31 protein-coding genes (1 of these 31 running past the window's edge) are annotated in these 57,671 nt (G+C 65.1%); 17 read left to right on the top strand and 14 right to left on the bottom strand.

Going from position 1 to position 57,671, the window contains the following annotated elements:
• The 4 genes in view from ASE59_RS09820 to ASE59_RS09805 are tightly spaced (at most 39 nt apart) and all read right to left on the bottom strand, a layout consistent with a single transcriptional unit that may run on beyond the window.
• On the bottom strand, nt 1–818 hold the 5' portion of the coding sequence (locus ASE59_RS09820; RefSeq protein ID WP_082458201.1) for a DegT/DnrJ/EryC1/StrS family aminotransferase. It extends 295 nt beyond the left edge of the window; the window shows 818 of its 1,113 coding nt (coding positions 1–818); it begins with the start codon at nt 816–818; its stop codon lies beyond the left edge, outside the window.
• Between the two features lie 4 nt (nt 819–822).
• Nucleotides 823–1,908, bottom strand: a complete 1,086-nt coding sequence (locus tag ASE59_RS09815; protein WP_056455672.1) for a DegT/DnrJ/EryC1/StrS family aminotransferase — start codon at nt 1,906–1,908, stop codon at nt 823–825.
• 23 nt (nt 1,909–1,931) lie between these two features.
• Nucleotides 1,932–2,717, bottom strand: a complete 786-nt coding sequence (locus tag ASE59_RS09810) for a GNAT family N-acetyltransferase (RefSeq protein ID WP_056455586.1) — start codon at nt 2,715–2,717, stop codon at nt 1,932–1,934.
• A gap of 39 nt (nt 2,718–2,756) precedes the next feature.
• Entirely contained in the window at nt 2,757–4,028 is a 1,272-nt protein-coding gene (locus ASE59_RS09805) for a sugar transferase (protein ID WP_056455584.1), read from the bottom strand.
• Between the two features lie 410 nt (nt 4,029–4,438).
• On the opposite strand from ASE59_RS09805, the gene rfbC reads away from it, so the two are divergent.
• From rfbC to rfbA, 4 genes are read left to right on the top strand one after another with little or no spacing between them, the layout of a single operon-like run.
• Nucleotides 4,439–5,005 carry a dTDP-4-dehydrorhamnose 3,5-epimerase gene (gene rfbC, locus ASE59_RS09800; protein WP_056455583.1) on the top strand — a complete coding sequence of 189 codons (567 nt, stop codon included), beginning with the start codon at nt 4,439–4,441 and terminating at the stop codon, nt 5,003–5,005.
• Between the two features lie 14 nt (nt 5,006–5,019).
• A complete protein-coding gene (gene rfbB, locus ASE59_RS09795) occupies nt 5,020–6,069 on the top strand; it encodes a dTDP-glucose 4,6-dehydratase (RefSeq protein ID WP_056455581.1) in 1,050 nt (349 codons plus the stop codon).
• Between the two features lie 34 nt (nt 6,070–6,103).
• Nucleotides 6,104–6,991: a dTDP-4-dehydrorhamnose reductase gene (gene rfbD / locus ASE59_RS09790; RefSeq protein ID WP_056455579.1), complete on the top strand. Its 888-nt coding sequence runs from the start codon at nt 6,104–6,106 to the stop codon at nt 6,989–6,991.
• A complete protein-coding gene (gene rfbA, locus ASE59_RS09785; RefSeq protein ID WP_056455577.1) occupies nt 6,988–7,857 on the top strand; it encodes a glucose-1-phosphate thymidylyltransferase RfbA in 870 nt (289 codons plus the stop codon). Before rfbD ends, rfbA begins: the two co-directional genes overlap by 4 nt.
• A gap of 44 nt (nt 7,858–7,901) precedes the next feature.
• Here rfbA and ASE59_RS20995 read toward each other — a convergent pair whose 3' ends face one another.
• Both ASE59_RS20995 and ASE59_RS19730 read right to left on the bottom strand, forming a co-directional pair.
• The gene (locus tag ASE59_RS20995; RefSeq protein WP_321163220.1) at nt 7,902–11,462 is read right to left on the bottom strand and encodes a pre-peptidase C-terminal domain-containing protein; all 3,561 of its coding nucleotides are present in this window, start codon (nt 11,460–11,462) and stop codon (nt 7,902–7,904) included.
• Between the two features lie 353 nt (nt 11,463–11,815).
• Complete coding sequence (locus tag ASE59_RS19730; protein ID WP_156359994.1) at nt 11,816–12,001, bottom strand: hypothetical protein; 186 nt, start codon at nt 11,999–12,001, stop codon at nt 11,816–11,818.
• A 243-nt stretch (nt 12,002–12,244) separates the two neighbouring features.
• Here ASE59_RS19730 and ASE59_RS09775 point away from each other — a divergent pair, with 243 nt between their 5' ends.
• Complete coding sequence (locus ASE59_RS09775) at nt 12,245–19,735, top strand: autotransporter outer membrane beta-barrel domain-containing protein (protein WP_056455573.1); 7,491 nt, start codon at nt 12,245–12,247, stop codon at nt 19,733–19,735.
• Nucleotides 19,736–20,104: 369 nt separating this feature from the next.
• Here the strand turns inward: ASE59_RS09775 and ASE59_RS09770 are convergent, their stop codons facing one another.
• Together ASE59_RS09770 and ASE59_RS09765 are read right to left on the bottom strand one after the other, a co-directional pair.
• Nucleotides 20,105–20,992: a hypothetical protein gene (locus ASE59_RS09770; protein WP_056455571.1), complete on the bottom strand. Its 888-nt coding sequence runs from the start codon at nt 20,990–20,992 to the stop codon at nt 20,105–20,107.
• Nucleotides 20,993–21,280: 288 nt separating this feature from the next.
• A complete protein-coding gene (locus ASE59_RS09765) occupies nt 21,281–22,600 on the bottom strand; it encodes a S8 family serine peptidase (protein ID WP_082458200.1) in 1,320 nt (439 codons plus the stop codon).
• 95 nt (nt 22,601–22,695) lie between these two features.
• Here ASE59_RS09765 and ASE59_RS09760 point away from each other — a divergent pair, with 95 nt between their 5' ends.
• The 6 genes from ASE59_RS09760 to ASE59_RS09735 all read left to right on the top strand — a co-directional run bounded on the left by ASE59_RS09760 (nt 22,696) and on the right by ASE59_RS09735 (nt 28,672).
• Nucleotides 22,696–23,178 (top strand): RNA polymerase sigma factor, encoded by a 483-nt coding sequence (locus tag ASE59_RS09760; RefSeq protein WP_056455567.1) that lies wholly within the window; start codon nt 22,696–22,698, stop codon nt 23,176–23,178.
• The gene (locus ASE59_RS09755; protein WP_056455566.1) at nt 23,175–23,867 is read left to right on the top strand and encodes an anti-sigma factor family protein; all 693 of its coding nucleotides are present in this window, start codon (nt 23,175–23,177) and stop codon (nt 23,865–23,867) included. The genes ASE59_RS09760 and ASE59_RS09755 overlap by 4 nt, the downstream gene beginning before the upstream one ends.
• A gap of 60 nt (nt 23,868–23,927) precedes the next feature.
• Nucleotides 23,928–25,466: a hypothetical protein gene (locus ASE59_RS09750; RefSeq protein ID WP_056455564.1), complete on the top strand. Its 1,539-nt coding sequence runs from the start codon at nt 23,928–23,930 to the stop codon at nt 25,464–25,466.
• Between the two features lie 133 nt (nt 25,467–25,599).
• Complete coding sequence (locus ASE59_RS09745; protein WP_056455562.1) at nt 25,600–26,358, top strand: SDR family oxidoreductase; 759 nt, start codon at nt 25,600–25,602, stop codon at nt 26,356–26,358.
• Nucleotides 26,355–27,470, top strand: coding sequence for a glycosidase (locus tag ASE59_RS09740; RefSeq protein ID WP_056455561.1), 1,116 nt, complete (start codon nt 26,355–26,357; stop codon nt 27,468–27,470). Before ASE59_RS09745 ends, ASE59_RS09740 begins: the two co-directional genes overlap by 4 nt.
• Before the next feature lie 347 nt (nt 27,471–27,817).
• A complete protein-coding gene (locus tag ASE59_RS09735; RefSeq protein ID WP_056455559.1) occupies nt 27,818–28,672 on the top strand; it encodes an MBL fold metallo-hydrolase in 855 nt (284 codons plus the stop codon).
• Here the strand turns inward: ASE59_RS09735 and ASE59_RS09730 are convergent.
• Nucleotides 28,669–29,853 carry a Fic family protein gene (locus ASE59_RS09730; protein ID WP_056455557.1) on the bottom strand — a complete coding sequence of 395 codons (1,185 nt, stop codon included), beginning with the start codon at nt 29,851–29,853 and terminating at the stop codon, nt 28,669–28,671. The genes ASE59_RS09735 and ASE59_RS09730 overlap by 4 nt on opposite strands.
• A 194-nt stretch (nt 29,854–30,047) precedes the next feature.
• Between ASE59_RS09730 and ASE59_RS09725 the strand changes: the two genes are divergently transcribed.
• Nucleotides 30,048–32,525 carry a TonB-dependent receptor gene (locus ASE59_RS09725; protein ID WP_056455555.1) on the top strand — a complete coding sequence of 826 codons (2,478 nt, stop codon included), beginning with the start codon at nt 30,048–30,050 and terminating at the stop codon, nt 32,523–32,525.
• Nucleotides 32,526–32,879: 354 nt separating this feature from the next.
• On the opposite strand, the gene ASE59_RS09720 is transcribed toward ASE59_RS09725, so the two are convergent.
• Nucleotides 32,880–33,248 carry a helix-turn-helix domain-containing protein gene (locus ASE59_RS09720; protein ID WP_056455668.1) on the bottom strand — a complete coding sequence of 123 codons (369 nt, stop codon included), beginning with the start codon at nt 33,246–33,248 and terminating at the stop codon, nt 32,880–32,882.
• A 404-nt stretch (nt 33,249–33,652) separates the two neighbouring features.
• On the opposite strand from ASE59_RS09720, the gene ASE59_RS09715 reads away from it, so the two are divergent.
• Entirely contained in the window at nt 33,653–34,990 is a 1,338-nt protein-coding gene (locus ASE59_RS09715) for an ABC1 kinase family protein (RefSeq protein ID WP_056455553.1), read from the top strand.
• A 6-nt stretch (nt 34,991–34,996) separates the two neighbouring features.
• On the opposite strand, the gene ASE59_RS20990 is transcribed toward ASE59_RS09715, so the two are convergent.
• The gene (locus tag ASE59_RS20990; protein WP_056455551.1) at nt 34,997–37,345 is read right to left on the bottom strand and encodes a hypothetical protein; all 2,349 of its coding nucleotides are present in this window, start codon (nt 37,343–37,345) and stop codon (nt 34,997–34,999) included.
• A gap of 363 nt (nt 37,346–37,708) precedes the next feature.
• Between ASE59_RS20990 and ASE59_RS09705 the strand changes: the two genes are divergently transcribed.
• Complete coding sequence (locus tag ASE59_RS09705) at nt 37,709–41,083, top strand: M10 family metallopeptidase C-terminal domain-containing protein (RefSeq protein ID WP_056455548.1); 3,375 nt, start codon at nt 37,709–37,711, stop codon at nt 41,081–41,083.
• A 451-nt stretch (nt 41,084–41,534) separates the two neighbouring features.
• On the opposite strand, the gene ASE59_RS09700 is transcribed toward ASE59_RS09705, so the two are convergent.
• Nucleotides 41,535–41,732 (bottom strand): hypothetical protein, encoded by a 198-nt coding sequence (locus ASE59_RS09700; RefSeq protein ID WP_056455547.1) that lies wholly within the window; start codon nt 41,730–41,732, stop codon nt 41,535–41,537.
• Between the two features lie 66 nt (nt 41,733–41,798).
• Between ASE59_RS09700 and ASE59_RS19725 the strand changes: the two genes are divergently transcribed.
• The 3 genes from ASE59_RS19725 to ASE59_RS09690 all read left to right on the top strand — a co-directional run bounded on the left by ASE59_RS19725 (nt 41,799) and on the right by ASE59_RS09690 (nt 44,309).
• Nucleotides 41,799–41,960 (top strand): hypothetical protein, encoded by a 162-nt coding sequence (locus ASE59_RS19725; RefSeq protein ID WP_156359992.1) that lies wholly within the window; start codon nt 41,799–41,801, stop codon nt 41,958–41,960.
• 169 nt (nt 41,961–42,129) lie between these two features.
• Nucleotides 42,130–43,524, top strand: coding sequence for a tetratricopeptide repeat protein (locus tag ASE59_RS09695; RefSeq protein WP_056455545.1), 1,395 nt, complete (start codon nt 42,130–42,132; stop codon nt 43,522–43,524).
• A gap of 140 nt (nt 43,525–43,664) precedes the next feature.
• Entirely contained in the window at nt 43,665–44,309 is a 645-nt protein-coding gene (locus ASE59_RS09690) for a helix-turn-helix transcriptional regulator (protein ID WP_056455543.1), read from the top strand.
• Nucleotides 44,310–44,358: 49 nt separating this feature from the next.
• Here ASE59_RS09690 and ASE59_RS09685 read toward each other — a convergent pair whose 3' ends face one another.
• Complete coding sequence (locus ASE59_RS09685) at nt 44,359–45,525, bottom strand: nucleotide sugar dehydrogenase (protein ID WP_056455541.1); 1,167 nt, start codon at nt 45,523–45,525, stop codon at nt 44,359–44,361.
• 217 nt (nt 45,526–45,742) lie between these two features.
• On the bottom strand, nt 45,743–57,671 hold an 11,929-nt coding region (locus ASE59_RS20670; protein ID WP_056455539.1), incomplete at its 5' end, for a calcium-binding protein.

Below are 57,671 nucleotides of genomic sequence, written 5' to 3'. Positions count from 1 at the left end.
GCTACATCCGCCAGCGCCGTACGAAGCTGTGTCACGTTTCGACGGTTCTTCCCGACACGTTCGTCCAGATCGTCACAACCTTGCAACGCTAGGGTCGCGTTGACGTGCGGCAGCGATGCCGAAACCCCGATTTCGGATACATCCAGCATCGGGTCGATTTCGCCATCGGCAGTACGGAACCGCGCAGTATCGATACCGAACCGCCGCAGCCGCCGCGCCCGATCGGCATCCTGTGGACGGCACACGATCGCGCCCCCCTCGATACCGCTCAGTTGACGGTTGGGATAGAAAGACAGGATCGCCTGATCGCCGAAGGTCCCGGCCGGCCGGCCGTTCCATTGCGCTCCCAGCGCATTGTTCGCATCCTCGATCAACGGCAGTCCGGCGTCGTGGCACAATTGCCTGAGTGCCATGAGATCACCGACATAACCCGCCACGTGGTAGACCACCACCGCCCGCGTCCTGGGTCCGATGCAGGCGGCAAGGTCGTCAAGGTCGACGGTGGTGGTGCGCGGATCAACATCGACCCAGACCGGCACCGCGCCGACCATCGCGATCGCACTGTTCGACGACATGCAGTTCAGTGCGAGGGTCACCACCTCGTCGCCCGCGCCGACGCCGGCAAGTCGCAATGCAAGGCATAGGGCCTGAGTCATGTCACTGGTCGCGACGACCGGACGATCGTCTAACCTGACGCTCAACCGCGTTTCCAGCGCGGCAACAGCAGGCCCGGCGGCGAGCGCCCCCGAACGCCATAGCGGATCAAGGGCGGCAAGCCGTGCCGGATCGACCCGGCAATCGAACAGGGGAATAGACATCGATCTATCCCTTGCGCAGTGCCGTCACGATGCGTTCCCGGTCGTCGTCGCTTACCCACCACCCGCACGGCAAGTGCACAAGACGGCGATAGAAGGTTTCCAGACCGGGCAAGTCACGACGATAGGGTGCAAATACCGAATGGAAGTGATTGGGCCGATGCAGCTTCGACGCCATCACGCCAATGCCGGCCATACAGCGTTCGACGGCGTCGGAATCATCCGCCAGCAAGGTGTAGAGCCAGTAGCTAGGCTCGCTGCCATTCTCGATCGGTACGACCGATAGCCCGGGAATTCCCGCCAGTTCGGCATCAAAGAAACGCCCATTGTCGATGTGCCGGGCGATGGCGGGACCGATCACATCGAGCTGCGCCAGGCCGACCGTGGCGGTGACGTTGTTCATATTGTACTTGTAGCCGGCACGCGAGATGTCGACTTCGGTCCGGGGCACCCCCTTTTCCAAGCCGAACCAGCGCAGCTTGCGGGCGGAGCGCATGTGCGAGGCATTGCGCAGCACCAGCATCCCGCCGTCCACGGTCGTCATGTGCTTGATCGCCTGAAACGAGAATATCGCGGCCTCGCCAACCGTCCCAATAGCGGCGTTGCGGTAGCGTGCTCCCAAGGCATGGGCGCAATCCTCGATCAGGGTCACGCCCTTGCGATCGGCAATCGCGCGAATATCCGCCAAAGGCACCGGATAGCCGGCATAATGCACGACCAGGATCGCACGGGTCCGATCGGTAATCGCAGCCTCGACCGACGCCGGATCGAGATTGCCGGTTTCGGGATCGACATCAGCGAAGACAGGAACGGCACCAACCTGCAGGATCGTAGTATTGGTCGGTTCCGCCGTCATCGACGTCGTGATGACTTCGTCACCCGGCTGTACGCAGCATTCCAGCAGCGCAACATGCAACGCCGCGGTGCCGCTCGACATGGCCAATACGTTAGGCAGGTCGAACTGCTCGGCAAACCTGCGCTCGAACGCGTACACGGCTTCGCCCTCACCAATCATCCCGCTGTACAGGACATGTTCGAGGGCAGGCATGAGTTGGGCCCGCTCCGGCAGATGGACTTTGACCAGCGGTAGCATGGCTGCCGACATCGCACCTTCTTTCATATACGATCAATTTGCGAAACGTTGTGCGGGATGAAATTAGCGTCCTGGCATCGAACCATGGTGAATGCACCCGGAGATTCTACCGCGATATAGCCGCGGGAGGACAACTCAGCCGCGAACGGATCGGCAGCCGTCAGGTTGACAGACCACTCAGCATGTCCGGCAGCCGAAAGTACAGCCGCGACATCGCCTGGCTTTCCTTCCCAATCCAGCAATGTTATGCCTCGCATACCTCGTGCGCATACGGCCATCGCACGGTCGGACGAATAGCGCGACGCACTCGTGGCGAATGCAGGCAATCCATTTGCCACGCCGGCATCAGGCCAATTCTGAACCAAGATACTTTCCTGATCGACGGCACGACTGGCAGGACTCCGCACCAGGACGAAGCGATCACGACTAACGATTGCGTAGCCGCTGCCCGTGTAGACCTCGGGCTTGGTGGTCCACAGTAACGCCGCCAGAAACCCCTGTTCGCCGACGGCATTGTTCATCGCCTCCATCAGCGTCCGCCCTATCCCCTGACCCCGTCGGGATCGGTCAACACAGACATAGCCGATCATGGCTATCCCGGCCTGCGGCGCGGGGCGCATGACGGCGGTTGCAATGACTTTCCCGTCGTCCAACAGCACAGCAGTTCGGACATTGACGTTGCGATACCAAGGTAAGTGCCGCTCGAAGGTGGTACCGCGTCCCGCGTCCACGAAGAAACTCTGCCAAATCAGATCCCGTGCGCCAGACGACACCCCCTGCTCAATTTGTAAGGAGGAAACAGCTGACATGTCAGTTCACACCGCATCTTGGCACCGAACAATACCGCATCACTTGGCACCAAACCCGGTCAAAATAGTCTGGATCGTTTTTCCAACGATCAGAAAGTCTATCCAAGGAGAATAGCTCTTGATATAGTAAAAATCAAAATATAACTTGTTCCGAACATCATCGACTTCTGCCACATGACCTTGATTGACTTGCGCCCAACCAGTCAATCCGGGACGAACGATGTGACGATAGCGATAGAAGGGGATTTCCCCTTCATACCATTCGGACAACACCCTTGCCTCGGGACGAGGACCGATCCAGCTCATCTCACCTTTCAGGATGTTGAAAATCTGCGGAAGCTCATCGATCCGCGACTTGCGCAAAAAATAGCCGATACGAGTGATGCGCGCGTCCGCGGATTTGGTTTTGGCGGCATCCAGTGCGACAGTGCCGTGATCACCCGAAACCATCGTACGGAATTTGTATACCGTGAAGGGAGCGCCACGATACCCGATCCGGGTCTGCCGGAAAATAGGCGACCCGGGGGAATCCAGGCGAATTACAATCGCTAAGATAATCAATGCCGGCGCAAGAACGATGGCAGCAATCGCCGCGATGATCCAATCGCCGACATGCTTCACCGTCATGAATGCCGATACCGGCGACAGGGTACCGAAGCTGTTCTCGGACAGATGTTCGAGTTGCACCATTCCCGTCATGGATTCGGCAAGATGCTTGGTATGATAAACCGGCATCCCTCGCAGGGCATAGTCTGCCAGCTTGCGATCCCATTCAGCCGACAGGTCGAACCGCAGGTCGGCGGTGATGGCATGAAGACCTGAAATGTCCTGGTCCGGCGACTGCAAAACCATCCAGCGCACGCCACTTAAAGGCAATAGAACCTTATAATCCCCCTCTGGCACAACACCGATGGAAAAGGTCTGTCGCCGCACCGCGATCACGTGAATGCCCATGAACCAGACCAGGACCAGGACGAAACCCAGGACGAGCAATATCCGGCTGTACGACAGCCGGGCGAAAATTACCGTCAACAGCATGATGCCATAGGAAATGCCGAACGACGGCAATGTGTACGCACTGGCCTCGACGCCTGGATACTGGCTGATGCTACGCAATAGCACGACACCCAGCAGCATCGCTGCGACGCCATAGGCCCAGGTTGCCAGCACCAGATCGAGATTGACGAACGCCTTGGGATTGTATCCCCAAAGCAGCAGAAACGGAAGCAAGGTAACGATCAGCGCGCCACCGATCTGATACCGAAGGCGTAACCACCCCGCCCCGACACCGCGAACACCTGCATATCTCATGGGATCGAACGTTCTTCCGCCTTGCAATCGCGGCAGATTGTCACCGCTAACCGATGCAAAATGCCCGCAGTCGTCAATCTAGGGCTTACCCGGTAACCTCTGATCGGTTGGTGCCGTCGATGGCGAGCCGCCTAGCAAACACCCCGTCACCTGACAAGCGGCGGAGCCTGCCAGCTTAAAAAGCGCGCCATCACGCAACAGCTGGTCCATTCCTCACAGTTATTCGAGATTAACAAAAATTGGTCTAGGATACAGCGGGAAGAGATTTTGTAAGGGACATTCCGCAACGTTGCAAAGATAAGCGGCACTACCATTACGATGGCCAATTCATGTCGCTCGACCTGGTAGGCATATTAATTGTCGGCAATTTGAGGGTAGCGGGACCGAGAAACTACCACTAGCGAACGCACATGATCGAGAATCCCGTCCACCTCATCCACCCCAGACGCCATGGCGACGCCCGTGGCTGGTTCACCGAGGTGCATTCGGTGCCCGCCTTCGCCGCACTCGGCATCGACGTGACCTTCGTGCAGGACAACCACTCCTATTCCGCCCCCGCTTTCACCCTGCGAGGGCTGCATTTCCAGACGCCGCCCAGGGGTCAGGACAAGCTGGTGCGCTGCATCCGCGGGCGGATCTTCGACGTCGCGGTGGACGTCCGCAAGGGCTCGCCGACCTATGGCCAATGGGTCGGGGCTGAGCTCAGCGCCGAAAACGGCCACCAGCTTTTCATCCCCATCGGCTTCGCGCATGGCTTCGTGACGCTCGAGCCCGATTGCGAGGTTACCTACAAATGCTCGGACACCTATGCCCCCGACCATGATGGCGGGATCGCGTGGGACAGTGTCGGCATCGACTGGCCGATCCCCGCCGGCGTGCAGCCTGAACTGAGCCCGAAGGACGGCCGCCAACCGGCGCTGGCCGATTTCGACAGCCCGTTCGCCTATGACGGGCGTCCGCTGGCCCCGCTTTCCTGATAAGGACCGATCGCATGCGCATCTTCGTCACCGGCGGGGCCGGGTTCATCGGCTCGGCGCTGGTCCGCCACCTGATCGAGAACACGGCCCATGAGGTGCTCAACTTCGACAAGCTGACCTATGCCGGCACGCTGTCGACGGTCGAACGGGTCGCCGACAGCGAACGTTACCGGTTCGAGCAGGGCGATATCTGCGATGCGGGGGCGGTCCGCGCCGCGATCGCCGACTTCCGGCCCGACGTCATCACCCACCTCGCCGCCGAGAGCCATGTCGACCGCTCGATCGACGGCCCCGGTGCGTTCGTGCAGACCAATGTGGTGGGCACCTACACCATGCTGGCCGAGGCGCGCGCCTATTGGCTGAGCCTCGACGAGGGCGCACGCGCGGCGTTCCGTTTCCACCATATCTCGACCGACGAGGTGTATGGGACGCTGGGCGACACCGGCCTGTTCACCGAGGACACGCCCTATGATCCCCGCTCGCCCTATTCGGCGTCGAAGGCGGGCAGCGACCATCTGGTCAGCGCATGGGGCCATACCTTCGGCCTGCCGGTGCTCATCACCAACTGTTCGAACAACTACGGGCCGTATCATTTTCCCGAAAAGCTGATCCCGCTGATGATCGCCAAGGCGCTGGATGGCGAACCGCTCCCCATTTACGGCAAGGGCGATCAGGTCCGCGACTGGCTGTATGTCGAGGATCATGTCCGCGCGCTGCAGGCAGTGTTCGAACGCGGCGAGCCCGGCCGGACGTACAATGTCGGCGGCCATAACGAGCGGCAGAATATCGAGGTGGTGCGGACGCTCTGCGCGATCCTCGACGAACTGCGCCCGCGCGCCGATGGCCGTCCCTATGCCGAGCAGATGGCGCAAGTCGCCGACCGCCCCGGCCACGACAAGCGCTATGCGATCGACGCATCGCGCATCGGTGCCGAGCTGGGCTGGACGCCCGCCGAAACCTTCGAGACCGGCATCCGCAAGACGGTCGAATGGTATCTGGCGAACGAAGATTGGTGGCGGCCGCTGGTCGCTGCCAAGGCTGCCGAGCGGCGCGGGGTCGCGTGATGCTGTGTCGACCTGTCGACATGTCGGGTGGACTGTGAAGCCGATCCTCGTCACCGGCGCCAACGGGCAATTGGGCCGCGAGCTGGCGCGCATCGCCTGCCCCGATGGCTATGAGGTCGTCGCGCTCGACCGCGCCGCGCTCGACCTGACCGATCCGGCGGCGATCGCCGCCAGGGTCGCCGAGCGCAACTGGGCGGCGGTCATCAACGGTGCCGCCTATACCGCGGTCGACAAGGCCGAGAGCGACGTTGTCAGCGCGTGGCAGGTCAACGCGCTGGCCCCCGCCGCCCTCGCCCAAGCCTGTGCGGCCGCCGGCATCCCGATCGTCCAGGTATCGACCGATTACGTCTTCGCCGGCGACAGGGACGGCGCATGGGAGGTGACCGATCCGGTCGCGCCGCTCGGCGTCTATGGCGCGTCGAAGCTCGGCGGCGAACTCGCGGTCCGCACCAGCGGCGCGCGTCATGCGATCGTGCGCACCGCATGGGTCGTGTCGGCGCACGGCAACAACTTCGTGAAGACGATGCTGCGCGTCGCCGCCACCCGGCCCACGCTGTCGGTGGTCGACGACCAGATCGGCAGCCCGACCAGCGCCGCCGATCTGGCGAGCACGCTGCTGACCATCGCCGTGCGTCTGGCGGAGGATACCGATGCGCCGACCGGCACCTTCCATTTCAGCAACGCCGGCGCGGTCAGCTGGGCCGGTTTCGCGCGCGAGATTTTTGCGCAATCAGCGGCACGCGGCGGCGCCTCGGCCGAGGTCGTGCCGATCCCGAGCAGCGACTATCCGACCCCGGCCAAGCGCCCGGCCAACTCGCTGCTCAGCCACACCGCGATCCGCGCCGCCTACGGCATCGAACCACGCCCCTGGCAGGCAGCGCTCAGCAACATTCTCGACGAACTGATCGGACACACAGCATGAAGGGCATCATCCTCGCCGGCGGCTCGGGCACGCGGCTTCACCCGGCGACGCTGGCGGTGAACAAGCAGCTGCTGCCCGTCTATGACAAGCCGATGATCTATTATCCGCTGAGCGTGCTGATGCTGGCGGGAATCCGCGACATCCTCATCATCTCGTCGCCGGAGTTTCTGGGCAATTACCAGCGGCTGTTCGGTGACGGATCGGCGTTCGGCCTGACCATGTCCTATGCCGAACAGCCCAGCCCCGACGGTCTGGCGCAGGCCTTCACCATCGGTGCGGACTTCATCGGCGACGATCATGTCGCGCTGGTGCTGGGCGACAACATCTTTTTCGGCGCGCACCTGACCGACCTGCTCGCCAACGCCGTCGCGCGGCCGACCGGTGCAACGGTGTTCAGCTACCGCGTCGAGGACCCCGAACGCTACGGCGTGGTCGAATTCGGCGAAGGCGGCCGTGCGGTCAGCCTCGAGGAAAAGCCTGCAAGCCCGAGGTCGAACCATGCGGTGACCGGCCTGTATTTCTACGACAACCGCGTCGTCGAATACGCCCGCAACCTGAAGCCCTCCGCGCGCGGCGAGCTGGAGATCACCGACCTCAACCGGCTGTATATGGAGGCCGGCGACCTGTACGTCGAACAGATGGGCCGCGGCTATGCGTGGCTCGACACCGGCACGCATGACAGCCTGCTGGAGGCGGGCGAGTTCGTGCGGACGCTGCAGCATCGTCAGGGGGTACAGGTCGCCTGTCTGGAGGAAATCGCGTTTGAGATGGGCTTCATCTCGGCCGATCAGGCGCGCGAAGCCGGAGAGCGGTTCAAGAAGACCGCCTATGGCCGGGCGATCCTGAACGCAGTGGCGGGACGGTAAACTGCGACGACCCGGCCCACCGATCAGGTGGGCCGGGTACCAGATCAGACTACCGGAACATCGTAGCTGACCCAGTAATTCCCCGTTTCCGAACCGGTCAGCCCCGACACTGCCACATAATATGTGCCCGATGCAGTGGCGGTTATATCGATCAGCGCATCCACATCGACAGTACCGTCTTCCTGGTCAATCAATTGGCCGCGGCTGTCGTAGATCGCGATCCTGCCGCCGATCGTATCACTCCCAAATCGAAGAACGATGTTGTCGCCGGCATCCGCGCTGATCTGGAACCAGTCGCGATCGCCCGCAGTTTCGAAACTGCCGGCCTGCTCCCGTCCGTTGCTCGACAGGCTGTGACTGGACTGTTCGCGACCGAACAGGGCATCCCCAACCCGACCTTCGGAGTAGCCGTAGTTGATCCAGTGATTGAGCGCGCCAGTCGCATTGAGGCGTGAGACGCCAAGGTCGGAATAGGTGAGAAGGTATGCGACTGCATCAAAATCGGCGGTGCGCCCTTCACCCAGGCCCGCCTCGATATAATGGCGCGTCGCCGCCGACTTATCGGTTCCGAACGCATTGATCAGATCGCCATAGGATGCGGTATAGCGCAGCGCGTCAAAGCTAATGCGCCGCCCTTCGCCGAACCCCCAATCGACAAAATGCCGGGTTGCAGCAGCCGTATCGGTGACGAACGCATTGATCAGGTCGGGATAGCTGGCGGTATAGCCCAACGCATCGAAGGAAGTTGTCGGCAAGCCGGCTTCAAAACCAGTCGTGACATAATGCCGCGTCGCCGCCGTACGATCGCCGTTCAGTGACGCTATCAGGCTGCTGTTCGATGCAAGGTACAAGGTGGCATCAAAACTTGCCGTGCGACCTTCACTATAGCCGGCAACGATGTAATGGTTGGTTGCAGCCGCCGTGTCGGTACCAAATCCTGTTATCAGATCGCCGTAGGAAGCGGTGTAACGCAACGCATCGAAGGTGGCGGAACGGCCCTCGCCATAACCGGCGACGATGTAATGCCGCGCGGCCGCCTGCGTGTCGTTGCCGAACGCAGCGATCAGGTCGCCATAGGATGCGGTATAGCGCAACGCGTCGAAGGTAACTTGGCGCCCTTCATCGGCACCATAGGTGATATAATGGCGCGTTGCCGCCACTCCATCGACGCCGAACCCTGCGATCAGGTCGCTATAGGATGCGATATAGCTCAGCGGGTCGAACGCCATCGCATCGCGTCCCTCCCCGAAACCGGCCGCCAGGAAATGCAGTCGTCCGGCCGTAGCGTCGGTTCCCAACCCCCGGCGCAGATCCGCGCTGCCGGCGATGTAGCGAAGGCCATCGAAATCCGCAGCACCTGCAACGGCGTCACTCCAACTGACGGTACCATCGGCAAAACGGACCTGTTCGATATTTGTGACCAAGTTCGCGCCATCCTTACCGATCAGGTAGGTCGCACCGTCGCTGACAAGCTTCGAATATTCCGCCCGGTTTCCGCGGACGACGAGCGTGTCGGTACCCTCACCGCCATCGACGACGTTATTGCCGCCGCGTGGATCGATGATGTCATCGCCACCCAAACCTTTGAGATCGTTACTAGCAGCATTGCCGACCAGCAGATTGGCGCTTGCGTTGCCGGTGCCATTCAGCTTGCCCGTTCCCTCCAGCACCAGCGCCTCGACATTGGTCGGCAGTGTCAGCGTGATGTAGGATCGGATCGTATCATTGCCCTCATTGGCAAATTCTACGACGGAATCGCTTCTGGAATCGACGAAATAGATATCGTCCCCGAGGCCACCTTGCATCCGATCCGTGCCCGCACCACCATCGAGCGTGTCATTACCCTCGCCGCCCAGCAACGTATCGTTGCCATCGCGCCCAAAAAGGATGTCATTCCCCGCCGCACCGGACAGGCGGTTTGCCAAGCTGTTGCCGCTCAAGCTGTTATCGTATCTGTTCCCGGTCAGATTCAATGCCGTGGAAACGCTGTCGAGCGACAGGCGTTCGACACCGATCGTGTCGGATAACGTATAGTCGATCGATGCCCTGATGAGGTCGGCCGTGCCGCCGGCGCTATCCAGCGCTTCGTTCACGACGTCGCCGGCATCATCTACCCGGTAGTCGTCGTTACCATCGCCACCAGTCATGGTATCGGCACCGATACCACCATTGAGTGTATCGTCACCGGCACCGCCGGATAAGACGTCATTGCCTTCACCGCCGATCAACGCATCGTTGCCAATGCCACCGGACAAGACATCGTTGCCTTCCCCGCCAACCAGCGAGTCATTGCCATCGTCACCATTCAGCGTGTCGTTGCCGGCAAAGCCCTGCAACGTGTCATTGCCGGCACCCCCGCTCAGAATATTGGCGGCGGCATTGCCGTTCATGCGATTGGCCGAATAATTTCCCGTCGCGTTCAATGCACCGGTATATTCCCCCGATGTGCTGGTCGTACCTTCCAGCAGGGTAATATTCTCGACCTCGTTCGCCATGCGGTAGCTGCCGACCGTGCTAAAGACCGTGTCGGTACCTTCGCCCGAATTCTCACGGATCTGATCCGAAGCACTGTCAACGTAGTAGACGTCCGATCCCGCACCGCCGATCAGCGTATCGTTACCGGTGCCGCCGTCCAACGTATCGTTGCCGGTGCCGCCGACCAGCGAGTCATTGCCGTTACCGCCCGACAGGGAATCCGCCCCCCCGGCACCATAGAGCCGGTCAGCGCCACTGCCTCCGTTAATGACGTCGGCCCCGTCATAGCCAAACAACGTGTCGTTGCCGTCGGTACCGGTCAGCCGCCGTGCTTCCGGTGCAAAGATTCCCGAAACAAAGCCGATGTTGCGTTCGGACAATTCTTTGGCGGACACGTTGAGTAATCGAACGACGATTACCCCATTCGCAAGGATCAGGGTATCAGCACCATCCTGTGACACGGCATAGGGCCCGGTCAGCGACCCTAGGTTCAGAATATCCCCCGCCTCGCCTGGCACGAAGTCGGCGACCGTTATCGTACCAGCGCCAGCAAGAATCTTAAGCGTATCGACACCGGCACCCAAGACGACGCGGGTCGTTGCACCCTGGTCATTGCCGCGCAGTGTGACGCTGTCGTTGCCATCGCCGGTATCGATCACGCCGTTACCGACCGTGGACACGTCGACCGAATCTTTACCCGTTCCAGCAACAACACTGTAGCTTATGCCATGCTGTCCCGATTCCGGCCGGTACAACTCCTCAATACGGATCGTATCGTTACCGTCGCCGCCGATGATCGACAGACGGCTGTCGAGCACCGGGCGTTCCTGTGGTACTGCAGCCGACGCTACCACGATCTGGTCGTTGCCCGCTCCACCATCAAGCGACCCCCCGCCGAAATCGTCGCTAAGGGAATCATTACCATCACCGCCGTCTAGGACGTCGCTACCCAATCCGCCGATCAGCGTATCGTCGCCAGTACCACCGTTAATAGTATCGTCACCGGCTCTGCCATCAATCGCATCGTTCCCGTCCAGACCATTGATAACGTCGGCTCCGTTCGTTCCGACTAGATTATCGGACGCTGAAGTCCCGCTTATGACCTCACCTGTAATGGTATCCAGAGTCATCGTTGAAAATATCCCGCTGGGACTATATCGAAATGCGCGCGGATTTTCGGGACTACGGTCTCTAGGTGTAACCTGACCCCAAAGTTCGCCACCTATTGCCACAACCGCATCGTTCAACATTTCTCCATTCGGCAAAACTAGATCCGCTTGGATAAAAAATGAAAATGATATCGTTAAGTACCCATCTGAATTTTCTATGTAGCCGATAGAAGGATACAGAAATTTATCTATATTTGATATATCTGCCAGATTTTCATCATCATCACGACCTAATATCGATATATCTACGTATTTTATATTAGACATGTAAGTATAATTTTGAATTATATAATTTTCTGCATCCGACGTTATGGTCATGGCTTAATCCCCGCATCAATCGCGGCGAAATATTCCATGGCAAGCAAAAGAGCAACCGTGCCCGCCATTCGGGCGCAACTACTAAGCTTCTTTTTCTGAACCTTGCGACCGGTTTTGGCACAGCGGATCACGGTGCTACGCGCATTATTAACCACGGTCGTAACAAATCGATCGATATTCAAGCAAAATGTGATCTATTCTAGAACAGTGCGTTGATATTGCTGCCCGTTCGACCGGTGTCGTGTCGGCCATTGCCGGTTTAGCGCCCCTGATCGGCACGAAACAACATCCGTCATCCGTCGACTACCGTGGCTGCCCCCCTCCCTATGAGCGTCGGCTCTGTCGAATTGTCTGGAGTTCTTTGCATAGAGCCTCGACAGCAGGTGACTTGGTCGATAGCGTCATCCCCCATCAAGGGGGATGTCATGATCGGTCGGAATAGCGTGTCGCAGCCGCGGCGGGTACGCGTGCGTGCGTTGGAATCGAGTGCGCTGACGATGGCGCTGATGCTTGCCGGACCGGCTTTCGCGCAATGCACGCCCGATCCGACGGTAACGAGCGGTACGACCACCTGTTCTGGCACCGATGCCGACGGCCTAGTCGTCACCACGCGCGGTACGAAGGTCGTCGTCGAGCAGGATGCCACGGTAAATGGTTCGAACGGACCCGCGATCGCCGTACGGCTCCCCCTGATCAACGGTTACGACCCGGTTTCGGTGTCGGTCAGCGGATTGGTTGATGGCGGCCGGGATGCCGGCATCAGTCACGCCATAGAATCCTCGTCCAGCGGCTATTACTTGCAATCGCTGGTCCTGAACGTCGCTGCCGGTGGGCGGATTACCGGAAACAATGGCCTGATCGTCAACCGCGCAGGCCAGGGCTATTACGGCTATGGCTATGTCACTATCGACAATAGTGGTGACATCAGCGGAACCAGTGGGATCGCACTTGTTCTGGATACGGGCACCGTCTCGATTACGAATCGGACCGGTGGCACAATCGGCGCGATCTCCGGCAATCTCGAAGCCCTGAACAACGCGGGAACGATCGACGGAGGCAGCCGCAGCGCGATCCGCGGCGGATACAGCGGATACAGCGCCACCAACAGCGGCACGATCATCTCGAACAGCGACGTCGCGACGATCGCCAATACCAGCGGCCTGAACAGCCTGACCAACAGCGGGACCATCGAAAACCTCGGTAGCGGGGCGGCGTTGGCGTCGGTGTACGGGATGGGGATCATCAACACCGCGACCGGCCGTATCGGCACGGCCGGCACCACCGCGATCGATTCCGGTTCCGCCTTGCGTCTGACCAATGCCGGCACGATCACCGGCAACGTGATTGCCAACAGTGGCCCCTATGGGGATGGCAGCGTGGTGAATTCCACTGCCGGTCGGATCACCGGGTCGCTCCGCCTGGGCGCGGGTAGGGATACGCTGGTCGCGACCTATGACGGCACGCAACTGCAATATGGTATCGACGGTGCGATCGATGGCGGAGCCGGCATCGATACGGTACGCGTCCGCTTCGCGACCGATCAGACGGTCGCCGCGCCGTTGACGCTGCCCTCGACGTTCGAACAGGTCGCACTCTCGATCGACGAAGGCGTCACGACGACGCTGGACAGCGGCTTCACCACGGGGGGTACGTTGTTGCTGTCCGGTCGCGGAACGCTCTTGAACCGCGCGACGCTGAGTAGTCCGGGGGAGATATTTGCCGCTGAAGGATTTGGCAGCTCCCTGCCGACCGTCGTCAATGCCGGGTCGATTGCGTCGACGAACAACGCTTCCGGATCGTACGCGATCAATTTTTACGGTTTTTCCAGTCGGTTCGAAAATAGCGGATCGATCAGCGCCGTACGCAACGGGGTGAGCCTGTCTGGGTCGATCGGTTTCCTCAACGACGGTACGATCACTGCCGGAGACACCGCATTGTCGCTGTCGGGTTCCTTTACCAACAGCGCGACCGGTGTGATCCGCTCGACGGGCGGCGCCGGGCTGTCGCTCAGCGGCTATGGCACCGACCATGTCAATGCCGGCCTGATCGAAGGCGTGGTCGGTGCCAGCATGGGTTCCACCTTCCTCGACAACAGCGGCACGATCCGGGGAACAACGGCCGGGGTGGTACTGGGCGGCTATGGCACGATCAGCAATCTGGCGAGCGGCGTCATATCGGGTCCGCTGGCGATCACCGCGCAACCCCCCGGCATTAGCTACTTCAATACCGGCAACAGCATTTCCAATGCCGGGGCCATCAACGGCAACGTTCTGCTCGGCAACGCCAACCAGCCATATTACGGTTCCGGCAACCGATATTTCGCGCTGCCCGGCAGTGTGCTGAACGGCGATCTGACGCTGGGTCGCGGCGACATGCTCGTGACCGAGTTCGTCAATACCGGCCCGGGCGCGTTTGCCGGAATCAATGGCCGGGTGACGGGCAACAATGCCGAACTGCGGCTACGTGTTCGCGAGGACAGGGCGGTCGCGCTGGGGGCGGCGCCGACCGGCTTTGCCTCTGTCGGCTATGACGTGCTCGACGACGTGACGCTGACCCTGACCGGTGCGGCCGGTACGCGGCCGGTGATCGTGTCGGGTCGCGGCACCGTCGATTTGACCGCCGACATCACCGCGACGACGGACCCGGCGATCCGCATGTTGGCCACGCCGACCTTCGGCGTGCAGTCCGCGGTAGACAATGACCTGACGCTGACGAGCCGCGGCACAATCACCCTCACGCGCAGCGATGCCAACACGTTCTACGGTGCGGCGGTGGGGATGAGCGGTACTGGTACCTTCGTCAACGAAGGCACGATCATCGCCGCCGATCGCAGCAATTCCGTTAATCTGTACAGCCGCTTCGCAGCGATCGCGCCCAATTATTACGGTTACAGCAACGCAACGCAGGTCATCAACAACGGCACGATCAGCCTGGACGGGACGATCGGCATCAACGGCGGCACGACGGTCGTCAACAACGGCACCATCACCCAGATGGCAGGAGGACGGGCTGCGATCGGCATCCGCATCGCCAATAGCGGCGCGGCATTGACCAACACCGGCACCATCAATGTAACAGATACGGCGATCGCAGGTGACTACGCATCTTTCAGTCTGGTCAACAGCGGCCGCATCGCCAGTTCGGGGGCGCTCGCGATCTTCGCGGGCAACGGATATACGACGACCATCGACAATCAGGTGGGCGGTACGATCATCGGCGGGGCGAACGGTCCGGCGATCCGGTCCGGCGGCGGTACGCTGACTAATGCCGGCACGATCACCGGCTCGGTCGATCTGGGATATGGCAGCGGTTACCGGTCCTATGCGCCCGCAACCTATGTCGCCGATGGTGGCACGATCGATGGCGACCTGCTGTTCGGTCAAAGCGGGGACAAGCTGGTCTTCTTTTCGACTTTCGGCGTCAGCGGTCGGATCGACGGCGGTGACGGGCTGGATACGCTGATCCAGGCCCACCGTAGCAGCGATACGGTCACACTGGACCCCACCGTACTCGCCGGTATTGGGTTCGAGGTGCTGGGTGTCCGCGCGATAGGTAGCGATACCGTTGTCACCGCACGCGCAGATGCGCCGCTGGCCGGCAATCTCAACCTGTCGGGCGACGGCACGATCATCAGCACGGCGACGATCAACGGCGACGCGTTCGTCGACAGCCCCAGCACGTTCAATCCGAACGGCACGATCAGCGAAGGTACACCGCTGGGCGGCTTCACCAACCAGGGAACGATCACCGGCAGCTTCTATGGTCCGGTCCGCAGCTTCGCCAACAGCGGCACGATCGGCACCGCCACCTCGATCGATTCCGCGGTGTCGATCTACGTCGGCGAAACGCTGAACTTCGCCAATAGCGGCAACCTGGCCAGCAATGGCCTCAACGAAGCGGCCGTCGAACTGAACGTCAACAATGGCAGGACGATCGCCGCCAACAACGACGGGACAATAGCTGGCGGGTTGCGCGCAACGCTGTACCGCCGTCCTCCGTTCGGCGTGCCCATGCCCAACGATCCTCCGATCTCGACCGATCCCATGTCGATATCTTTCACCAACAGCGGCACCATCACCGGTTTCCAAGGCGACAATTTTGGCGGGATCGGGGTTCAGCTTTCCGTAGAATCGGTAAACGAAGCGCCGGTAACGATCACGTTCGCCAATACCGGCACGATCGAGACGACAGGAACGAGCGGCACCGCCGTCGGCATCAGCAGCTTCACCCTGTCCACCGACGTCAGCGCTCCTGCAACGCATATCGTCACCAACGCCGGCACGATCCGCGCCAATGGCGGCGGTGCCGAACGCGTCTATTATGATTATTTCACGAACACGACGCAGACCTATACCGATCTCGCGGTCGGGCTGTTCGTATCGCCCGGCCTCAATGATGCGGCCCGGATCACCAACGCCGCCACCGGCACGATCGAGGCGACCGGGGAGAAGTCGGTCGCCGTGCTAACCGGGGGGGCACTGGATCTCACCAATGCCGGCACGATCCGCGGCGGTACGGGAACCACCGTTACCGAAGACGACCTGTTGGCCTATTATGCCGGCCGCACCTATTTCGCCGGCGCGATCCAAACGGATTCGGGCGACGACCGCATCACCAACACCGGCACGATCATCGGCTCGATCGACCTTGCCGCCGGCAACGACCGGATCGATAATCTCGGCCGGATTGAGGGCAATGTGTTCCTTGGCGAAGGCGACGATACCTTCCTGCAGCGTGCCTCGGCGGTCATGATCGGCACGGTCGATGCCGGGGCCGGCACCGACACCTTCATCATCGATGCGACCGGCGGCGGTACCGTCAATGGCGACCAGTTCGTCAATTTCGAACGCTTCAGCCAGACCGGGTCGGGCAATGTCAGCTATACCGGTAACTTCCGCCTGAACACGATCGACCTGATCGGCGGCACGATCGGCGTCGCCGCCGGGCAGACGCTGGCCAGCGACGGTCCGTTCACCATCACCGGGTCCGACGCCATCGAAACGGTCGAGAATGACGGCACGATCGCTGGCGGCGTCACGCTGGGTGCGGGCAACGACCGGGTCGTTAATCGCGGGACGATCGGCGGCGCGGTGCTGTTGGGCGAAGGCGACGACAGCTTCGTCGAGGGCGCGAACAGCAGCGTTGCCGGCGGCGTCGATGGCGGCAGCGGCACCGACATTTATGGCGTCGTGCTGGCGGGCAACCCCAGCGGTATCAACGCGCGCACCGGGTTCGAGCGGCTGTCGATCGAGGGCACCGGTACGCTGACCCTCGCGCTCGACCAGAGCTTCGAGGCGGTGGCGCTGACCGGCACCGGCCTGTCGGCGACGTTGAACGGTTTCTCGCTCGGCACCGTTACCGGCTCGGATGCCAACGAGCAGCTGATGGTCGATGGCGATGTCGCCTCGGTCGCGCTGGGCGCGGGCAACGACATGCTGGCACTGGGCACGCAGCTGGCTGCCGGACGTTATGACGGCGGCACGGGCAGCGATACGCTTGCCTTCACCAATACCGGTCCGGTGACGCTGCTCGGAACCGCAACCGGGTTCGAACAGGTCGCGCTGACCGGCGGAGCACTCAACATCGCCGGCATGCTGGGTTCGGCGGGTAGCGCCCTGTCGTTCGGTGACGGCGCGCAGGCGCTGACGGTCGCGTCGGGCGGCACGCTCGCCGGGGTCGTCGATCTGGGGGCGGGCAATGACAGCCTGACCTTCGCCGCACAGACCGTCGCGGGCAGCTATGATGCCGGCGCGGGCACCGACACCCTCGCTTTCACCAATACCGGCCCGATCACGCTGACCGGAACCGCGACCGGCTTCGAACAGGTCGCGCTCACCAATGGCGCGCTGACCGTTGCCGGCACGCTCGGCACCGCCAACGCACCGCTGTCGTTCGGCGATGGCGCGCAGACGCTAACGATCGCGTCGGGCGGCACGCTCGCCGGGGTCATCGACCTGGGGGCAGGCAACGATGCGCTCCGTCTAGCCGGTACGCTCACCGGCACCGTCGCGGGCGGTGCGGGCAGCGATACGGCGACCCTCATCCTGACCGGTGATCGCAGCCTCGCCAGCACCACGCTGACCGGCTTCGAAACCCTCGCCAGCGAAGGCACCGGCACGCTGACGCTGACCGGCACCCACGCCTATGACACCGTCAATGCCGGCACCAGCCTGACGGTGGCCAGCGGATCGACGCTCACGGCGCCGCAGGTTCGCTTCGGCAGCGGCGATCAGCGCTTCACCATCGCCGGCGGCTTCACCGGCGCGGTCGATGGCGGCGCAGGCAGCGATACCCTGGCGATCACCGGCGGCAACACGGCGTTCACCACCGTCACCAATGTCGAGGCGCTGGCGATGTCGGGCGGTTTCGCCACCGTCTCGGGCAATGCGACGCTCGGCAGCGTCGACATGACCGGCGGGCGCTTGGTCGGGCTGGCCGGATCGGTACTGAACGGGACGTTCGCGGTGCGCAGCGGCGCGACCTTCGGCTCGGCGGGCACCGTCAACGGCAACGTTACCGTCGCGGGCATCCTCAGCCCCGGCGCATCGCCGGGCACGATGACCGTCAACGGCAATGTCTCGCTCGCCTCGGGCTCGACGTCGGTGTTCGAATTCACGCCCACCGCGCAGGACAAGCTGGTCATCAACGGCACGCTCGCGATCGCATCGGGTTCGACGCTGCAACTCACGCAGAGCGGCACGCTGCGTCCGGGCGCCAGCTACGACCTCATCACCGCCAGCGGCGGCATCACCGGCAGCTTCACCACGATCCAGAAGCACGACAGCCTGTTCGGCTTCATCGTCCAGCGCACCGACCGCATCCAGCTGCTCGGCCAGTTCCTGAACGATGCCGGCTTCAGCCCGCAGGTCAGCCGCTCGGTCGCCTATGCCAACACCGTGCTGCAGACCCAGCCCGCGACCAGTGCGCTGTTCGCGGTGCTGCCGGCGCTGACCACCAGCAACGGTGCGTCGAACCCGCAGGCATTCGCGCGCCTGACTCCCGAAGCCTATGCCACCGCAACCCAGGCGGGCGTCGAGAACGCACTGGCGCTGACCGACATCGCCCGCGGTCCGGGCTTCGCCCCGAACCGCAGCGAGCCCGGTGGCTTTACCTTCGGCCAGGCGATCGGCAGCTGGTACCGCCTCGCCGCGGATGCCGATACCGGCGTGTCGCGGGCGCGCACGACCAGCTACGGCTTTGTCGGTGGCGTCGGCTATGGCGACAGCAGCTGGTCGGTCGGGGTGTTCGGCGGCTATCTCAACAGCCGCCAGCGGATCGATACGCTCGCTGCACGCAGCGATATCGATGGCTGGGTCGCGGGCGTCCATGGCCGGTACGAAGCCGGCAATTTCGGTTTCGGCGCATCGATCGCGTACAATGCCGGCCAGGCGGACACCGACCGCACCTTGCCGGCCAGCGTCGCCTCGCGTGCCAGCTACGACCTCAACAGCCTCGTCAGCGACCTGTCGGCGCATTACACGATCGACATGGGCGATTGGGCACTACGGCCGCGTGCCGGGGTGACCTATGTCCGCACCGCGCGCGACCGGTTGGTCGAGGCGGGCGGTCCGTTCGCACTGACCGTCGCTGCCGACCGCCATGTCGCTGGCTTCGCCGATGCGGGCGTCGGCCTTGCCCGGGCGGAGACGTCGGACGCCGCGTTCCGGCCGTTCGTGTCGCTGGGCGTGCGCTACCAGATCGAGGGCCAGCGTGCCGATGCGGTGGCGGGCTATGCCGGCGGACCGCTCGGCCTGGTGGCGCTCGGCGCGGGCCGGGCACAGGCAGTCGGCACCGTTAGCGCCGGCCTCGTCCAGCGCGTGACCGACGGTCTCGACCTGTTCTCGACCGTGTCGGCCCAGACCGGCAAGGACGATCACCGCGAGGCGATCAGCACCGGGGTACGGTTGCGCTTCTGATCCGGGGAGTCCGCGCTCCGGTCGGGGCGCGGGTTTTTCAGGTGGCGTAACGGCTCGGGGAGCACGAAGAAGATTGGTTCGCGCAAAGGCGCAAAGGACGCAGAGGATCACCTCCCGAACGACCGGCTCGTAATCGGGAAACCGCTGCACCCATTGCAACCTGCAAGGAGCCCGCTGGCGCAGGAGGCAGTGCCCCAAACGCACCCTCTTTGCGTCCTTCGCGCCTTTGCGCGAACCAATTCTTCTTCGTGCCGTCGCGCCTTCGCGTGAACCAATGCCTCCGCACGAAACGAAAAACCGCCCCCTCCCGACATGGGAAGGGGCGGGCCGGGACGGTTTCGGTGGGGAGTGATGCCGTCCCGATCCGGCTTATTCCGCCGCCTGATCCTTCGCGGCGCGCTGTACCTGACCCTCGCCCATTGCCGAGACCAGCACGTCGCCCTGTACGCCGAAGTTATCGGCGGGCAGCGTCGCGGTGCGGCGGCCAACCGCCATCGTCACTGCCTCGACCTTGCCCGCGGCGTTGCGACGGACCGACTGGACGCGGCCGATCGCCTCGCCCTTCGCATCGTGCACCATGCTGCCGGGGTTCAGCGCCGGGATCGCCCCGCTACCCATCAGCGACAGCGCCCCTTCGCCCGAGCCCGACGCCGATCCGCCTCTGACCGAACCGGTACCGCTGCCCGAGGCAGCACCATTCAGGCTACCTGCGCCGCCCTGCACCGCGCCGACCGCGCCCTGCGCCCGGTCGCGCGCCGCACCGGCGATACCCTGTACCCGGTCGCGGGTGGTGGCGACACCATTCTGAACCCGGTCGCGCGCCGACCCGACGGTCGAGCGGACCGCATCGGTCCCGATCAACTGCGCATCGGCACTGCCCGAGGCGCTCCCCGAACCGTTGCCCGACCCACCGAGCACGCCGCCCAGCGCTTGCACGCTACCATCGGACGCACCGTCGCCACGCGCCGATCCACCGGCACGAACACGGCCACTGCGGCGATCGACGCGGCGTTCGGCGATCACCTCGCCGCTGCCACGCCGCGCGCTGCGGACGCTGGTGTCGGCGCGGTCGCGGACGCGGTCGATGGTCGGGGCGACGCTCCGATCGAACGTACCGCCGACATTGCCGCCAAGGCCACCGCTCAGGCTGCCGCCCAGCCCACCGGTCAGCCCACCACCGCCGCCCAGCAGCTGCGCCGAAGCCGGGGTGATCGTCACTGCGGCCAGCGCCGCGCCCATCAGGAACAGAGTCTTCATCGCAATGTCTCCTTTGTCGTCACGCCGCACAGGCGCTTCGCAAAGGGGAACGGATGCCGTTTTTGGTTTAATCCCGGCCGGTGCGATTTTTTGCGGGAGAAGTGGTTTTCGCTTCCTCTCCCGTACCCCGGCGAAGGCCTGGGCCCAGCGGGGGACGTCCGTAACGTACGGAAACGCCTTGCCAACTGGTCCCCGGCCTCCGCCAGGGTACGATGGAATTGGGACTGAAGGTCCGACTTTCGCAGAGGTCTCGCCTGCGCGGGAGTACGAACATCGTTGAGGGGCGCCCTACCGTACCGGCGTCCGACACTCGCCACATACCACGCCCCGCCCGGTGCGACCGCTCCTGTCCTTCGCCTCGCGGTCGAGCCGCGCCAGCGATCCTACCACGTCGCCGTCCCAGACCGCCGACAGCCGTGCCGCCACCAGCGGCGCGGCGAAGGATGTCCCGCGCACCGGCCGCGCCTGCCCGGCAGCATTCAGCGCCAGCATGTCCGCCCCCGGCGCGGCATAGTCGAGGTGCCGCGCCCGCCCCGCCTCGATCAGCGGCCGCCCGCGCGCATCGATGCCGGTGACCGCGATCACCTGTGGGTAGCTGGCCGGATAGGCGGGGGGCGCCGCCGGCCCGGCATTGCCGACCGCGGCGACCACCACCGTGCCGCGCGCCCGCGCCGCCGCGACGAAGCGCGCCAGCAGCGGATCGGCCGGACCGGCAAGGCTGACGACCACCACCGGCACCCGCCCCCGCACCATCCATGCCAGCGCGCGGGCGATGCCGCTGGCGCTGCCGCCTGCCGGATCGCTGCCATAGACATCGGCCACCGCCAGCGCCGCACCGGGTGCCGCGGCCTTGATCCCCCCGCCCCCGGTCAACAGCGACGCGATGGCGACCGCATGGTCGTTGGCGCGCGGCGCACCCTCGGCAAAGCCCTGTTGCGCGGCAAGGCCGGGGGTGCCGGGGCCAACGCCGCCATCGATGATGCCGATGCGACTGCCTGCCCCCGCAAACACGCCGTACCCCCGCGCAGGCGGGGGTCCAGAATCAGGCCGCGCCATCGCCTGCCGCCCTTGGGCCCCCGCCTGCGCGGGGGTACGCTCGGAGGTAGAGGGCACCGCTCCCACCCCACTCGCGCTATAAATCGGATCGGTCGCCACCCGATCGACTCCCAATATCCGCCCGAGCCGCCGCACCGCCTTGACCGCCAACAGCCCGGCGGGCGCGCGCAGCCGGGCGAAGCCGATACCCAGTTCCTCGAACCGCTCGCTTTCGATCACCCGGAACCCCGCCGCCTCCGCCAGTTTCAGCAGCGCAGGATCGGGATCGCTCAGCGTCACCTCGCCGGCGCGCACCGGATTGCCGTCGCGGTCCAGCTCGATCCGGTCGGGATAGCGCCGCGCCAGGTCCCGCGCGCGCTCGACCGATTGTCGCACCAGTTGCCGGGCGTTCGACAGCGTCTCCTCGACCGGCAGCGCCCGGCGCACCCCGTCCACCGCCCCCCCGACCGGTCCGGGCAAGGACGGCAGCGACGGCACCTGTGGCAGCAACTGCGCCGATGCCGGCACCGGCAGCAACAGCGCCAGCACACCCCAGAGTTTCGCCCGACCCATCGCGCCCCGCCTGCTATACGATCTTTCCATCTTCATGCCGGATGAAACGGACGGTGCCATCCGTTTCATCCCCAAGGCGCGACGAAAGGACGAAGGTGCGCTTCGAAGACGAACTGCTCCCGCATCTGCCGCGGCTGCGCCGGGTAGCCTATGCGCTGGCCCGCAACCCCGCCGATGCCGACGATCTGTTGCAGGCGGGCGTCGAGCGCGCGCTGCTGCGCCGCGACCAGTGGCAGCCGGGCACGCGGATCGACGCCTGGGCGATCCGCATCCTGCGCAACCTGTGGATCGACACGGTGCGCAGCCGAAGCCGGGCCGGCGAAACCTTCGTCCCCGCCGAACAGGGCGATGCGATCGGCGCACATGGGGAACAGGAAATGGCGGTGGAAATGCACAATATCGGCCGGGCGATGGGCAAGCTGCCTCCCGAACAGCGCGAGGTGATCGCGCTGGTGATGGTGGAGGGCTTTGCCTACAGGGAAGCCGCCGAGATCCTCGACATTCCCATCGGCACGCTGACCTCGCGCCTCGTGCGCGGGCGCGACGCATTGCTCGGTGCCTTGGGAGAAGCGGCATGACGATCGACCCCGAAACGCTCGCCGCCTATGCCGATGGCGAGCTCGATCCGTTGACCGCGAAACGCGTCGAACGCGCCATCGCCGCCGACCCGGCACTGGCAGCGGAGGTCGACCGTCACCGCGCGCTGACCGCGAAGCTGCGCGGCGCATTCGCCGGGCTCGACGCGCAACCGATGCCGGCGGGGGTCGAGGCGCTGCTGAAGCGCGACGCCAATGTCGTCCCCTTCCCGACCCGCGCCGCAAAGTCCAAACCGCAACGCTGGTACGGCAAGATCGCCGCCAGCCTCGTCGCCGGGCTGCTACTCGGACAGTTCGTGCCGCGATCGGGCAGCGATCTCAGCTTCGACGGTGGCACGGCGGTCGCGCAGGGACAGCTCGCCCACGCGCTCGACACCCAGCTGGCCTCGGCCACGGACAGCGGCCCGGTCCGCATCGGCATCACCTTCCGCAACCGCGCGGGCGGCCTGTGCCGCACCTTCGAACAGGGCACGACCGGCGGCATCGCCTGTGCGCAGGGGCGCGGACCATGGCGGATCGAGCAGCTGCGCGGGGACATGAGTGGCGCAGGCGGCACGACCTATGCCCAGGCCGGATCGCCGATGGCGACGCTGATGGCCGACGCGCAGGCGATGACGGCAGGCGACCCGCTGGACGCGGCGGCGGAGGCGGCGGCGCTGAAAGGGCGGTGAGCGCCGGTCCTGGTAAACCAACAATAACCAAGTCACCTAACGCCTTGTTATCGATAACGAATGCATAGCCTGGCCGCCGTAACCGCTCACGGCAGCCATGCGGACCAGGTTTATCTGATGATCAATGTGACGGCCAATCCAGGCGTAGCGCTCGACATGTACGAGACCGCGGTCGCCGGCTACATGACGCCGGTCGTCAGTGTGATCGGTGCGAACCGGATCCAGCTTTCGTTCGACAACGGCTTTCGCGACGTCCTGACCGTGTCCGGGATGCAGCTTGCCGGTGACGGTACCATCATCGGCGGCACCATCACTGCCCTGACCGAGCATCGCGACGGGATACTCGGCTTTTCGGTCGATGGACTGTCGTTGCCCGTTACCTGGGTGATACAGGGGATCGAGAGCGGCGATTACGGCGATCTTGCCGCCTATCTGCTCGGCAGCCCCTTTACGGTGACGGGATCGACCTTCGACGATCGGCTCTTCAGCTTCAATGGCAACGATACGATCCTCGCCGGCGCCGGCGACGACGAAATCGATGCGGGGGGCGGTGTCAACGTTATCGACGGTGGTACGGGGCAGGATGTCCTGATCCTGCCCGGCGAGATCGCCGGTTACAGTCTGTTGCGTACCGACGACACGGTATTCCTGGTTTCGGACCATGGCCGGTATCGTGTGAATGCCGTCGAGGATTTCTGGTTCGACGACGATTATGTCGGGTTGAACGACCTTGCCGCGCATGTCGCGGCGTTTGACGGCGCGCGCTATGCTGCGAGCTATTCGGACCTTACCGCAGCATTCGGCACCGATGCTGACGCTGCCAAGGCGCATTTCGCCGCGGCCGGTTTTGTCGAAGGTCGCGATCCCCTCGCTTTCGATCCGCTGACCTACATTGCCGCCTATGCCGATCTGCGCGAAGCTTTCGGCACCGATAGTGCAGCGGCAACCCGCCACTATATTTTGTGGGGCATGAACGAAGGGCGTTCGGCGCGGTTCGACGCGCTCGGCTACATTGCCGGGTACAGCGATTTGCGAGCGGCATTCGGTGCCGATGTCGATGCCGGTGCGGCGCATTACATCCGCTTCGGTGCAGCGGAAGGACGCGGCGTTACGTTCGATGCCATCGGCTATCTGGCGTCCAATCCCGAACTGATCGCCGACTTCGGCACCGATCGCACGGCTGCAACGGAACACTATATCAGCACCGGTTCGATCGAAGGGCGCTCGACGAACAGCTTCGATGCCTATGGCTATCTGGCAAACTACTCTGATCTGCGTGCTGCACTCGGTACCGATACCACCGCTGCAACTCGCCATTTCGTTGCCTATGGTTTTGGTGAGGGGCGAAGCGACCATTTTAACGCGCTTGAATATACTGCCTCCTATCAGGACCTGATCGCTGCATTCGGTACCGATACCGCTGCCGCCAGCCAGCATTTCGTCCGCTACGGTTCGTCCGAAGGCCGCGGCATCACCTTCGACGTCGTCGGCTATGCCAACCATCACCCCGAATTGCAGAGCGCCTTCGGCGATGATGGGGAGCTATGGGCACGTCACTATATCGAAGCGGTTCGTGCCGGGACCAATGACTGGTTCTGACACTGATTGTCTGAATCGATTTTTGACCAGGTATTCGGAATCTAGCGCCCACCCTCACCCAAGTTACTGCATTAATTAGGAACCTCCCGCGCCCTGCCTCGCTTGTCGACTCGATAAGCGACAGGAGCCGCCCATGACCCCCGCCACCGACGCGCACACGCAACAACCCACGCTCGCCGGCCGCCGTGCGGCGATTACCGGCGGGACGACCGGCATCGGCCGCGCCATCGCGGTGCTGCTCGCCAGCGAAGGGGCCGAGGTGTTCCTGTGCGGCCGGAACGAAGACCATCTCGCCGACGCGCTCGCCCGGATCGAGGAAGTCGGCAAGGGCGGCGGCATCGCCATCGACCTGGCCGAGGCCGACAATGTCGGCCGCTTCTTCGACGCAGCCGCGGAGAAGATGGGCGGCGTCGACATCGCCATCATCAACGCCGCCGTCGCTGCCGAGGGGATCACCGACACCGACGAGGCGACGCTGCGCGAGGTCATCGCGATCAACTTCACCGGCTATCTCCTGAGCGCACACCACGCCGCCAAGCGCGTTGGTGACGAGGGCGATATCGTCTTCATCGGATCGACCAGTGCCTATGCGCTGGGGCCGGGATCGACCATCTATGCCGGGATCAAGTACGGAATTCAGGGCTTTACCCAGGCACTGCGCCGCGAGCTGGGGCCAAAGGGCATTCGCGTCAGCAATGTCGAACCCGGCCTGACCGGCTCCGACATGCAATTGCCCGATATCCAGCCCGACGAACAGCGTGAGCGCATCGCCGACGAAACGATGCTGCGTGCCGAGGATATCGCGGTCGGCGTCCATTACCTGCTGACCCAGCCCCGCCGCGCCATCGTCCAGCAACTGACCATCGTGCCACGCGATCAGGCGGAGGAATGAGCTTCGCCATCGACAAACTGGTCCTGACCCCCGACGATATCGACCTGTCGCGCTCGCCGCTCGCCGGGCAATTGGGCGTCGAGACCTATGTGCTGGGTGCGTTCAACCCGGCGCTGACGCGGTTGCCCAGCGGCAATCTGCTGATGATGGTTCGCATCGCCGAGGCGCTCAGGAAACCCAAGTTCGACGGCCATATCCACAATATCCGCTGGTGCGAGGGGCGGTACGTCCTCGACGCATGGCCGCTGGACGCGGTCGACACCGCCGATCCGCGCAAGTTCCTGCTGAACGGCGGGCGCTGGCGGGTGATGGCGCTGACCTCGCTGTCGTGGCTGTTGCCGGTCGAGCTGACGCCCGACGGGCTGGAGATCATCGCGCTCCATTACGACCGCGCGGTCGCGCCGCAGGGCGATTTCCAGATGTACGGCGTCGAGGATGCGCGGATCAGCAAGGTCGGCGACGAATGGCTGATGACGACCTGTTCGGTCAGTCCCGAGCGCCATTCGACCACGCTCTATACTTCCGACAACGGCCTCGACTGGACCTTTGCCGACATCGTCCTCGACCATCAGAACAAGGACATGCTGATCTTTGAGGGGCAGATCGACGGGCAATATTGGGCGCAGACCCGGCCTTTGGGCGACCTCTATTTCGCCTATCCGCCGGGCAGCGAGTGGCGTGCCGGGCCGTCGATCAACCTCACCACCTCGCCCGATGCGCGCCACTGGAAACCGTGCCTGAACCCCGGCATCCGCCCGCACGCCGCCACCGTCGCGACCGCAAGAATGGGCGGGGGTACGCCGCCGATCCTGACCGACCGGGGCTGGCTGACGCTGTGGCACGGCGTCGAGCCGAAGGAGATCGTCGGCGTCTATCGCACCTATTGGTCGATCCTCGACGCGAACGACCCGAGCCGGACGGTCGCTACCGACCACGCGCCGCTGCTGGAAGCGAACCCCGATCTGACCCGCGATCTGGAGGAGCAGATGTACCTTCGCGACGTCGTGTTCACGACCGGCATTGCCGACGGCGGCGACCATTATGTCGTGGCTTCGGGAGAGGCGGACCTTGCGTGCCGGATCACGCATATTCCGAAGGCGCGGTTCGCGTAGATTTTGGATTCACGCGAAGGCGCTAAGACGCGAAGAGAACAGGAAGAAGGTAGATTTCGCGCAGAGGCGCAGAGGCGCAGAGGCGGCGCGAACGAGGCTACCGGCTCGCGATCGGGAGACCTTAGCTCTCGCTGCAACCTGTGATGAGGCCGCTGGCGCGGGGCGACCGTACCCCGATCGCACCCTCTCTGCGCCTCTGCGCGAAATCCCTCTCTTCTTCTCTCCGCGTCTTAGCGCCTTCGCGTGAACCAACCTTCTCCCTGCCCCAGATTAACAAGATTCCCAAACAACCTAAGACACTTATCCATCCCCCACCCGTTGCCCCACCACAACCGGGAGCAACAGCCATGCGCATCCACCACCTCAATTGCGGCACCGACTGCCCGCTGGGCGGGGCGCTGTTCGACGGGCGCAGCGTCAGTCCGCTCGGGCATATCGTCTGCCACTGCCTGCTGATCGAGACCGACGCGCACGGGCTGGTGCTGGTCGATACCGGCTATGGCCTCAAAGACGTCGACCACCCGCACCGCCGCCCCGACCCGCGTATCACGGTGCCGTGGCGGATGCTGCTCAACATCCGCCTGCGCGAACAGGAGACGGCGATCCGGCAGATCGAGGCGCTGGGCTTCACCGCGAACGACGTCCGCCACATCATCGTCACCCATCTCGATTTCGACCATGCCGGCGGGCTGGAGGATTTCCCGAACGCCACCGTCCATGTCATGCAGCGCGAATATGTCGACGCGACCGGCCCGCGCGCCGGGATCGTCGCGCGCAACCGCTGGCGCCCGCGCCAATTGGACGAAGTGCGCCACTGGCAGCGCTATGGCGCACGCGGCGAGCCGTGGTTCGGCTTCGATGCGGTCCGCGACCTGACCGGCCTGCCCCCCGAACTGCTGCTGGTGCCGCTGCCCGGCCACACCTGGGGCCATGCCGGCGTCGCGATCCGCCAAGGCGACGGCCGCTGGCTGCTCCATGCCGGCGACGCCTATTTCTACCGCGGCGAGATGCGATCAGCCCGCCGCCGCTGCACGCCGGGCCTGCGCGCCTACCAGCGGCTGATGGAGGTCGACGCACGCAGCCGCATCGACAACCAGTCCCGCCTGCGCACCCTGTCGATCGACCGCCGCGACGAAGTGACCGTCACCTGCACCCACGATCCCGTCGAACTGGAGCGGGCGCAGGCTGGGCGACCGCTTTAGTCCACGATTGGTTCCGCGCCGAACGGCCGGTTGAGCACCCGCAACACCTCCTGCGCCACGAACACCCGGTTGCGACGATAGCCGGTCCGCTCGACCAACACCCCCGCCTCGACTAGCTGCGCGATCGCCGTATTCGCCGCCGGAGCCGACACGCCGAGCCGTTCGCCAAGCCGTCCGGCGGTAATCACCGGATAGTCGGGCAACAGGTCGAGCGCGCGCAGCGCCGCCGACTTGTCGCGATAGCGCCGCCGCGCCCGCCACATGCCCCCAAGCCGGACCAGCGCCCCGCGCGTCGCCATCAGCTCGTCGACCGTACCGATGATCGCATCGGCGATGAAAGCGACCATCGGCGCCCAGTCGAGCCGCTGCTGCGCCGCCTTCAGAGCGTCGTAATAGGCGGATGTATGCGCTTCGATATAGGGTGACAGGTACAGCGGCACCTTGCCATCGGCGGCCATCATCAGCGGCAGCAACAGCCGCCCGACCCGGCCATTGCCGTCGCGATAGGGGTGCACCGCTTCGAAATAGGCATGGGCGATCGCCATGCGCGTAATCAGGCTCTGGGTCATGACCTGCATCCCCTCGGCCCGCAGATAGGCGATGCTGTCGTCGAGACACGCCGGCACCCGCGCCGGCGGGGCGGGGTTGTAGAGCGAATAGGCGATGTCGCGCACCCCGCCGATCCACACCACCCGGTCGCGCAGCACCCCCGGGATATCGCCATAGTCGGGATCGCTCCGCATTGCCCCGCGGTGCAGTTCAGCGATCAGCTCGCGCGTGAAGATCGCCGGCCCCTGCGCCGCCGCCTGCGGCACGAGCCGGTCGAGGATCAGCGCATAGTCGCGGACCTGCCGCGCCGCGTCGCGCCGCTCGTTACCCGCTTCCTCCTCCAGTGTCAGCAGCTCGTCGAGCGTGCTGTGCGTCCCCTCGATCGACGAACTGCTCACCGCCTCGCGCCGGCTGAGCAGGCGGCTGACCGGATAGGGATCGCCCATCTGCCCGGCCAGCATGTCGATCCGCGCCAGCGCCTCGGTCGCGCGCTGATGGCTGGCCAGCCCCTGCCCCAGCGGCACCGCGTCCTCGGGTGGGGGCGGCGGCACCACGCCATAATGCGCCGCATAGGGTTCGGGCAGGCGTTCGAGCCGCTGGCGGATCGCATGGCACAGGTCGTCACGGCGCATCGGCAGCCTTTATCATGACCGCCATACCCTAGCCATAATAAAGGTTACTAGGTTAAACCTGCACAAGAAGCGGATGCCGGCACCTTGCCGAAGATTACTGCCCACAAGCAAAACTACCCCCGGCCTAAATCCCCACTCTATTGCTCGGCAATGCCACCTCCGCCATTCTCCCATCATATACAGGGAGATTACGCATGGCATTGTCGTTGGCGCTGATTCTGGCGCAGGTCGCCACCCCGGTGGCGCCCGAACCGGTCGCGCCCGCCCAAGCCACCCCCGAAACCGAGGATGCGCAGGACACGCCCCGCCCCGACACCGGCCGCCTTGCCCCGGCACAGGGCGGCGGCGAGATCGTCGTCACCGCGCGGCGCCGCGTCGAAACGGTGCAGTCGGTGCCGATCGCCATCTCGGTCATCGGCGGCACGACGCTGGCCGATACCGGCGCGTACAACGTCAACCGCCTGACCCAGCTGCAACCCACGCTGCAATTCTATTCGACCAACCCGCGCAATTCGGCCGCCAATATCCGTGGCTTGGGCGCGCCGTTCGGCCTGACCAACGACGGCATCGAACAGGGCGTCGGCATCTATGTCGACGGCGTCTATTACAGCCGCATCGCCTCTGCCACGTTCGACTTCACCGACACCGAACGCATCGAGATCCTGCGCGGCCCGCAGGGCACGCTCTACGGCAAGAACACCACGGCGGGCGCGATCAACATCACCACCCGCAAGCCCAGCTTCACCCCCGAAGCGCGCGTGGAACTGACCACCGGCAATTACGACTTCATCCAGGCCAAGGCCTCCGCCTCCGGCCCGCTCGTCGACGGCAAACTGGCCGCGCGCATCTCCGCCTCGGTCACCTCGCGGCGCGGCACGATCCGCAATACGGTGCTCGGCGGCTATGCCAATGCGCAGGACAATCAGAGCGTGCGCGGCCAGTTGCTGTGGACGCCCGCGCCGAACCTCGACGTGACGCTGTACGGCGATTACGGCCACCAGAACCCCGATTGCTGCGCGCAAATCTATGTCCGCACCGGTACGACGCAGCGCCCGCTGAACCGGCAATATGCCGCATTGGCCGCCGCGTTTAACTATGCCCCGCCCTCGACCAACGCCTTCGACCGGTTGACCGACCTCGACACGCCGCTGCGGGCGCGACAGGAGCTGGGCGGCGTGTCGTTGGTCGGCAATCTCGATCTGGGCGGGGCGACAGTGACCTCGGTCAGCGCGTGGCGCTTCTGGGACTGGGATCCGTCGAACGACCGCGACTTCACCGGGCTGCCGATCACCACCGTCTCGGCCAATCCGTCGCAACAGCGCCAGTGGAGCCAGGAACTGCGCGTCGCCTCGAACGGCAAGCGCGCGATCGATTACGTCGCCGGCCTGTTCTATTTCCACCAGACCATCGATACCCAAGGGTTGCAGGTGCAGGGCCCGGCCGCCTCGCGCTTCCTGCTCAACCCCGGCAATGTCGCGCCGGGCAGCGCCGGCTGCGCCACCGCGACGGCGGCGGCGTGCAACCCGGCGGTGCTGAACGGCCTGACCGCGCGCAACACCATCGGCTTCTCGAACACCAGCGCCGCGGTGTTCGGCAAAGCGACGTGGCACATCACCGATGCGCTCTCGATCGCGCCGGGCGTGCGCGTGAACTACGACAAGAAGACTGGCTCCTACGTCTCGGTCGTCACTACCGGCAGCGGATCGACCACGCTCAGCAACGACCAGCGCGGCGTGCTCGCGCCCCAGCGCTACGAGCCCGATTTCGACGACTGGAACGTGTCGGGCGACGTCACCCTCGCCTATGACGTGGCGCGCGACGTCCATGCGTACGCCACCTATGCCCGCAGCTATAAGTCGGGCGGCATCAACCTGTCGGGCCTGCCGCTCGACGGCAGCAACAACCCGATCCTGGCGGCGGCGCAGGTCAAGCCCGAACAGGTCAACCACTACGAACTGGGCGTGAAGACCCAGTGGCTCGACCGGCGGATCACCGCCAACCTCGCCGCCTTCTGGACCGATATCAGCGATTATCAGGCGACGGTGACCAACGGACAGCTGGGCGTGCTGCGCGGCTACCTCGCCAATGCCGAAGCGGTGCGCACCCGCGGCGTCGAGCTCGACACCGCCTTCCGCCCAACCGAGCGGCTGAACCTCTATGCCAACGCGGCGTACACCGATGCGAAATACGTCCGCTTCACCGACGCCCCCTGCCCGCCCGAATTGTCGGGCGGCCGCGCACCGGCGGCGGGCGAGACGCCCAGCGCGCCCGGCACGCCGGGCGGGATCAGTCCCAATGCCTGCGACGTATCGGGACAGCGGCTGCCCGGCATCTCGAAATGGGCGTTCAGCTATGGCGCCGAATATGCCCTGCCCGCGCGGATCGGCGGCGAGGACGGCAATGCCTATTTGGGCTTCGACGGCAGCTATCGCTCGCGCTTCTCGTCCAACCCGTCGCCCTCGGCCTATACCTATATCGACGGCTATGCCCTCGCGAACTTCCGCTTGGGCTACCGCGCCGATGCCGGGTGGAACGCGTTCCTGTGGCTGCGCAACGCCTTCGACCAGAATTACTACGAACTGCTCGCGACCCAGTCGGGCAATACCGGGCTGGTCGTCGGGCAACCGGGCGACCCGCGGACCTACGGGGTGACGATCTCGGCATCGTTCTAACGTCCGCTCCATCGGCATCGAACCGTCGCCCCAGCGAAGGCTGGGGCCTCTGGCGGCTCCCGCCACGCGCCATCCTCGGAATGACGATCAGAATGGTTCACGCGAAGGCGCGAAGACGCGAAGAAGATAGAGGGTTCGCGCAGAGGCGCGGAGGCGCAGAGGGGGTCCGGGCGAGCACCCGCGATCAGGAGACACCTCTTCCCCGCTGACAAGTAGCCAAAGGCCGCTTGCGCGGAGGGACGTCCACCAAAGGCGCAACCCCTCTGCGCCTCTGCGCCTCTGCGCCAACCCATTTCTTCTAAAATCTTCGCGCCCTTCGCGCCTTCGCGTAAACCAATCTGCAGGCAGGCCACCTCACCGCCCGGTCAGCGCATAATCCTGTACCAGCACCCCGGCAGGAACATGCCACGCCGCCGAAATCGCCCGGATCATCGGCAGCGTCAGTGCCCGGCGGCGGCTCAGTATCTCGGTCGCGCGCGACTGTCCGATCAGCATGGCCAGTTGCGCACGGGTATAGCCGTTCATTTCCATCGCCGCCTCGATGGCTCGTACCGGATCGAGCGGTTCGATCGGCCAGCGCTGCCGTTCATAGGTTTCGACCAGCGTCACCAGCACGTCGAGCCGGTCCCCTGCTTCGGTTCCTTCCTCAGCCCCCCATAACGTTTCGATTTTGCGCAGCGCTTCCTCATGATCGGCATCGCTCCGGATCGGGCGAATATGCATGGTCGCATTTCCTTCCATCAAAACAGGCTCACCGTCAGAGTTCGGATGGTCCGATACGTTATCCCGTTTCTGATCCATTTTAACGGAAAAGGGATAATGGTTCACGCGAAGGCGCGGAGGCGCAGAGGGGGTCCGGGCGAGCACCCGCGATCGGGAGACACTTCTTCCCCGCTGACAGGTAGCCAAAGGCCGCTTGCGCGGAGGGACGCCCACAAAGACGCACCCCCTCTGCGCCTCCGCGCCTCTGCGCGAACCATATCTTCTTCTTCCTTCGCGCCCTTCGCGCCTTCGCGTGAACCATATCTTCTTCCCCTCCGCGTCTCCGCGCCTCCGCGTGAACCAATCTTCCTGAGCGCCGTCCCCCACGCACCGGAACCCAAATCCCCCCCAGTCGCTCCGCCGATATGACCGACGAACCCAACCGCCCCGGCCGCGCCGTTCCCGCCGGCCGCCTGTCGCGCCTGTCCGGTTTCGGCCGTCTTGCCGGCGGCATAGCGGGCGGCGTGCTGGCCGAAGGGGCAAGGCGTCTCGCCAGCGGCGAACGGCCGCATATGAGCGACCTGATCCTCACCCCCGCCAATGCCAAGCGCATGGCCGATCGCCTGTCGCACCTGCGCGGCGCGGCGATGAAGCTGGGGCAGATGATCTCGATGGACGCCGGCGACCTGTTGCCGCCCGAACTCGCCACCATCCTCGCCCAACTGCGCAATCAGGGCCAGCCCATGCCGCCCGCGCAGCTCGACAAACTGCTGATCGCCGAATGGGGCCCCGACTGGCGCACCAAGCTCGGCAAGTTCGACGCGAACCCGATCGCCGCCGCCTCGATCGGGCAGGTCCATCGCGGCGAATTGAAGGACGGCCGTCGCCTCGCGATCAAGGTCCAGTATCCTGGCGTCCGCGAAAGCATCGACGCCGATGTCGACAATGTCGCGACGCTGCTGCGCGTGTCCAACCTGCTGCCACGCGGCCTCGACCTGAAACCCCTGCTCGCCGAGGCCAAGCGGCAATTGGCCGACGAAGCCGATTATCTGCGCGAGGCCGAGGCCATGCGCCGCTATGGCGAGCGGCTTGCCGGCGACACCCGCTATGTCGTGCCGGCACCGGTCGACGCGCTGACCACGCCGCGCATCCTGACCATGGACTATATCGACGGCACCCCGATCGAAGGGCTGGCGACCGCGCCGCAGCCGACCCGCGACGCGGCGATGACCGCGCTGACCGACCTGGTGCTGCGCGAGTTGTTCGAATTCGCCGAGATGCAGACCGACCCCAATTTCGCCAACTATCGCTGGCAGGCGGACAGTGGCCGCATCGTCCTGCTCGATTTCGGCGCGACGCGGCCCGTGCCGTCCGACACCGCCGACACCTACCGCCGCCTGATCGCCGCCGGCCTCGCCCACGACCGCGACACGATCCGCGACGTGGCGGTGGAAACCGGCTTTCTCGGCGAAGCGGCGGTCGCGGCGCATCGTGGTGCGGTCGACCGGATCATCGCCGCGATCGACGACGCCATGGCGCGCCCCGGCCCCTTCGACTTCGGCGACCGCGCCTTCGTGCCCGTCGTCCGCGAAGAAGCCCGCGCCCTCGCCACCGACCGCGCGACCTGGCACGTCCCCCATGTCGAAACCCTGTTCGTCCAACGCAAGATCAGCGGTACCGCGCTATTAGGGGCGAGGCTGAAAGCACGGGTGGATGTGCGGGGGATGGCGGCGAAGGCAACGGGTCGACCTGTCGACATGTAGACTGGCCTACCAAAGTGTTTCTGCACTAGCGTTCTCGTATCGGATCGCAGTCAGCATATCGGCTTCAGCGCCTGATCCGATCCACCCATCCCCGTCGCTTAAAGCCATGGTTGGATTGCTTGTTGTCCCCGGCGAGCGGCCTTCCGCATGGCCCCAAAGCACATAGTGCCGGGTCAACGCCGACTGGTCGGTCCCATAGGCGGCACGCAGGTCGGCATAGAGCGCGCCATAGGTCAGCGGATCGAAGGTAACAGCACGATGTTCGCCAACGCCCCATTGCACGTAATGGCGGGTCGCTGCGGCCGTATCGGTACCGAATGCCGCGATCAGGTCACCATAGGATGCGGTATAGCGCAGTGCCGCAAAGCCGTTGGTCGACAGCCCCTGCGCGACACCGGTGGTGACGTAATGCGCCGCCGCTGCGGCCGTATCGGCGCCCAGCGCCTGCAACACCCCCGGATTGCTGGCAAGATAGCCGAACGCATCGAACGTCGTGCCACGCCCCTCACCCGTGCCCCACAGGATGTAATGCCGCGCGGCAGCGGTCGTGTCGCTGCCATAGGCGGCGAGCAGATCGGCATAGCTTGCCAGATAGGCGAAAGGATCGAAGGTGACGCTGCGCCCCTCATCGGCACCATAGAGAATAAAATGGCCTGCCGCGGCGGTCGTGTCGGTGCCGAACGCCGTGCGCAGGTCCGAATAGCTCGCCGTATAGGCCAGCGGGTCGAACGTGACGCCGCGTCCCTCGCCAAAGCCGGCCGCGACGAAATGGGCAAGACCACGCCCGGCATCCGCGCCCAATGCCAGTCGCAGGTCGCTATAGGACGCGATATAGCTCAAGCCGTCGAACCCGGCCGTAGTCGTGATCGCGTCGGACCAGCTCCGCACGGCCCCGTCGCCGAAGCGCACCTGTTCGATGCCGGTGGCCTGCACCAAGTCCGGTCCACGCAACAGCACGACCCGATCGCCGACCATCACCGTCTGATAGCTTGCCTGCGCGCCCTCCAGCACCAGTGTATCGACACCCTCGCCGCCATCGACGACGTCATGGCCACCACCGCCGCGGATCACATCGTCGCCAAGCCCGCCATCGATCCGCTCGGATCCCCTGCCTCCCGACAGCATGTCGTTGCCGGCAAAACCGTACAAGGTGCCGCCGATACTCCCGGTCCCGTCATACCGGTCGTCGCCGTTGCTCAACCGCACATCGCCAAGGATTTGGCCAGCATTGATCACCTGCAGTCGCTCGTCCGATGGCGTGCTCGAATGTCCGCCAGGCCCGGTGATCGATCGCACAACCGATCCGGCCACAAGCTCAATGCTGCCGCTATAGGCAGTCACGTCGAGCTGCGCGGCCTGCAGGGACAGCATCAGGCTGACACTGACACCCGGACTCAGGGTCGCCGCATCACTCGTGCCCCGGATCGTCACAGCGCTTGTGTTCGACTGGAGACGAACGTCCTCGAATCCACGGAACCCGGTGAGATCGATGGCGAGAGCGGCGCTACGGTCGTTGCGGAAATCCAGCGTGTCCCTGCCGGCCCCGCCATCGACCAAGCCACCGAATTCGGGAGCGCCAGGATCGCTGGCATAGGCGATCGTCACGAAATCGTCGCTACCCCCCATGTCGACATCGGTGCCGATCCGGACGTTGCCCGAAACCCGCAATTCTTCCTGTCCGTCCGATCCGGTGATGCTATGCAACGACGAACTACCCCGAAGCGCCAGCGTTGAGCGTAGTTGCAGGTCGACATCAGGATTGCGCGAATAAGCGAGTTCGTAAAATCCGCCGGAAGCAAGATTAATCGCTTGGAACCCTGAAAAACTGTTGAGATAGGCTAGGGTGCTGGAAACGTTCAGTACTTCGAAATCACGGACGATCGGACCGAGCTTCAACCCGGTACCGGACAAGTTCAGGGTATCGATCCCCGTGCCGCCATACAGGCGCAGCGACAGGTTATACATCGCAATATAATCGTCGCCGGCAACGAAATCGAAGCGATCATCGCCATCCCCAAAATAGACTTCGGCACTTGAATGGCGTTCGATATAGACATCGTTTCCGCCGCCCAGCTCGACCCGGCCGCGAATATGGCCGTCATTGATGATCGTTTCGGCATGATCGGAACCGATGATAGTCGAGCGAAAGAAGTCCGATCCGACATTGCCCGCGGCTTCGTTGACGAAGGTTGTGCGGGCCCCGGTCAGCCTGACGATCGTCCCGAACTCTTCTCCCTTTAGGTAACCGCCGTTGCGAAGCGTGACGTTATCACCCGTTACCAGAATGGCCGGGCCGCCGGTCAGGTCGGCATCGTTGCGAACATCCACATGGCTCTGCGAATATTCCACCGTCACGCGCCTTCTCCCCACGTCCGTCGAACGGAACCAGTATCGCACAACTACCTGGCGAACCATCGCTATAATGGCATCGCTGCCGACCCCGACCGGACAGCGACGCGACGGAGGAATGGTGCAATCCTCCTAATAGCCAGCAACAAGACCGTTCGGGCCTCTTCGTCGCTTTATGGTTAAGACAAAAGAGGATAGACTGTTTCCCGACGAGGGGGGCTCCATAAGCTTGGTCCGAAAAACCGGTCGACTGCCTGATACAGGGGGCAGTTACGATCGATCGGCCTTCGTATGCTATGGAGAGGGACGTTGGTTGCATTCTCGGACTTGAGCCCCACGGCACCCAGTTCCAATCCCTATCTCTCGACCTTGACCGGCCCTTATGGTTTCCGCACCGGCTATGTCGTCACCTATGTCCTGCAGGGCAGCGCCGGCGACACCGCGGCGAATGGCGGGACCCTCTGGGCACAGGCCAATGCCGCACAGGCGTTCCACCTCGCTGCCCAGACATGGGCGGCGGTCGCGAACATCACGATCAAGGCCGTCACGACCGGCTATGACGGATCGGGCACGACCACCGCCACCTGGATCGAGAAGCTCGAGAAGCTAGACGACAATGTGTTGGGCGAACATTTCCTGCCTGGAACGAACCAGCTGGGCGGCTCCTTCAACAACACTGCCAGCCTGTTCACGGCGGCGAACAACGCGGTGGGCGGCCTCAGCTTCGTCACCTTCATTCATGAAATCGGACACGGCCTCGGACTGCTGCATCCGCATGAAAGCGGGAAAGCCTTTCCCGGGGTCACCGGCGAATGGTCGATGGGCGATAACGACCTGAACCAGCAGCTCTATACCGTCATGAGCTATAATGACGGCAAGGCACGCTCGATGACGTCGAGCGATGCCTTTGGGTGGGCAATGGGTCCAATGGCGTTCGATATCGCCGCTATCCAGCAAATCTACGGCGCCAACCTGTCGACCGCGGCGGGGGACGATATGTACCAGTTGCCGGCCGCTAATACCGCCGGCACCGGATGGGTCTGCATCTGGGACGCGGGCGGGATCGACACGATCCGCGCCGCCGACACGACCGTCGGTGCCACGATCGACCTGCGGTCGGCGACGCTGCGCAACGAACCCGGTGGCGGCGGCTATCTGTCGCGCGCCGGGGGCATTGCCGGCGGGTTCACCATCGCCAATGGCGTGATCATCGAGAACGCTACCGGCAGCACCGGCAACGACGTCATCAACGGCAATGACGCCGGCAATCGCCTGATCGGAAATGGCGGCTACGATACGATTGAGGGCTTTGCCGGCGACGACTGGATCGAAGGATCGGGCAACCTGTCCGGCGGCGACGGCAACGACCGCCTCATCGCATCCGGAACGGGCAACGACCTAAACGGCGGTACGGGCAACGATACCCTCGAAGGTTCGGGTTACCTGTCCGGCGGCGATGGCGACGACCGCCTCGTCGCGGCGAGCGGCAGCAACAACAATCTCACCGGCGGCGCGGGCAACGACTATCTCGAAGGATCGGGTTTTCTTGACGGCGGCGACGGCAATGATCGCCTCATTCAGACCGGTATCATCAATGGCTTGGGCAGCCTGACCGGAGGCGCGGGCGACGACACCCTGCAGGGCGGCACCGGCAACGATCTGCTCGACGGCGGCACCGGTCGCGACCTGATGGCGGGCGGTCTCGGCAACGACATCTACACGCTGGATGATGCGGGCGACCAGATCGTCGAACTGGATGGCCAGGGTAACGATACCGTCAATGCCTATCTCAGCTATGTCCTGGGAAGCGCGATCGAGAATGCCTGGCTGTTCGGGGCGTCGGCGCTGACGCTGACCGGCAACGATCTCGCCAATTCGCTGACCGGCAACGAATATGCGAACGTCATCATCGGTGGCGCGGGTGCCGATACCATGGCCGGCGGCGGCGGGAACGACACCTATTATGTCGATTCCGCCGACGATGTCGTCTGGGAATTTAAGGGGGGGGGGTCCGATACGGTCTACGCTTCGGTCAGCTACGTCCTGCCCGAGATCGCGATCGATCCGGATCCCTATGCCGGGCCCAGCGTCCTACCCGGCAGCGGGCAGAGCCAGATCGAGAAGCTCATCCTGACAGGTTCGGCCGATCTCAACGGTACGGGGAGCGAGTACGGGAACGAGATCGTCGGCAATGACGGCAATAATTTCCTGTCGGGCAAGGGTGGCAACGACGTACTTGCCGGCGGGGCGGGGCGCAACGTGATCGATGGCGGCACCGGCACGGACACGATGGTCCTCGCCGGTACCCGGGCCAGCTATACGATGATGCAGGCCGGCGACGCAGCGGTGTTTGTGAGCGCGGCCGGAAGCGCGCTGGCCCTGTCGGTAGAAAAGGTTCGGTTTGCCGGCAGATCGACGACCTTCAGCCTGACCGACGCGATGGCGGGTGCCAAGACCTTCGACGCCATGTCCTACATCGCTTCCTATGCCGACCTGCGTGCCGCGTTCGGGACGGACGACACGGCCGGGATGGCGCATTTCCAGAACGCCGGCTTTGTCGAGGGCCGGTCGGTCAGCTTCGACGGATGGGGTTATCTTGCCTCATACAACGACCTCAGGACCGCCTTCGGTGCCGACATCACCGCAGCGGCGCGCCACTATATCAGCAGCGGGATTGCCGAAGGTCGATCGATCAGCTTCGACGCGTTGGGGTATGTCGCTTCGTACAGCGACCTGCGCAAGGCATTTGGAACGAACGCCCAGGCTGCCGAACAGCATTATGTTCAGTTCGGTGCGGCCGAAGGGCGCGGTGTAACCTTCGACGCATTGGCCTACACCGCGTCCTACTCCGATTTGCGGTCGGTGTACGGCACGGATACCACGGCAGCTACACGCCATTTTATACAATATGGCGCAGCTGAAGGTCGGACGGCCAACTTCGACGCTTGGAACTATCTTGCATCGTACGCTGATCTGCGTACCGCTTTTGGCACGGATATAAATGCGGCAACGCGTCACTATATTCAGTATGGCGCTGCCGAAGGGAGAAGCCTTGGCTTCGATGGATCGCGCTATTTGGCCTCTTATAGCGATCTTCTAACCGTCTTCGGCACCGACAAGATCGCCGCCGCCCGACATTACGTCATAGCGGGGGCCGCGGAAGGGCGCCAGATAACCTTCGATGCTCTCCAGTACGGAGCGGTCAACGTTGATGTCGCCCGAGTCTTTGGTGATAACCAGACCGGACTCGTGCAACATTATATCTCCTCCGGCTTTGGCGAAGGTCGCTTGACTGGCGGTTTCGATAAAATTGGTTACCTTCTTACCTATGCCGATCTGAGTGCGGCGAAGTTAGGTGCCGACGGTGCGTTGCATCACTGGCTACGCGCAGGCGTGAAGGAGGGTCGCATCGGCGACGCCGCCTTCGGTCACGACCAGACCGATCACGCCTTGAGCAACAGAATGAGCGGGCAATTCGATTGGGGTCAGGACAAGGACTGGTTCAACGTCTCCGCCAAAGCGGGCCAGCGCGTGACCATCGATTACACAGGCACCCTGGATGCCGCCCTCGAACTGCATCGTTCAGATGGATCGTTGGTGGCAAGGGGGCATGCAGCGTCGGGCACTCATGGGCAATCCCTGACCTTTACCGCCGACATGACCGACAATTATTATCTTGTGGTTGCCGGCAGCGGATCCGGCACTGCGGGCGGCAGCTACGGCATGGATCTCTATTTTATGTAATCTCAAAGATGCCGAGTGCTTCGATGGCAGGTAAGCTGGGAACCAGCGCGACGGATCGGGGCGGCCGTTGATTGCCGGCTTCGCCACGACCACGATCGATCCATAAGGTAATACCAAGACCTGTTTCGGTTTGGTACCGGTCGCGACGCATCGCGGATCTGTCGACCGGATCATCGCCGCGATCGACGACACGGTGGCGCGCCATGGCGGCGAAGGCAACGGGTCGACCTGTCGACATGTAGACTGGCTTGGCAGCGTCACTTCCGATTGAACCAGACGTCATCCCAGCGAAGGCTGGGATCTCCCGCTGATAGCGCGCAGCAGGAACCCCGTAAGATCCCAGCCTTCGCCGGGATGACGCCCCCGGTCGGGTGGATCGGATCGGGGCCGCACCGATCGCCGCATTATAGGCCCTTAGTCCTTTAGATAACGCAGGCTGTTGCCGTACCGCCTATTGATCTCCGCCCGTAGCGCCTCCCCGATCGACACCGGTCCGAGGCATCGCCCAATATTTCGCTTCGAGCCGATCGAACACCGCCTCCGCCGACGTGACCCACCCCGCTTCGGCATCGGCCAGCCCCCGCGCGATCGCCGCGTCGATCCGGGCAAGATCATCGCCTCCATCACCGCCTTCCGGCTTCGTCGTCATGACGCTCTCCCTTGCTCGACCGGTCCGTCTTCCCGATCCGATCTCGACACGATAGCCTGCCGCCCCATGCCCGCCAACGACACACCGCCCCCCGCCGATCCCGCCCTGCTGGCAGCGCTCGACGCCTCGATCGCCGAAAGTCTCGCCGAAATGCGGATTGGTGGCGGGATCGACCTCGACCTCGTCGTCGAGCGGATCCTCGCCAGCCTGCAGACACAGGCCACCTAACCCTTTCCTACACGCCCCGCCCCCGTCATGCTCGGCCGGTCCGGCGGGGCGCCCGTCCCACCCCGCACACCCTGCATTGCGTGGCACCTTCGTCACCTTTGCCCACCGCTCGCTGGACGGTCCGTGGCGTACCCGGTATCGAGTAGGAAAGCCGGGGGGTGGCAACACGATGGCGCAGGGTGGGGAAGCGGCACGACGGATCGAGGGGTGGAAGTCGATCGCCGCCTATCTCGGCCGCGACCGCTCGACCGCGATCCGCTGGTCGCGGGAGCGCGGCCTGCCGGTCCATGCCCTGCCCGGCGGCCGCGCCCGCAGCGTCTATGCGCTGGCCCACGAACTCGACGCCTGGATCTCGGGACAGGAGGCGCTGCCGCCCGACCCCGCGCCCGCCGACCCGCCACCCGCCGCGCCGCCTGCCGACCCACCGCCCGCTACACTGCCAGCCTCCGACCCGCTGGCGCTGCCCCGCCCCGCCCCGCCGCGGCGCTGGCCGATCGTGCTCGGCGCGCTGGCGCTGCTCGGGGTCAGCGTCGCCGCGATCGAGTGGATCGGGCCGAGCGCCGACCGGCTCGACGCGGCGACCCATGCCCGTTTCGTCGCCGCGCGCGACGATGTGGCGATGCGCAGCGCCCCCCGCCTCCACGCCGCCATCGCCACGCTCACCCGGCTCGCGCAAACCCATCCCGGCAATGTCGAGGTGCAGGAGGCGCTGGCCGAGGCATGGCTGCTGACCCGCGAATTCGGATCGGCCTCCGACACGCTCAGCATCGGCCGGGCGCGGGCGGCGGCGGCGGCGGCGCGGGCGATCGACCCGCGCTCGGCGGTCGCCGACCGGGTCGACGCGGTCATCGCCTATTGGTGGGACGGCAAGCCCCAACTGGCCGGCGAGCTGTTCCGTCGCGCCATCGGCCATGCCCCGGGCGACCCGCTGGCGCATCTGTGGTATGCCAATATTCTGGCCGACAATGGCGAGGACGCCGCCGCCCAGCGCGAATTCGACACCGCGCGCACGCTGGCGCCCGGCGCGCCGTGGCTGCTCGCCGATTATGGCTGGGGCCTGTGGTCGGCGGGGCGCACCGCGCAGGCACAGGCGCTGCTTACCACCCTCGCCGGCCAGTATCCGACGCTCGCCAGCATCCATGACGCGCTGAGCGTCACCGCGCTCGCCGAGGGCGATCTTGCCGGCTATGCCCGCCACCTCGCCGCCCGCGCCCGCGCGCGCGGCGAGCCCGAGCTCATCACCTACAGCACCGCGCTCCAGCGGACCATCGACAGCGACCGGCGTGCCGGCAACGGCCCGGCGGCGACCTATGCGGTGATCCTCAGCCGCGCGGTGGCGATCACCCAGAATGACGATCAGCCCGACCATAGCTGGCCCGCCTTCGTCGCGGCGGTGGCGGGCGACCGGGCGACGCTGCTCACGATCCTGAACGATGCGCGGGCGCGCGGCGAACAATGGGGGTCGGCCGGATTCGTCCGCCGCATCCGCGCGCGCTTTGCCGGCGATCGGGCGATCGATGGCGCGCTGAGCGCACTCGCACAGCCGCGGATCGATCCCGCCTGACCGGTCGATTCGGCTGATTTCTGGCCGATTTCGTCGCGTCACCACCCGATGCGACGCTTTGCGACACCTTGCCACCGGACGATTCCGCTGCGGCGGGCCTAGCCTTCACGCCTCGGTAACGACCGGTTCGGGGGAGCCATATGACGGGGGTACGCACGGTCGTTTCGACCGAATGGGGGAAGGTCGCGGACCAGGGATCGGGGGATCCCGGCCGCGACCTGTACTGGCAGGGCCGCGTCGACCAGGCGGACGAGGCCGGCGCGCTGATCGACGCCCATGGCCGCATCCTGCGCACGACGCCCGCCTGCGACGCGCTGCTGGTCACCGGCGGCGACGGGGTGGCGCGCTGGACGCTGCTGCCGTGCGAACAGGCGCGGATCGACGCCGCCCTCGCCCGCGCCACCGCGCGCATCGCGCCGAAGGCGGCGGCGCTGCGCTATCATCCCGCACCCGGCCGCACGCCGTTGATCCTGATCGCACGACCGGTGCCATGGGCCATGCGGCTGCTGCACGCGACACCCGGCGCGGCGGTAGTATCACTGATCGACCCGGCCGAGCGCCCCGCCCCGGCGACGCAGCTGTGGCGCGAGGCATTCGACCTGACCCCCAGCGAGGTCGCGCTCGCCGCGCTGCTGATGGCCGGGCACTCGCTGGAATCAGCGGCGGCGGCGCGCGATTGCCGCCAGACGACGCTGCGCGTCCATCTGCGCCACATCTTTGCCAAGACGGGCGTGTCGCGCCAGTCCGATCTGGTCAGCCTGTTGTCGCGGATCGGGCGGGGATGAAAGACTTCTGCCGCCGCATTGAACCCCTTACGCGGCGGCAGAGGACCAATCAGTCCGACCCGAAGATGTCGCGGGTGAACAGCCGGTCGCCGATATCCGCCAGTTCGGGGGCGGCGCGGTTGGCGATCACGACGTCGCACTCCGCCTTGAACGCGTCCAAGTCCTTGACGACCTTCGACCCGAAGAAATTGTCCTCGTCGAGGGTCGGTTCGTACACGACGACCTCGATCCCCTTGGCCTTCACCCGCTTCATGATCCCCTGGATCGACGACTGGCGGAAATTGTCCGATCCCGCCTTCATCGTCAGGCGATAGACGCCGACCTTCTTCGGGCGACGCGCGATGATCTGGTCGGCCAGGAAATCCTTGCGGGTGCGGTTCGCGTCGACGATCGCGCGGATCAGGTTCTGCGGCACTTCCGAATAGTTGGCGAGCAGCTGCTTGGTATCCTTGGGCAGACAATAGCCGCCATAGCCGAAGCTCGGATTGTTGTAGTGCATGCCGACCCGCGGATCGAGGCCGACGCCCTCGATGATCTGCTTCGTGTCCATGCCGCCGGCGATCGCATAGCTGTCGAGTTCGTTGAAGAAGGCGACGCGCATCGCGAGATAGGTGTTGGCGAACAACTTGATCGCTTCCGCCTCGCGGCTGTCGGTGAACAGGATCGGCGCATCCTTCTTCTCCGCACCCTGCAGCAGCAGGTCGGCGAAAATCTTCGCGCGCTCCGACCGTTCGCCGACGATGATCCGCGACGGGTGGAGATTGTCGTACAGCGCGCGGCCTTCGCGCAGGAATTCGGGGCTGAACACCACGTTCGGTGCGTTCAGCCGCTGGCGGACCTCGTCGACGAAGCCGACCGGGATGGTCGACTTGACGATGATCGTCGCGTTCGGCGCAGCCGCCGCCGCCTCGATGATGACCGCCTCGACCGAGCTGGTGTTGAACTTGTCGGTCTGGACGTCATAATTGGTCGGGGTGGCGACGATCACATAGTCGGCGCCGTCGAGCGCCTGCGCGGCATCGGTGGTCGCGGTCAGGTCGAGCGTGCGTTCGGCGAGGAATCGTTCCAGCTCGGCATCAACGATCGGCGACTTGCGGTCATTGACCAGCGCGACGCGGTCGTCCGAAATGTCGACGGCGACGACCGTGTTGTGCTGCGCGAGCAGCACCGCGTTCGACATGCCGACATAGCCAAGTCCGAAAACCGCGATCTTCATGTTCGTAGCACCCTTTGCCCGCCCGGCGCATCGCCGCATGGAACCCGCCTAGCCCCGGAACGGGCACGCAACAACCCCTTTGGCTGCGACGTCGCACAGGGCGAAGCGCTTCGATCCGGGGCAGGATCGGGTTTTCCGGACCCAAAAATGTTGCATTGCAAAAAGCGATGTCGACCCAAGCGGCCGGTGCCGGGCAGCACCGACCGCTCCCGATCCGTTACAACACGAAATCACCGGCGCTGAGCGACGTCGCGTAGACGAGGAACGCGAAGTCGGCGACGCCGTCACGATTGCTGTCGCCCTGTACCAGCAGGTAACCGTCGGCCGCGGCTTGGTAACGTAGTTCATAGGTCGTGTGGGTCGTCGTCGTGAACGCGGCGGTGCCGATGAAGGTGAACGCCTGGTTCCCGCTGGCGCTCGACGGATCGATCGCTGCCAAGTCGATGCGATCGCCGTCCGCCGCGACGAAGTCGGTGATCCGGTCGAGCAGGTCGGCAGTCCCGAAGTCGCCCACTTTGGTGAAGACGAAGCGATCCGCCCCCATGCCACCGGTCATCACATCACCACCGGTGCTGCCGGTCAGCACGTCGCTGCCCGCGCCACCCTCCAGCGTATCGTTGCCGCTGCCCGACGACAGCGTGTCGTTGCCGTCGAGGCCCTGCAACAAATCCGCACCGCTGCCGGACGTGATCGTATTGCCGAGGGCGTTGCCGATGCCGGTGAAGGCCTTGCTGCTCGAATAGGTGAGCTTCTCGACGTTCGCGCCCAGCGTGTAGCTGAGCAGCGAGGTGGTGACCGTATCGGTTCCCTCGCCCGCTGCCTCCACGATCACGTCGCCGGCATTGTCGACGACATAGCTGTCGTCGCCGGTGCCACCGGTCAGCGTATCGGCACCGACGCCGCCATTGAGCGTATCGTTGCCTGCGCCACCGCTAAGCGAGTCGGCATATTTACCGCCGGTCAGGGCATTGGCGACATCGTTGCCGATGCCGGTAAAGCCGGTGGTGCCATTATAGCTCAGGCTTTCGAGATTGGCGGCAAGCGTGAAGCTGGCGAGCGAGGTGACGACCGTGTCGGTACCGCTGCCGGCCGCCTCGACGATCACATCGGCGATGTTGTCGACATAATAGGTGTCGTTGCCGATGCCGCCGTCCATCGTGTCCGCGCCCGTTCCGCCGTTCAGCGTGTCGTTGCCGACCAGACCATAGAGCAGGTCGTTGCCGCTGCCGCCGGTCAGCGCATTGGCCAGTTCGTTGCCGGTACCGGTGAACACGCCGGTGCCGGTGAACACGACATTCTCGAAATTGGCAGCGAGTGTATAGCTGCTGCGTGCGGTGCGCACCGTATCGCGGCCGGCATTCGCCGCCTCGACCAGCACGTCATTGCCGTCGAGGACATAGACGTCGTCGCCCAGCCCGCCATCGAGCGTATCGTCGCCGGCACCACCGTCGAGCGTATCATCGTCGCCCTCCCCGACCAGCGAGTCATTGCCCGCCCCGCCGATGAGGTTGTCGTCACCCGCCCCGCCGCGCAGCGTGTCGTTGCCGATGCCGGCGGTCAGGGTGTTGGCCGATGCGTTGCCGATGCCGGTGAACGCTGCGGTGCCGGTATAGGTGACCGCTTCGAAATGCAGCGCCAGCGTCCAGCTCGACAGGCCGGTGATGATGGTATCGGTGCCGCCACCCGACAATTCGACCAGCGTGTCGGTGGTGGTGTCGACGATGTAGGTGTCGTTGCCCGATCCACCCTCCAGACGGTCGACGCCCGCGCCGCCGTCCAGCGTGTCGTTGCCCGATCCGCCTGACAGCGTGTCGTTGCCCGCGCCGCCGGTCATGCGGTTGCTCGACGCATTGCCGGTGCCGACGAAGCTGGCGGTGCCGGTATAGACGAGGTTTTCGACGTTCGCGAAGGAAGCGATGGTCAGGCTGCCGAGCGCGGTGCGGACCGTGTCGGTGCCCCCGCCCGACGATTCGACGACGATATCAGTCGACAGATCGACCTCATAGGTATCGTCGCCGGTGCCGCCGATCATCGAATCCGCACCGGTCCCGCCGATCAACGTGTCGTTGCCGGCCCCACCGCTCAACGTATCGGCCAGCGCGCCGCCGGTGATGACGTTGGCGAGCGCATTGCCGGTGCCGACGAAGCGTAAGCCCCCGGTATAGGTCAGATTTTCGACATTGGTCAGCGATGCGATCGAATAGGTGCTGATCGTCGCCACCGACCCGCCGGGCAGGTCGGCCTCGACCGTGTCGATGCCGCCGCTCGCTGCTTCGACGATCACATCGGCTGCATCCTCGACCCGGTACAGGTCGTTGCCGGTGCCGCCGGTCATCGTGTCGATGCCGTCGCCGCCGTCGAGGATGTCGTTGCCGGTGCCGCCGATCAGGATGTCGTTGCCGTTGCCGCCGTCGAGGCTGTCATTGCCGCCCGATCCGCCATCCAGCGTGTCGTTGCCGCCGAAGCCGCGCAACGTGTCGTCGCCCTCGCCACCGACCCGGTTGTCGGGGGCGTCGTTACCGTCATAGACGATGCCGGTATTGCCGTCGCTGGGCACCAGATCCTGATCGGTGAAGCGCAGCAGTTCGACGCCGGTGATGGTGTCGTCGCCATCGGGGCCAAGGCCGCCGCGATTGTCGACGACGCGGAAGACGCCCGGCGATTCCTGGGTGATCGTATAGTCGGCGCGGACCGAAGAATAGACGGCGATGTCATAGCCATTGCCGCCATCGATCCGGTCGTTGCCGCCGCCGCCGACCAACCGGTCGTCGCCGGCACCGCCCAGCAACACGTCGTTGCCGGCCCCGGCCTCCAGCGTATCGGCGCCGCTGTCGTCGCCACCGGTCAGCGTATCCGCCCCCGACGATCCGGTGATCCGGTCGTTGCCGTCACCGCCATAGAGGTTCGCGCCGCTGCCGCCGATCGTGTCGTCGCCAGCCCCGCCGTCGAGCCATGCGCCGGCCCAACCGCTCAGCTGATCGTTGCCAAGGCCGCCGAGCAGCGTCCCCGACCCGGACAGCAGGTCGTTGCCGGCACCGCCATCCATGCGGTTGGCACCGTCATTATCGCTCAACACGTCATTGTCGGCACCACCGTCGAGCGTGTCGTCGCCCGACCCACCGCCCAGCGTATCGTTACCCGCGCCGCCCAACAGGCTGTCGTGATTGGCGTCACCGTTGAGCACGTCGTTGCCGGTGCCGCCATCGATGGTGTCGTTGCCGAAACCGCCGGTGACGGTGTCGTTGCCCGCGCCGCCCACCAGGCTGTCGGCCCCGTCGAAGCCGTCGATCAGATCGTCGTCGTCGCCGCCATCGACGGTGTCGTTGCCGGCACCTGCGAACAGCGCGTCATAGCCGGCGCCACCCGAAATCGAGTCATCGTCGTTATAGCCGAAGATACGGTCGTTGCCGGCCGCGCCGATCAGCGTGTCGTTGCCCGATTCACCCAGCAGATAATCGTCGAGCGCGGTGCCGGTCAGCGCATTGGCACCGTCGTCGCCGTGCAGCACGCTGCCGCCGACCGCGCCTTGCGTCACATCGGCGAACTGGATCGTTTCCATGCCGGTCAGGAAATCGGTGCCGCCGCCACCGCGATTGTCGATGACGTACAGGCCGCCATCGCCCGCCGCGACGGTGAAGTTGGCACGTGCTCCACCGATGATCGCCCGGTCGGTGCCCGCCCCGCCCACCAGCGTATCGCTGCCATCGCCGGCGGTCAGCGTGTCGTCGCCATCGCCACCGTCGAGCAGGTCGTTGCCGCCACCTGCGGTCAGGATATCGGCACCATCGCCCCCCGACAGCGTGCCGCCGCCAGTCAGCGTGTCGTTGCCGGCGTCGCCCGACAGGACGCCGAAGCCGGTCAGCACGTCGTTGCCCGCACCGCCCGACAACGTGTCGATGCCCGAACCACCGGTCAGGATGTCGTTGCCATCCTCGCCATACAGCGCGTCGTCGCCGGTGCCGCCGTCGATCGTGTCGGCATCCATGCCGCCATAGATCACGTCGTTGCCGGCATCGCCGAACAGGCTGTCGAAGCCCGAACCGCCATAGATGCTGTCGTCGTCGCCACCGCCGCGCAGCGTGTCGTTGCCGCCGCCGATCGTCTCGACGCTCAGCACCGGACCACCCATGGCCAAACCGGTGACCGGATCGACCGGTTGGGTGATGGTCAGGTCGCCGCCGGCCAGAATATCCTCGCCGATGCCGCCGAGGATCGAATCATTGCCGGTGCCACCGACGACCAGATCGTCGTCGTCGCCCCCGTCGAGCAGGTCGTCGCCCGCCTCGCCATAGATGCGGTCGGCTTCGGTGCCGCCATCGACGCTGTCGTTGCCCGCGCCGGCAAGGATGCTGTCCTCACCCGCCAGGCCGCGGATCGAGTCATTGCCGCCCTGGCCCTCAAGGGTGTCGTCGCCCGATCCGGCGAAGCGTGGCCCCGACGGGTTGGTGACGTTGACCACGCCCGACGACGAACCGGTGGTGATGTCGCCGATCGTGTCGTTGCCCGATCCGCCGCGCAGATAGACGCCCGGATTGGCCTTTGCGATGTAATCGGCATCGTCGAAGCGCAGCACGCGGACATTGGTCAGCGTGTCGGTGCCCTCGGGCGATCCGGGGCGGTTGTCGGTCACGGTGACGACGCCACCCGTCTCGGTCACGGTGAAGTCGTTGCGATTGCCGTAATAGCGGACGATGTCGGGGGTCAGCGCGCCCGATCCGCCGCCGTCGATCGTGTCGTTGCCGCCAGCGCCGGCGAGGAAGTCACCGCCGCTGCCGCCATCGATATAGTCATTGCCGGCACCGCCCGAGATGAAGTCGGCACCGCCGCCGCCGAGCAGCGAATCCTCGCCATAATTGCCGTAGATGGCGTCGTCGCCCTCGCCACCGTCGAGCGTCTGTGCGCCATCGATGCCGCTGGGCGAAGTGCCATACAGCGTGTCGTTGCCGGCATCGCCATAGCCGATCGCGCCAGTATAGACGCCGAGCACGTCGTTGCCGGCCTCCCCGCGCAACATGCCATAGCCGGTGATCGCGTCGTTGCCGTCGCCGCCCAGCGCGTTGCCCGATCCGATATAGATGGTGTCGTTGCCGGCCTCGCCCAGCAACTGGCCGCTGCCCGACAGGACGTCGTCGCCTTCGCCGCCGCTCAAGGTGCCGTCCCCATAGAGCGCGTCGCGGCCGGCGCCGCCGATCAGTTCGTCGGTGCCGCCGCCGCCGGTGATGACGTCGTCGCCATCGCCGCCGAGCGCCCGGTCGTTGCCGGTGCCGGCATCGATCGTGTCGTTGCCGATGCCGCCGTCGAGGCTGTCATTGCCTGCCCCGCCGAACAGCTGGTCGTCGTCACTGCCGCCGAACAGGGTGTCGTTGTCGGCACCGCCGTCGAGCACGTCATAGCCGACGCCGCCGTCGATCAGGTCGGCGCCGCGCCCGCCGAAGATGCGGTCGTTGCCGCCCAGACCGAACAGGCGGTCGTCGCCCTTGTCCTGATCGGGATCGTCGATGCCGTTGGCCGGCGCGGTGACCCCGGCCGGCAGCCCCGCGCCGCTGATCGAATCGTCCAGTTCGGTGCCGGTCAGCGTGTCGTTGCCCGCCGATCCGGTGAACACCATGCCCGCCGTCGTCGCCGACAATGCGAAGGCGGCGTTGGTGAAGCTCGCCCGTTCGACGCCCGACAGGCGGTCGGTGCCGAGGTTGCGGCGATTGTCGACGACGAAATAGCCGCCATTGCCGTCACGGACGACCGATGCGGTCTCGCGCGCGATCTCGAACGAGGCGGTATCCTCGCCATCGCCGCCGACCAGCGTGTCGCTAGCATCGCCACCCGACAGCCAGTCGTTGCCGGTGCCGCCGATCAGGCTGTCCGCGCCCCAATTGCCATAGATCGCGTCGTTGTCGGCCCCGCCGTCCAGCGTCTGCGCGCCGTCATAGCCATAGGGCTGCCAGCCCGACAGCGTGTCGTTGCCCGCGCCGCCGGTGCCGGTGCCGCCGGTCCCGACCAGCAGCGTGTCGGCGCCGATGCCGCCGTCGAGCGTGCCATAGCCGGTAAGGCTGTCATTGCCGGCATCGCCCGACAGGAGGCCGGTCGCATAGAGGTTGCCGGTGATCCGGTCGTCGCCATCGCCGCCATAGAGCGAACCGTTGCCGTTCAGCGTGTCGTTGCCGGTGCCGCCGAGGATGCGGTTCAACCCGCCCAGATCCTCGACATAATCGGCGTCGGCGCCGGCATCGATCGTATCATCGCCAATGCCGCCATAGACGGTGTCGTTGCCGTCGCCCGCGCCGATCGAATCCGTGCCGGTGCCGCCGTCGATATAGTCGTTGCCGGTGCCGCCGGTCAGCGTGTCCGAACCGGAATCGCCGGTCAGCACGTCGTTGCCCGCCCCGGCATCGATGATGTCGTTGCCGTCGTCGCCGCCCAGGCGGTCGTTGCCGGCGAGGCCGGTGATGGTGTCGTTGCCGCTGTCACCGATCAATATGTCGTCGAACGCGGTGCCGGTCAGCACCAGCCCGACATTGCTGCCCGGCAGCGTCTGTTCGTCGCCGCTGTCGAACTGGAGCAGCTCGACGCCATAGACGCGGTCGGTGCCGTTGGGGCTGCCGCTGCGCAGGTCCTGGACGGTGATGCTGCCGTCGCTGTTGTTGACGATGCTATAGTCCGAACGGCGGCCGTTATAGACCAGCTTGTCGAAGCCCGACCCGCCATAGACGGTATCGGCCCCGCCGCCGGCCCAGAGGGTGTCGTCGCCCGCACCGCCGAGCAGCGTGTCGCTGCCATAGCCGCCGGTGATCGAGTCCGCGCCCGATCCGCCGTCGAGCAGCAGGTCGCTATAGACATAGCCCGACAGCGTATCGTTGCCGTCATTGCCCTGTCCGCTGCCGCTCGACACATAGACGGCGTCGTTGCCGTCGCCGCCGCGCACCAGCCCCGATCCACTGAGCGTATCGTTGCCCGCTTCGCCGTCGAGCAGCCCGCTGCCGGTGATGCTGTCATTGCCGAGGCCGCCGGTCAGCGTACCGTTGCCGCCGATCGTGTCGTTGCCGTCGCCACCCGACAGGATGTTGCCGTTATCGTCATAGTCGGTGATGCGATCGTCGCCCGCCCCGCCATCGATCGTGTCGGCGCCCGCGCTCTGGACGATGGTGTCGTTGCCGTCGCCGCCGGCGATGCTGTCGCCGTCCGCGCCGCCGTCGATCCAGTCGGCGCCGATGCCGCCGTCGATCGTGTCGGACCCGGCCTCGCCATAGACGACGTCGTTGCCGGCGCTCCCGGCGACGCTGTCCGCGCCGGTGCCCGCGACGATGCGGTCGTTGCCGGCCAGGCCGTCGATGCTGTCGTTGCCGTCGCCACCGGTGATGCTGTCGTCGAACGCGGTGCCGGTCAGCCTGTCGCCGGCGGTCGTGCCGGACACGACGATGCCGGTATTGGCGGCAGTCACGTCGAAATCGAGGTCGGTGAAGCGCAGCGTGGTGATGCCGCGCACCTGATCGGTGCCGTCGGCACCGCGCCCGTCACGGTTGTCGGCGACGATATAGCCGCCATTGCCGTCGCGAATGACCGAGGCGAAGGCGCGCGTGCCGCTATAGAGCGCCACGTCGTAATCGCCGCCGCCGACGATCGTGTCGTCACCGTCGCCACCGTCGAGCGTATCGTTGCCCGCCCCGCCGTCGAGGCTGTCATTATCGCCCGACACGCCCGGATAGCGCCCGCCCGATAGCGTGTCCGACCCGTCACCGCCCAGCAGCGTCTCGCGCGTGCCATAGAAGCCGATCAGGCGATCGTCGCCAGCACCGCCGTCCATGGTGACCGGTCCGCTCCACGGATAGGCGGTGGAGAGGGTGTCGTTGCCGGCCTCGCCATAGGCGGCGCCCGACACGATGTTGATCGCGTCGTTGCCGATCCCGCCGAGCAGCGTCCCCGATCCCGACAACGTATCGACGCCGTCGCCACCGATCAGCGTGCCGTCGCCCGACACCGCGTCGTTGCCGACCCCGCCGTCGAGCAGTCCGCTGCCCGAGAGCGCATCGTTGCCGATGCCGCCCTCCAGCGTGCCGGTCCCGATCAGCGTGTCGTCGCCGGCATCACCCGACAGGCGGTTGCTGCCGAGGCTATCCTCCAACCGGTCGTTGCCGGTGCTGCCGCGCAGCGTGTCCGACCCGCCCTCGCCATAGAGCCAGTCGGCATCGTCGCCGCCGTCGAGCACGTCCTGACCGGTGCCGCCCCACAGCGTGTCGTTACCCTCGCCACCCTCTAGCGTGTCGCGGCCCGACTGGCCGTACAGCACGTCGTTGCCGACGCCGCCGCGCACCGAGTCATTGCCGAACCCGGCATCGATGATGTCGAAGCCTGAATTGCCATAGAGCGTGTCGTCGCCGGCCAGATTGGCCGAGGTGATCGTCGCATTGGGGATGCGATCGTCGATGCCGGCCGAGTCCTGCCAGAAGATGCCCGGCGTGCTGACCAGCGCATATTCGTCGTCGTCGAACTGGAGCAGCTCGACCCCCGACAGCGTGTCGGTGCCGAGCGGACTGCCGCTGCGCAGGTCGGTCAGGATCGTGGTGCCATTGGCACCGGCGGTGATCGAGAAATCGGCCATCCGCCCGGCGACGCGGACCACGTCCGACCCGCTGCCACCGTCGATGCTGTCGGCCCCGGCGCCGGCGAACAGGATGTCGTCGCCTGCCCCGCCCAGCAGCGTATCGGCGCCAGCACCACCGTCGATCGTGTCGCTGTCGGCGCCGCCGTCCAGACGGTCGGCCAGCGCCGATCCGCGCAGGCTGTCATTGCCGGCATCGCCGGTCATCTGCACGCCCGCGCCCGCCGAGCTTGCGTCGAGCGTGTCGTTGCCGGTCCCGCCCGCCGCGGTGCCGCTGGTGAGCGAAATCGCGTCGTTGCCGTCGCCGCCGTCGAGCGATCCCGAACCGAACAGTTGGTCGTTGTCCGCCCCGCCCAGCAGCGTGCCGTTGCCGCTCAGATAGTCGTTGCCCGCGCCACCCTCGATCCTGTTGGTGCCGGTCACGTCGGTGATGGTGTCGTTGCCGGCGTCGCCCAGCAGTGTGTCGTTGCCGGTATCGCCCTCGATCCGGTCGTCGCCCGCCCCGCCCGACACGGAATCGTCGCCGCCATTGCCGTCGATCGTGTCGTTGCCGCCCAGCCCCTCGATCGTGTCGTTCGAGTTCGATCCCGGCAGCGAGTCCGCCGCCTCGCTGCCCTGGATCAGCAGGCCGATCCCGCTCGGTGATATCGAGGGCGTGAAGTTGTAGAGGGTCAGTTCCTCGGACACCGAGGTGTCCATGTTCCGCAGGATCGCGACCGTCTGCCAGCCCGCAGAGGTGCCGGCGGCGTCGAAATCGACCTGCAGGAACAACTCACCCGATGCACCCAGCAGGCGCATATGTCCGGTCAGGAACGGGTTCTGCCCGGCGGTGTAGTTGCTGAAATAGGCCATGACGTTCGACACGTCGAGCACGTCGCCGCCGGCCCCGGCGGTGAAGTTCTGGATGACGTCGGCAACGCCCCCATAATAGCGCAGATGCGCGCCATCGAGGCGGAACACGTCCTGCCCGGCACCACCGTCGAGCGTATCGACGCCATCGGCCTGGCCCAACCCTTCGAAGAAATCGTCGCCGCCCTCGCCAAAGACCTGCCCGCGCACGATGCTGAACGTGTCGTCGCCATCGCCGCCCATGACGGTGTTCTGGCCATATTGATCGCGGAACCAGTCGTTGCCGTCACCGCCCGACAGGCTGTCGTCGCCCTGCCCGCCATCGATCCGGTCGCGCCCCGCGCCGCCGGTGATGGTATCGCGACCCAGACCGCCGTCGATCGTGTCGTCGCCGCCCAGCCCGTCGATCCGGTCGGGGCTGCCGGTGCCGTCAATATCGTCGTTCAGCTGCGTGCCGGTGCGGACCACGCCGACCGGGCCGACGCCGTTCGCGAAATTGTCGTAGTTGAGTGCCGTCGCGACGACATTCTGCAACCGCGCGACCGTCTGCCACCCCAGCGCCGCCGCGGTGCCGTCGTAATCGACCTGCAACAGCGTGTCGGCGCCGTCCTGCAACAGCCGCATATTGCCGCTTTCGAACGGATTGCCGCCGTCGAGTCCGGTCATGTAGCTGCCGTCGAGGCGGATGATGTCGCCACCGGTGCCGGCGGTGAAGTCGGTGATGACCGTCACCCCGGTCCCCGCCGCCGGGTAGCGCAGGTGATCGGTGTAAAAGGCATAGGTGTCGCGGCCGAGGCCACCGGTCAGCGTGTTCTGGGTCGGATCGCCGCTGTCGCTATAGCCGACCATATCGAACAGGTCGTCGCCGTCACCACCGTCGATGACGTTCTTGCCGCCGCCATCATAAAGCCGGTCGTCGCCCGCCCCACCGAAAATGGTGTCGTTGCCATAGGAGCCGTCGACGGTGTCGTTGCCGGCACCGGCGACGATGCTGTCGTTACCGTAATAGCCCTGGATGGTGTCGTTGCCGGCATCGCCGAGGATGGTGTCGTTGCCGTTGTCGCCGTTCAGCGCGTCATCGCCGGCACCGCCGGTGATGCTGTCATTGCCGTCGTCGCCGCTCAGCGTATCGTTGCCCAGCCCGCCGGTCAGCGTGTCCGCATCATTCGACCCGGTGACCCGGTCGTCGCCATTGCTGCCCTGCTGCAACTGGCCGGTGCCGTCGATGCTCCAGCCACCGGTGAAGTTGGCGGTCTGGAACGCAGGCGGCAGGACGTTCTGGAAGCGGATCAGCGTCGTCCACGCATTGCCGCCGCCATCGCGGTCCCATTGCAGCAGCGTGTCGGTACCGCCATCGGCGGTCAGGCGGAAATGCCCGTCGGTCCATGGATTGACCGTGCCGTTGGAATTTTGAAGCTGCCCCAACAATTGCGCTAGATCGACGACATCGCCGTCGATGCCGGTCGCGAAATCGGTAATGGTCGTTTGGACCTGCTGCCCATAGGGATAGAAGACATAGGTATCGCGCCCGGCCCCGCCGGTGATGGTATCCGCCCCGGTGTTGTAGCCGACATATTCGAACCGGTCGTCGCCCGCCCCGCCGTCGAGGCTGTCGGCACCGGTATAGTCACGGAACACGTCGTTGCCGTCACCGCCCAGCAGCGTGTCGTTGCCGTCGTCGCCGCTCAACAGGTCGTTGCCGGCCCCGCCATCGAGCCGGTCGTTGCCGTCGCCGCCATAGAGCTGGTCGTCGCCCGCGCCGCTGGCCAGCGTGTCGGCATCCTCCTGCCCGTACAACGTATCGTTGCCGTCCCCGCCGGTCAGGCTGTCGTTACCGATCCCGCCTTGCAAATTGTCGTTGCCGGCATCGCCCGACAGCGTGTCGTTGCCCTGTTCGCCGAAGAGCAGGTCGTCGCCGTCCCCGCCCGCGACGGAATCGTGGCCGCCATTGCCGTCGATCGTGTCGTCGCCCACTCCGCCGGTCAGCGTGTCGGCATCGACCGTTCCGGCGATACGATCGTCCTGCGCCGATCCGGCAATGCCCTGCCCGACCCCGGCGGGATCGATGCGCACGTCGCCGATGACGAAGTTGTCGCGGGTGAAGGTCGCACCTGCCTTGCCGGCAAAGGTGATGAGGTCGACCCAGGTCGCGCCGCCGGTCGACCCGTTCCAGTCGACCTGCAACACCCGGTCGCTGCCGCTGACCACAAGGCGCAGAAAGCCCGCCGCGAACGGATTGCTGCCCGCGACATAGCCGGACAAATAGCTGCCGATCGACGCCAGCGAGACGATGTCGCCATCCGCCCCGACCGCGAAATCGGTGATGCGATCGGCGGTCACGTTGCCGGGCGAAATCGACGTCAATTCATAGGTATCGCGCCCGTCGCCCCCGGTCAGCGTGTCGGTGCCGCCGCTATAGCCGACATATCGGAAATAATCGTCGCCTGCGCCGCCGGTGACGTTGTTAGCGCCCTGATAATCCTGGAACTGGTCGTTGCCGTCGCCACCCGACAGCGTGTCGTTGCCGGCACCGCCGTCCAGCGTATCGCGCCCGATGCCACCGTCGAGGCTGTCGGCCTCGCTGTCGCCGAATAGATTATCGTCACCGGTGCCGCCGACCAGCGTGTCCAGCCCGGCACCGCCGTTCAGATAGTCGTCACCCGCGCCGCCCGAGAGCTGATCGTTGTCGCCCTCGCCATAGAGC

It is taken from the genome of Sphingomonas sp. Leaf10 (assembly GCF_001421245.1).
Lineage (GTDB): Bacteria > Pseudomonadota > Alphaproteobacteria > Sphingomonadales > Sphingomonadaceae > Sphingomonas.
This window is presented reverse-complemented; position numbering and strand designations above follow the sequence as displayed.

Excerpts from the sequence above, each read along its gene's own strand:
- ASE59_RS09805 (WP_056455584.1), bottom strand. The coding sequence starts at position 4,028 with ATGAGATATGCAGGTGTTCGCGGTGTCGGGGCGGGGTGGTTACGCCTT.
- ASE59_RS09685 (WP_056455541.1), bottom strand. The coding sequence starts at position 45,525 with ATGAAGATCGCGGTTTTCGGACTTGGCTATGTCGGCATGTCGAACGCG.
- ASE59_RS09715 (WP_056455553.1), top strand. The coding sequence starts at position 33,653 with ATGACCGACGAACCCAACCGCCCCGGCCGCGCCGTTCCCGCCGGCCGC.
- ASE59_RS09775 (WP_056455573.1), top strand. The coding sequence starts at position 12,245 with ATGATCGGTCGGAATAGCGTGTCGCAGCCGCGGCGGGTACGCGTGCGT.
- ASE59_RS09810 (WP_056455586.1), bottom strand. The coding sequence starts at position 2,717 with ATGTCAGCTGTTTCCTCCTTACAAATTGAGCAGGGGGTGTCGTCTGGC.
- ASE59_RS09690 (WP_056455543.1), top strand. The coding sequence starts at position 43,665 with ATGACGGGGGTACGCACGGTCGTTTCGACCGAATGGGGGAAGGTCGCG.
- ASE59_RS09755 (WP_056455566.1), top strand. The coding sequence starts at position 23,175 with ATGACGATCGACCCCGAAACGCTCGCCGCCTATGCCGATGGCGAGCTC.
- ASE59_RS09720 (WP_056455668.1), bottom strand. The coding sequence starts at position 33,248 with ATGCATATTCGCCCGATCCGGAGCGATGCCGATCATGAGGAAGCGCTG.
- ASE59_RS09815 (WP_056455672.1), bottom strand. The coding sequence starts at position 1,908 with ATGCTACCGCTGGTCAAAGTCCATCTGCCGGAGCGGGCCCAACTCATG.
- ASE59_RS09745 (WP_056455562.1), top strand. The coding sequence starts at position 25,600 with ATGACCCCCGCCACCGACGCGCACACGCAACAACCCACGCTCGCCGGC.
- ASE59_RS09765 (WP_082458200.1), bottom strand. The coding sequence starts at position 22,600 with ATGGGTCGGGCGAAACTCTGGGGTGTGCTGGCGCTGTTGCTGCCGGTG.
- ASE59_RS09770 (WP_056455571.1), bottom strand. The coding sequence starts at position 20,992 with ATGAAGACTCTGTTCCTGATGGGCGCGGCGCTGGCCGCAGTGACGATC.
- rfbC (WP_056455583.1), top strand. The coding sequence starts at position 4,439 with ATGATCGAGAATCCCGTCCACCTCATCCACCCCAGACGCCATGGCGAC.
- rfbA (WP_056455577.1), top strand. The coding sequence starts at position 6,988 with ATGAAGGGCATCATCCTCGCCGGCGGCTCGGGCACGCGGCTTCACCCG.
- ASE59_RS09725 (WP_056455555.1), top strand. The coding sequence starts at position 30,048 with ATGGCATTGTCGTTGGCGCTGATTCTGGCGCAGGTCGCCACCCCGGTG.
- rfbB (WP_056455581.1), top strand. The coding sequence starts at position 5,020 with ATGCGCATCTTCGTCACCGGCGGGGCCGGGTTCATCGGCTCGGCGCTG.
- ASE59_RS19725 (WP_156359992.1), top strand. The coding sequence starts at position 41,799 with ATGCCCGCCAACGACACACCGCCCCCCGCCGATCCCGCCCTGCTGGCA.
- ASE59_RS09700 (WP_056455547.1), bottom strand. The coding sequence starts at position 41,732 with ATGACGACGAAGCCGGAAGGCGGTGATGGAGGCGATGATCTTGCCCGG.
- ASE59_RS09730 (WP_056455557.1), bottom strand. The coding sequence starts at position 29,853 with ATGCGCCGTGACGACCTGTGCCATGCGATCCGCCAGCGGCTCGAACGC.
- ASE59_RS20995 (WP_321163220.1), bottom strand. The coding sequence starts at position 11,462 with ATGACTCTGGATACCATTACAGGTGAGGTCATAAGCGGGACTTCAGCG.
- ASE59_RS09735 (WP_056455559.1), top strand. The coding sequence starts at position 27,818 with ATGCGCATCCACCACCTCAATTGCGGCACCGACTGCCCGCTGGGCGGG.
- ASE59_RS09695 (WP_056455545.1), top strand. The coding sequence starts at position 42,130 with ATGGCGCAGGGTGGGGAAGCGGCACGACGGATCGAGGGGTGGAAGTCG.
- ASE59_RS09740 (WP_056455561.1), top strand. The coding sequence starts at position 26,355 with ATGAGCTTCGCCATCGACAAACTGGTCCTGACCCCCGACGATATCGAC.
- ASE59_RS09750 (WP_056455564.1), top strand. The coding sequence starts at position 23,928 with ATGCATAGCCTGGCCGCCGTAACCGCTCACGGCAGCCATGCGGACCAG.